This window comes from Hymenobacter terrestris (assembly GCF_013377905.1).
GTDB classification, from domain to species: Bacteria; Bacteroidota; Bacteroidia; order Cytophagales; family Hymenobacteraceae; genus Hymenobacter; species Hymenobacter terrestris.
In genome coordinates this window covers 1-51,871 of the sequence record NZ_JABKAV010000022.1, presented here as the reverse complement: position 1 = coordinate 51,871, position 51,871 = coordinate 1, and the positions used below count along the sequence as shown (strand labels likewise).

Here is a 51,871-nt window from a genome sequence, read left to right as displayed (position 1 = left end):
GGTCGTCGCGCTCCGGTCGGTCTTCGCGGGGCGGGCGCTGGTAGGGCTGGGCCGGGGCCTGGCCGGCGTCGAGGGCCGCCAGGTTGGCCTGGGCGCGGGCAATGCGGGCCTGCTGGTCGGCATCGGGCTTGTCACCGCGCCGGTCGGAGCGGGGGGCGCCGCCGCCGTCGCGGCCGCCCCCCGAGCGGCCTCCGCCGCCGGAACGACCGCCGCCGCCGCTGCCGCCGGAGCGGGCGCCGCGTTCGGGGCGGCCCCCGATTTTGCCGCGTAGGCCGCTGAAGCGTTTGGGGTCGAACTCGGGCGCTTCGCCCAGGCCCAGACCCTCGGTGATGTTTTGCTTCTCGACTTCGCGCTCGATGAGCTGCTCGATTTTGAGCACCCGGTCTTGGTCTTGGTCGGCAATGAAGGTGATGGCCGTGCCCTTGGTGGCGGCCCGGGCCGTGCGCCCGATGCGGTGGACGTAATCCTCGGCAGCGCGCGGGATGTCGTAGTTCACCACGTGGCTCAGCGAGTCGATATCGATGCCCCGGCTGAGCACGTCGGTGGCCACCAGAATCGGGAACTGCTTGTTTTTGAACTCGCGCATAATCTGCTCCCGCTCCTCCTGGGTGCGGTCGGAGCTGATGCCCTGGGCCACGTAGCCCAGCTTGTTAATGGCCCGCACGATGCCGCTGACGGCCGCTTTCTGGCTCGTAAACAGCACCATGCTCTGCACCTCTTGGGTTTTGATAATGTGTTCGAGCAGGTAGATTTTCTGGCGGTCGAAGGCCATGTAGAACTGCTGGTCGATGCCGGCGGCGGGCTTGCTCACGGCCAGCCGGATTTCCTCGGGCTCATTAAGCAGCTGCTTCGAGAAGTCGCGGATTTTGGTGGGCATGGTGGCCGAGAACAGCAGCGTCTGGCGCACCTTGGGCAGCTGGCGCACGATGTTGAGGATGTCATCGGAGAAGCCCATGTCCATCATCTTGTCGGCCTCGTCGAGCACCAGGTATTTCAGGTCCTCGAACTTCACGTAGCCCATCTGCATGTGGGCAATCAGGCGGCCGGGCGTGGCCACGATAATGTCGGCCCCCGAGGTGAGGGCGCGCTTTTGCTGCTCCCAGCCCTCGCTTTTGCCGCCGCCGTAAATGGCAATCGAGCTGGCTTCCACGAAGTAGCCGAAGCCCGTTACCTGCTCATCAATCTGGGTGGCCAGCTCGCGGGTGGGTACCAGCACCAGCGTGGAGGTGGTGCCGTGCTTGGCGTGCGAAATCTTGTCGAGCAGGGGTAGCAGGTAGGCGGCGGTTTTGCCGGTGCCGGTCTGGGCGCAGGCAATCAGGTCTTTGCCGTCGAGGATTTTGGGGATGGCCTGCTCCTGAATCGGGGTGGCCTGCTGGTAGTTCATGGCGTCGATGCCGGCCAGCAAATCGTCGTGGAGGTTGAATTCGTGAAACGTCAAGGTTCAGCTTAACTAAGGGTGAAAAAAAGGCTGACCCGTCATTTTCGGCCAGCAAACCGCATTTGTACTCTGTTAACAAAGATAGGGGATTGAGGGCGGAACCAGTTTGGCCTGTCTGTGGGCAGGGGTAGCATATTATCAGGACCCAAATAAGCGTTACTTGCTCGCTGTAAGCAGCCTTTACCAATCAGCATAGCTTTACCCTTTATCTCCCAACCCAATGAAGCAGTACTTACTTCCCCTGCTACTCACAGTTAGCGGCCTAGCTCAGGCCCAGCAGCCATTTTCCTACACCATTAAAGGCCAGCTCGGCAAGGTGAGCGCACCCGCCAAAGTGTACCTCGTGCGCGGCCTTACAGTGCTGGATTCGACCGCAGTGAAGAATGGAGCGTTCGAGTTGAAAGGCACGACCGGGGAGCTTAGCACGGCCGACCTGATTCTGCGCAAAAGTGGCCGCCTGGGTAGCCTGTATGGGCCGTTGGGTGACCGGACCCGCGTGTTTCTGGAGCCCGGCACTATCGCCGTTACCAGCCCCGATTCGCTGGCCCACGCCACCATGAAGGGCGGACCGAACACAACCGACTACCTGCGCCTGGGGGAAGCGCTAAAGCCTGCTATTGCCAGCATGCAGGCCTTCGGCGCCGAATCGATGAAGGTTCCGGAGTCGCAGCGGCAGAGCCCCGCTTTCAAGGAGCGGATGCAGGCTGCCTTTGCAGGACTTAACAAGCAGTTCGGTGATGCCACGTATGCGTTCATCAAAATGAACCCGAATTCCTGGGTCAGCCTCGATGCCCTGCAGGGAATGCAGATGATGGATTTGCCCCAGTATGCCACCGTGGCCCCACTCTACGAAGCGCTGAGTCCGGAGCTCAGAAACAGCGCCGCGGGCCGCAAATATGGTGAGCTGGTAAAGGGGCTGAAAGCGGTGGCCGTGGGCGCGCTGGCCCCCGACTTCAGCCAGCAAACCCCCGACGGCAAAACGGTGTCGTTGCGCGACTACCGGGGCAAGTATGTGCTGGTCGATTTCTGGGCCTCCTGGTGCGGCCCCTGCCGCCAGGAAAACCCGGCCGTCATCAAAGCCTACAACGAGTACAAAGGCCGCAACTTCGAGGTGCTGGGCGTATCGCTCGACGAGGCGAAGAACCGCGCCAAGTGGGTGAAGGCCATTGCCGACGACCAGCTGCCCTGGGCGCAGGTGTCGGACTTGAAGGGCTGGGAAAACGCGGCCGCCCGGCAGTACCAGGTAACCGGTATTCCGCAGAATTTCCTGATTGACCCCAACGGGAAAATTCTGGCAATTAACCTCAAGGGTGAAGAATTGCGGGCAGCGCTGGCGCAGTATGTCCGGCCGTAGGGGTATACTATCGGACCAGGGCGGATTGGCCCAACTTCGCCCGGCTTTTTGCGTTCTTTAGGCCCGCGCTCCGTGCCACCCCGGCCGGAGCCGTTGCCCTAGTTGATTCCGTATGAAGCACCTTTTCGCGCTACTGGCGGTTGCGGCCCCGGCGCTGCTGCCAGTAGCGGCTCAGGCCCAAACCGCCCCCGATTCGGCCGCCACGGCCGTAACCCAGCCCGGCAATCCGTTTACCGTATATGGCTTTGTGGATGCCTATTATGGCTACGATATCAAGCACGCGGCCGGCAATGAGCGGCCTGGTTTCATCTTCTCGCACAACCGCCAAAACGAGTTTACGGTAAACCAGGGCCTCATTGGCCTGCGCTACGACAACGACCAGGTGCGGGGCGAAGTGGGCCTGCACGCCGGCACCTACCCCTCGGCCAACTACGCGCCCGAAGACCCCATTATCCGCAACATCTACCAAGCCTACGCCGGCTTCCGGCCCTTCCGCAAGGCCTGGATTGATGCCGGTATCTTCAGCTCCCATATGGGCATCGAGTCGGCACTGAGCAAGGATAACTGGACGCTGACCCGCTCGCTGGCCGCCGAAGGCTCGCCCTACTACGAGGCCGGCGTCAAGTTCAGCTACGAGGCCGCACCCACGCTTACGCTCACGGCCCTGGTGCTCAACGGCTGGCAGAACATCCGCGAAACCAACCAGGCTAAGGCCTTGGGTACCCAAATTCAGTGGCAGGCCACCGACAAGCTGCTCATCAACTCCAGCACCTTTTACGGCAACGAGCAGCCCGAGGGCCTGGTGCGCCGCCGCCGCTACTTCCACGATTTTTATGCCCGCTACGCCGCCTCCGACCGCCTGAGCCTGGCGCTGGTATTCGACGTGGGCAAGCAGGAGCGGCCCGAAGCCGGCGCCAAAGCCGATACCTGGTACACCGGCACGGCCCTGGCCCGTGTGCAACTCTCGGAGAAGTGGCGCCTCGGCGGCCGGGCCGAGTATTTTTCGGCCGACCACGGCGTAGCCATCCTCAACGCTACGCCCCAGCTCACCGACCCCGATTTCAAGGTGCTGGCTGGCTCGCTCAACCTCGACTACCTGCCCACCAAGCACGTGGCCGTGCGCCTCGAAGGCCGCCAGTTCAGTTCGGGCCGCGACTTTCTGACTGACCGCAACGGCCGCCCCTCCAAACACTACGGCAACCTCACCAGCAGCATCTCGCTCTCGTTTTAAGAGGGCGTACTAATTGCAGCGCGAAACAGGTTTTCGCGCCACAACTATTTACATCGCCAAAATCTCCAGCTGCCAGCTCAGTTCTTCTGCGCGCACCGGGAAAGGCTGGCCGTGACGAATGGTCTGGTACACGGCCTCGAACAAGCCGATGTAGTTGCCGGCTGGGGCTGCCAGCCGCTCGGTACTGAACTGGCCCGGCTCGGTGGCCAGTGTGAGTACCCCTTCGGCCCCGGCGGGCTCGTGGCCGTAGCTGGCGGCGGTGGGGGAGAGGCCCGCTATCAATTGGCTTTCCTGCACATCGGCGCGGTTTTTCTGGAAGCTGCCCAGCGTGCCGTGCAGCACATAGGCCGGGCCGGGGGCGGCCGTTAGCAGCGAGCCGGCCACGAATACGTGCAGGCCCGCGGGGTAGTGTAGGTGGGCGTGGAAGTAATCGTCGACCCGCGACCCGGGGCGGTGGCTGGCGCGACTGAAATGATGGCGCAGCGGCCGGCCGAACAGGCTCAGGGCTTGGTCGAGCACGTGGGGGCCGAGGTCGAAGCTGAGGCCGCTGCCAGCCGCGGCGGGGTCCTCTTTGAACTGCTTGGGGTTGAGGGCCAGCTTGTACCTGTCGAAGCGGAAATGTACCTCTGTGAGACGGCCCAGCCGGCCGCTTTCCACTACCTGGCGCACCAGTTGGAAGTCGGAATCCCAGCGGCGGTTCTGGTAAGCCAACAGGTGTCGCTGTTGCTGCCCGGCCAGGGCCAGCAGCTCCTCCAACTCGGCCACGGTGGTAGCTACGGGCTTTTCGATGAGCACGTGCTTGCCGGCCCGCAACGCCTGTCGGGCCAGCGCAAAATGCATGTCGTTGGGCGTATTCACCACCACTAGTTCCAACGCATCGTCGGCCAGCAAACCAGCCACCGTATTGTAGCTGCTGATGTCGGGGTATGTGTTGGCGGCCATTTGGCGGCTGCGTTCCACCACGGCCCGCAATGCGAAATGCGGGCTAGCATGCAGAAAGGGCGCGTGGAAGACACGGCCCGACATACCATAGGCCAGTAGGCCGGTTTGGATGGGGTTGGACATGGCGTTGGCTGAAGCTCGTTGTTCGCAAAAGAACGTCATTCAGCGCGAAGCGAAGAACCTCGCGTGTTGTCGTGGAGACTCTTTGCAACATCAGCACGTGAGATTCTTCGCTTCGCGTTGAATGACGTTCTTTACCGGCAACCAGCAACTAAGCTATGCTCGACCGATTCTCTGCTCAGGCCAAACTGTACGCCCACTACCGCATCAGCTACCCGCCGGAACTGTACGCGTGGCTGCTGCCGCGGGTACCGGGCCGCGCCCGCGCCTGGGACTGCGCCACCGGCAACGGGCAGGTAGCGGCCGCGCTGGCCGGGCATTTTGGGCGGGTGGCGGCCACCGATATCAGCGCGGCCCAGCTGGCCGAGGCCCCGGCGCTGCCCAACGTGGACTATCAAATCAGTCCGGCCGAAAGCACACCTTTTTCGGATGCGAGCTTTGATTTGATAACCGTGGCCCAGGCCGTGCATTGGCTGGAACCCGAGGCCTTTATCGAGGAAGCCCGGCGGGTGCTGCGGCCCGGCGGCGTGCTGGCCGAATGGGGCTACGATCTGCCCACTATCAGCACTGAGCTTGACCCGCTGCTGCGCAAGTTTAATGATGATACGATGGGGCCATACTGGGACGCCCACCGCCACCACATCCATGAGCGGTACGCCCGCTTGCTGTTTCCGTTTGCGCAGGTTGAAACCTTGGAGCTGGCTTATGAGCGGCAGTTGTCGGCCGAGTGGTTCTTGAACTACCTACGCACCTGGAGCAGCGTGGTGAAATACCAGCAGCAGCACGGCCACAACCCGGTAGATGCGCTGGCTCCGGAGCTGACGCGCCTGTGGGGCCCAGTCGAGCAGACGATTACGTTTCCGATATTCGGGCGTTTGGGAGTAAGGGAATAAAAGGGGGTATCGGCCGTTAGCACCCTGGATTCCCTTTACAATACCACATGAATTTTGCTGTTTACCGCCGGGCGGTAGGCCTGTTTTACCAGCGGCTGTTGCCGCTCACCAGCCTGGGCTCGGGGCTGATTCTGGGCTCGGCCGTGCTGTTTGGCAACTGGCCACTGCCGCTGAACGCAAGCGTCGTGCTGATGAAGCTGAGCACTTTTCCGCTGATCTGGTACGTAGGGCAGCGCACGTGGCCCGATCAGCACTGGTTCTACCGCAACCTGCACCTGGCCCAATGGCAGTTGTGGGCACCGCTGGTGGTGTTCGACACGGTAGGCTTCGCCATGCTGGTCGGGCTCATACACCAACTAGCCGCCTGATGCCTGCCTGTGCTACTTCTGTGCCCGCACCCGGTGCGCCGCACGTACTCGAAGCCGACGGTATCCAACTCAAGCTTGGCAACCGGGTGCTGCTATCGGATGTGTACCTGCGGGTGCAAACCGGGCAGGTAGTGGGCCTGCTGGGTCGCAACGGCTGCGGCAAATCCACGCTGCTCCAAACCGTATTCGGGGCCCGGCCGGTGGCCGATGCCTCGGTACGCGTGAACGGGCGGCGGGTGGTGCCGGCCTACCGCCAACTGGGCCTGCTCAACTACCTGCCCCAGGTGCCGCTGCTGCCGTCCCAGCTCACGGTGGCCGCTGCTGCCAGGCTGCTCGAAGTCGATGCCGCTGCGGCGCTACGCAACTTCCCGGAACTGTTGGCTCAAAAAAACCAGCGGGCCGGCGAGCTGTCGGGCGGCACCGCGCGGCTTGTGGAAGTGCTGTTGCTGCTGCACGCCAACACCCAATTCACGCTGCTCGATGAGCCCTTCACCGGCGTAATGCCCGTGCACCTCGAAACCCTGGCCGAGGTGATGAGCCACCTGAAGACGCGCAAAGGACTGCTGCTCACCGACCACCGCTACGAGGAAGTGCTGGCCCTCTGCGACGTGGTGTACCTGCTGCACGACGGTCGCCTGGAACTGCTGGCCAACCCCCGCGAGGGCCTACGCAACCGGGGGTATATTAGCGGTTAGAGAGGGATGGAAGAAAGGGGAAAAGCACGTCATTCTAAGCGTGGTCGAAGAATATCTACTGCTTCGTTGCCGCCGCTATGATTACCATTGCAGTAGAGATTCTTCGGTTTCGCCTCCGGCTACACTCAGAATGACGTTCGCTCCCAAATCCCTAATCCCTGAAAAGTGACGGATCTTCCGCTACATGGCCTGCGCGTGCTGGAGCTGGCCTCGGTGCTGGCCGGACCCCAGGTGGGCCAATTTCTGGCTGAGTTGGGGGCCGAAGTGCTCAAGATTGAAGCCCCGACCGGCGACATAACCCGCACCTGGCGCACGGCCGCCGAAGCGCCCGATGCCCCGGTTACGGCTTATTTCAGCGCCGCTAACTGGGGCAAAACCAGCCGGGTGCTCGACTTGGCCTGCGCCACTGGTCAGGCCGAGCTGCACGCGCTGGTTGCCGGGGCCGACATCGTGCTGACATCCTACAAGCCCGGCGACGCTGAGAAGCTAGGAGCCGATTATGCCACGCTTTCGGCCCTGAACCCGCGGCTGCTTTACGGCTCTATTACCGGCTACGGGCCCGATAGCGCCCGCGCCGGCTACGATGCCGTGCTGCAGGCCGAAACCGGGTTTATGCACCTGAATGCTGCCGGCCCGGGCCAGCCACCCCAGAAAATGCCGGTGGCCCTCATCGACCTGCTCACGGCCCATCAGCTTAAGGAAGCCCTGCTGCTGGCCCTGTACCAGCGCGAGCGAACCGGCCGCGGGGCGTTGCTCGAAGTGTCGCTGCACGACAGCGCCCTAGCTTCGCTGGCCAATCAGGCCGCCACCTGGCTGGTAACGGGCCAAGAGCCGCAGCCGCTGGGCTCGGGCCATCCCAGCATCGTGCCCTATGGCACTGTGTATACGGCCGCCGATGGCACTCAACTGCTGCTGGCCGTGGGCTCCGACGGGCAGTTCCGCCAGCTTTGCGCCGTGCTGGCCCGGCCGGCCTGGGCCACCGATGCGCGCTTCAGCACCAACCCCGCCCGTGTAGTTCACCGCCACGAGCTGGAGGAGCTGTTGCGCCAGCGCATTGCGGAGGTAAGTGGCGCGGAGTTGCTGAAAGAGCTGGAAAAGCGAACTGTACCGGCCGGGGCCGTGCGCGCGGTAGGCGAGGCGCTGAGTCAACCCACGGCCCGCGCCATGCTGCTGCCGATCACGGCTGCTTTTCCGCACCCGGGCCTGCGCACGGTGGCTTTCCGCAGCAGCACCTGGCCCGTAGCGGCTGCGCTGGCGGGGCCACCGGTGCTAGGCGGCAAGTAAATGCCATTGGCGCACGTTCTGGCATGATCATAGAGCCGGAGAAAAAGCCTGCATCACGCCAATAGCCTGATTCGGACGGGTAGCTTACCGAACATTGCTTCGTGGGTTGATTGGTAGTTCGGCTGCACCACGAATCATGGATTTTGCGTAAGTAGGACATTCCCACTTGATTTTCATCCGCGCTTTCAGTCGCGCCTCAACTTTTATCTGCTGCATGGACGACGAAATTTCCCGCCCCACCAAGCTCACCCGCTCCCCGGGTCCACCGCCTACCAGCGCCCGCCTGCCCATTCGCACAACGGCCGATGCCAGCCTGACCAGTGCGCCCAACACCGACGGGGCCGAGGCCCCGGTCCCCGGCGACCCGGCTGCCGCCCCCGCCGACCGCCTCAATCAGATTTTTGAGGGGCTGCGGCAAAAATCCTCGGCTAAGCAGGCAATCTACCGCCAGACACAATCAACCTTCGAACTGCTACGGCAGGCGTCGCAGCAGTTGGTCGAAGAGCTCAGCAGCAAGGTAGCGGCCGTCGATGCGTCGGTGATGATTGAGTACCGGCCTGTTAATGAGATGGAGTTTCACATCCGCTTCAGCGGCGATTTGCTGGTGTTTGTGCTGCACTCCAACATCGTTACTTTTCCCGACGATTACGGCCCCATGCCCACCAAATACGTGGAGGAGGACTTCCGGCGACGGTTTTTTGGCCATATTATGGCCTATAACTTTATGGCCGACAGCATTAAATACCAGCGTCTCAACGACCCCGGCTATCTGGTGGGTCGCCTGCTCATCAACATCGACCAGCACTATTACCTCGAGGGTGTGCAGCAGCTCGAACTACCCAACAACGACATGTCGGATAACGCTGTGACGGAAGACGCGCTACGCCTGTTTGTGGAAAGCGCCATGATTGCAGCCGTCAACAACGACCTGATTGCCCCACCCATGACGGACATCCAGAAAATCACCGTCAAGCAGAAGCTCGAAAACCAGCAGGTCAGCCGTGGCAGCAAGGTCGGGTTCAGCTTCGGTAGCCAGCAGAAAATCCAGAATATCGACGGCCTGCCGTATTAAAACGGCTCCTGCATTTCCTGAGAAACGGAAAGGACCTGCCCGGTGGCCACTCACTTAATTGAGCGGCTTCCGGGCAGGTCCTTTGTTGCTGTCAGGGTGTGGCAGATGGGCTGCTACCGTTGGGAGTAGCCGGCTTTCTCGCGCACTTTATTGAGCACTCCCGAGCCATAAGCCTGGGCTTTGCGGGCGCCTTCAGCCAGCTTTTTATCCACTTCGGGCAGGTTCTGGCTGTAGAAGGTAAACTGCTCGCGCTCCTGAGCGAAGCGGGTGCGGATGAGCTCGAACAGCGCCTGCTTGGCATGGCCGTAGCCGTAGCCGCCATTGAGGTAGTTCTGGCGCATTTCGGCCACCTGGGATTCATCGGCCAGCAGCGAGAACAGCTTAAAAGTGGTGTCGGTATCGGGGTTTTTGGGCGCTTCGAGCGGGGTGCTGTCCGAAACGATGGTTTTGATGGTTTTGAGCAGCGTTTTATCGTCCACGAAAATGTCGATGGTGTTGCCGTAGCTCTTGCTCATCTTCTGGCCATCGACGCCGGGCACCAGCATCACCTGCTCATCTACGCGCGGCCGGGGCAGCACGAAGGTTTCGCCGTAACGGCTATTGAAGGCCTGGGCAATGTCGCGGGCAATTTCGAGGTGCTGCACCTGATCTTTACCCACGGGCACGATGTCGGCGTCGTAGAGCAGGATGTCGGCGGCCATGAGCACGGGGTAAGTGAAAAGGCCCGCATTCACGTCGCTCAGCCGGTCGCTCTTGTCCTTGAAGCTATGCGCGTTGGCCAGCATCGGGTAGGGCGTGAAGCAGCTCAGGTACCAGGTCAGCTCCGTTACCTGCGGCACATCCGACTGCCGGTAGAACAGGTTTTTATTGGTGTCGAAACCACAGGCCAGCCAAGCGGCGGCCACGGCATAGGTGTTTTCGCGCAGCAGCTCTGGGTTACGCACCGTCGTGAGCGAGTGCAGATCGGCAATGAAATACAGCGAGTCGTTGGCCGGGTTCTGCGACAACTCGATGGCGGGCAAAATGGCGCCGAGCAGGTTGCCTAAATGAGGACGGCCGGTGCTCTGGATGCCGGTGAGGATGCGGGACATAGTTGGGGGTTACTGCGCGGAGTTGTATGCCTGAATGATAGCCCGGATGTTTTCAACGGTGTATTTTTCCTTATTCAAACGAGCTATTAAATCAGGCCGGTCTTTTAGGCAGGAAGCAATAATGGGTTTCGCCTTCTTCTGGATGATTGGAATGCACTGCAACGGTTCCCCACGGCGGCGAATAAGCGCCGCCTCAGCATATACGACACCCTGCATAGGCATTTTCATATTTGAAGTTGGAAAGGAATAACGCAGCAACTCCACTCGGCCAGTATCTACCACCTCGGCAAAATCATGCTTGATTCGCACTTTTGGCATCATTGGCACGCCGTTATCAAGCACGAAATCCGCTACGGGCACGAAATGCTTTTCTCCCACTTGGAAATATTCAACTGCTTCGGGCGGGAAAGTCAACTTCTTTTTACCATCTTTTACAATCAACTCGGCCCCCGAACCCGAGGTGTATCTGAGCTGACCTTGGTTTGTAGTGCCGTTCTGTAATTTGTAGGTGCCCGCCGTGAAATCGCGCTGTGCGAAGCAGAATTCAGGAAGTAAAAAGATGAAGAACAGCAAGTAAAAGATGCGCATACTAGGAACGTTAAAAAGGTGAAAGAAATAAGTGAAGTATGTCGTGTTTACACGCTAACATCGGCCTCCGCCTGCTCCTGTAGCACCTCCGTTTCCTCGCGACCTAGATATCGGTCGATGAGGTAGTGGGCAAGGTAGAGCAGGGGCGTGAGCAGTACGGCCGCCGCAAATTTATACCAGTAATTGGTGTTGGCCACTTCCAGCACTTGGTTCAGCGTCCAGTTGCCGAACACGTAGAAGGCCACGAACAGCACGACCACCGAATCGACGAGCTGCGAAACGAGCGTGGAGCCGGTGGCCCGCAGCCAGACGTAGCGCCCGCCCGCCACGCGCCGGAACCATTGGAAGATGCTGGCATCGAGCACCTGCCCGATAACAAAGGCCACGAGCGAGCCGATAATGATGCCCAGGCCCTGCCGGAAAATGCTTTGGTAGGCGAAGTCGATGTTGAACGGCCGCCCCTGCGAATCGGTGCGGTTTACATCGAGCCAGAACTGGGCCGGCGGCAGCTCGGTAGTTGCCAAAATCACGAGGAAGGCGTACAGTATCAGCCCCACCGTGAGGAAGCTCACGCGCAGCACGCCTTCGCGCCCGAAGTACTCGTTGATGATGTCGGTGGTGATGAATACCACGGGCCAGATGATGACGCCCGCCGTGAGGTTGCCGGGCAGCCCTATCAGCTTGTCCACCGAAAAAATCTTCACCCCGATAATTTCGGCCAGCAGCGCATTCACGATAAAAATACCGCTGAGCACGAGGTAGAGCTGTTGTTTTTTGTGCGCGAAAGTCTTAGCGGGCATGGGGGTGCAGGAGGGAACGAAGAAGATGGAAAGCAAAGCAGCCCGTCATGCTGAGCGCAGCCGAAGCATCTCTACCGCTTCGTTGTAATGGTAACCCAGCAAAGCTGTACAGATGCTTTAGCTGCGCTCAGCATGACGGGCTTTTTCTGATTGCGACGGCTTTCTCCCCTTACTCGGCCACCGAAAACGTGCTGCCTTCCACGGCCAGGCTGGTCCAGGGGAACTGGGTGCGGGCCTCGGCCAGCAGCGGCTCCAAGTCGCGGTAGCGGCTGCTGAAGTGGCCGATAAGCAGGCGCTGCACTTCGGCGCGGCGAGCCAGCAAACCTGCCTGGCGGGCGGTGCTGTGGTGGGTAGTGGCGGCCCGCTCGCGCATATCGTCCAGAAATGTGGCTTCGTGATAAAGCAGATCTACACCGTGCACCAACTCCGACAGTGTTTCGGTGTAGAGCGTATCGGAGCAGAAGGCGTAGCTGCGGGCGCGTTTGGGCTCGGTGGTAACGGCCGCGTTCAGGGCCAGCACCTGGCCGGATTCGTCGCGCACATCTTCGCCCAGCGTGAGGGCCGTGAGTTGGGCGGGCGTAAGGCCGGCGGGCAGCTGCCCGGCCAGCAGCCGGCGGCGCTTGGGCTTTTCGCGGAATAGGTAGCCACAGCACGGAATGCGGTGGCGCATGGGCAGCGAATGCACCGTCAGGTTCTTATCCTCGAAAATAAGCCGGTGCTCGGTGGTATCGACGGCCGTGAATTCGAGCGTAAAGTTGAGGTGAGTGTGCGAGTGCCGGAACTGGGTGGTCAGGATTTCGTCGAGGCCGGCCGGACCGAAAAGATGCAGCGGCTCGGTCCGGCCGGTCAGGTTCATAGTGCCCAGCAGCCCGAACAGCCCAAAAAAATGGTCGCCGTGCAGGTGGCTGATGAAGATGTTCTGTAGCCGCTGGGGCCGCAGCTTGTACTCCAGCAGCCGCCGCTGGGTGCCCTCGCCGCAGTCGATGAGGTAGGGCATGCCGTTCACGTTCAGCACCTGAGCCGTGTGGTGGCGGTCGAGAAACGGGGTGGCCGAGGCGCTGCCGAGGATTTTCAGCTCAAACTCCATAGGGTGAATACGGCTACAAGCCATAAGCTGCAAGCTGCAAGCTTTGGTTCTGAGAACGAGTCGGCAGAACGAAGGCTTGCAGCTTGCAGCTTATAGCTTATAGCCAAAAAATTACTCCTTGCTGGTGAGGTCGCGCTCGATGGCGTGCAGGAAGATGCGGTCGATACCTTCCTCTACGGTGGGCAGAATATGCAGCACCGATTCGAGCTTGCTGATGGTGATGAGCTTCATCACGTGGTCCTGCAGGCCGGTCATCACCAGCAGGCCACCGGTCGAGTTGCACAGGCGGTTGGCAATCAGAATGGAGCTCAGGCCCGACGAATCGGTGTATTTTACGTTGCTCAGATCCAGAATCAGGTTGTTGATGCCCTCCGCATTCAGCTTTACGAATTCCGATTTCAGATCGGGCGCAACTGTAGTGTCGAGCTTTTTCTCATCAATGGTGATGATAGTGTAGGTTTCTTTTTTATCGATGGAGTACTTCATACCGCAGGTCGGTTCGGTTATTGGGGAGTAATTGCGAAGGTAGCAAAAAAAGCCGTTGGGCGTAAATCCGGAATGGATGCCGAAAAAGCTGACTACCGGGGTTAGCGCCGGGCTTTCCCCGCCACCCCGAAAGTCAACGTGCTCCACGTACTCTGCCAGTCGGCCCCGGTAGCAGCCGGCGCGCTTTCCATGCGCACAGTGCTGACGAGGTACTGGCCAGGGCCGGACAAATGTAACAACACCCGACCATTTTGGTTGCTGCGAAGTTTTTGCAGCAGCGCCCGGGGCTGGGCACCGCGCCGCCACAACAGCACTAGTTGGCCCGCCACCGGCTGACCGGCCCGCAGCACGCGCACCGTAAGCGGGGCGTCGGGGCCCAGCGTGTAGGGGTTTTGCTCGGGCACTAGCTCCAGCGGCAGGCCTACGGGCCGGGCCCAGGCACGGGCGGTATCGGTGGGAGAGAGGGTGCCGGCCTGCACCAGCGTTTTGGCGCAGCGCCGGTAAGCTTCGCGGCCGGGCTGGCTGGTTTGGCCCCGCTGTTCGCGTAGGGCCAGCACGTTGTCGAGGCCTTCTTCATGCAGGTAAGCCGAAAATTTTTCAGCCTCCAGCGTAATAAGGGCATTGTTGGTGGCCAGGGCCACAAGGTGGGTGCCGGGCTGGCGTAACGTTACGGTGCTTTGGATGGTATCGGCGGCCGTGGCGGCGGCCAGCAAATCGGTGGAAGCCACGCCGGGCGAGTAGTGACGGAACAAAATCAGCCGGGCGCTGCGGCCGGTCCAGGCCTCACCCAGAAAATCTTCGCCCGAAAACCGCCGCAGGTGTACGCTCGTGCCCGGTGCCACTACAAAACGTACCGGCTCCACCCAGAATTCGTGGGCCAGACCTGCCGTGGCGGCCGTCAGCAGCAGCAGAACCGGAAGGGCGCGTTTCATGGGGTAAGGTAAGTAGGAGCGGGAATGTCTGCATCGGTAGCAAGGCTTCTGGGCCTACAAATGCTTGCGCCGCGCCTCAATAAAAGCAACAAGTTGCCGCTGCTTGTTAATTAAAATGACCCCTATTACTGCTTTTACAATCGTGAGTAATAAATAGTCCGAAATATCAGAATTCCTTTCGCCAATATTTCGCTCCTGTGCATACATGAATAACAAGCGACATAAGTTTGGGATTTCGGTAGATAATATTAAACCACCTATAACGACAATAGCAATACTTAATACCGTAGAGCGGTGTATTGCCAAGGGTAGTACGTTCGGGATTCCTTCAGTAAGACGCAACTTATCTACCAACCATTCGGCTCGATAGATAAAGAAATATAATAGAACGATATATATTCCTATACCTACCACTACTGACATTAAAGCCATTAGCCTCAGTGAAGGATCGTCAGTTAAACCAAATGAACTAAGCAAAGGCATAACCCCTGCTGAGCTTATTACTAAATCCTTGAAGAAGAACAGTCCAATAATCCTCAGGATGATAATGAATAGGTCACGAGTAGTCATGGGAGGTAACGCTGAAATAAAAGATTCGCAAAAAAAGGATAATTATTTGGTGAGATTATACTGCCACGCTATAAATGAAATATACTGAATGAGTGTCATATACTTTTCAGGCCAATCCGCAGGCTAAGGGCCACGGCAGATTAGCCTGAAAAGCACCAAAATTAGATACTCTAATTCCCTACTCGTTATGTGAACCCACCGCGCTCCAGGGCCAGTTGGTAGGCGTGGTCGTAGTACACGCGCAGATTTTTCCAGTCGAACATTTCGGCCGAGCTTTCCACGTTATTGCGCTGCATGATTCGCTCGCGGCGGTTGAGCTGCACAAATTCCCAGAGCATATCGGTGAGCTCCTCAGCGGCCTCGTCGAAGCTTTTTTCCTGGCGATGCACTACAAAAATGCCCTGCTCGATGTGGGCCGGCACGTTCTGCAGCACGTAGTCACCGAAGCCCGATAGGTCGGAGGTAATGGCCGGCACGCCGCGGGCCACGCACTCCAGGGGCGTGTAGCCCCAGGGCTCGTAGTAGCTCGGGAAAACGCCTAGGTGGCAGCCGCGCACAAACTGGCCGTACTCCATGCCGAACAGCGGCGAGGTAGGCGACACAAAATCGGGGTGGTACACGATTTTTACCCGGTCGTGCTGGTTGTTTACCAGGTCGGCGCGGCGCAAGAAGTCGAGGATGTCGTCGTTCTGGTCGTCGACGAGGTTGTGGGTGATGACGGGGGGCAGGGCGCTGGTTTTCCAGCTTTGCAGGGTGCGGCGGTAGCGCAGGCGCCAGTAGTCGTCCACCATAGTGCTCAGGTCGGGCAGGCGGTTGTCGTCGGAGGCGGCGGCGGCGTAGAACAGCCGCTCGCCCACCTGCCGCTCAATGGCCTCGCAGGTTTCGCGCACTTCCTCCAGCACGGCCCGGCTCTGCAGCACCTGCGGATTGATGCTGGTAAAGGGCCGCTTGGTGATGAAGAACATCACTACGTTGCCCTCCAGCCCACTTTGCTGCAGGCGGTAGTTGAGCCGGGCCAGCGCCTCCAGCGTCAGGTCGAAGCCCTTGTTGTGGTATTCGTAGCGCCCGCTCGTAAACAGGTACAGCGTCTTGTCGAGGTCGAAGGAATAGCTCTGGAAGAAGTGGGCCATCACAAACTCGTGAATCTTGGCCTTGTACTGCTGATGCAGGTTCTGGAACTCGTGGAGGGCCACAAACCGCTCGATGTTGAGGCCGTTGGGCAGCACGGCGTCCGGAATCCGGTCGAGCAGGTAAATGCACTCGCGCACCGTCAGCTCGCTCACCGTCGTGAACACGTGCGCCCCGTGGGCAGCGGCGCGCTCCATCGTCACGGCCGCCTCGATGTTGAAGCGCCGGGCCTCCGCCAGCCAGTCCACCTGCATAAGGTGGTCGTAGAAGTTGGGGTCGTTCATGGCCAGGTAGCGACCCAGCAGCGTGGCGTGGGTGGTGAATACCAGATGCACCGGCACCTGCTCGCGGCGCAACGCTGGAATGGCCACCCCCGTCATCCACTCGTGAAAATGGGCAATCAGCCGCTGGGGTGGTGCGGTTTCGGCGGCCAGCAGCTGCAGAAACACCTTCGCCAGCTCCCCGAAAGCCGCTACCTGATGCAGCAGGTCGTCGGCGGCGGGCATGGGCAGGCCGTGGTGCTCCCAGAGGTCGGCCTTAATAGCATCAAGCCGCGGGTACGCCTGAAACGGGTCGATGAGCACCACGCGGGGGCGGCCCGTTACAAGCCAGGTGCCCAGCTGCACGCTGTAGCCCAGCGCCCGCATGGCCGCCACGGCCCGGCCAAACGGGTCGTCGGAAGAAGTCAGCTGCTCGTCGTCGGGCTCAAACTCGCCCTGGGCCTGCTGCGGAAAGTAGGGACCCAGCAGGCAGTATTGCCCGCCCCATACCTGCCGGGTGGCGGGCACTTTGCTGCGGATAACGGTGTAAATACCGCCCACCTGGTTGCAGACCTCCCAGGCCACCTCCACCAGTAGAGTATCGGCAACAGTGGCAGCAACAGAGGCAGGGGCGGGGACAAACGAGGAAGTGGGCATTGGCGGCAGAGGGTGGGTTTGGAGCTACAAGCTACAAGTCGGGAGCTAAAAACTCCTGCCAGAACAGCGCAGAGGCGCAATATTTTGCGTCTCGTCGATGCTGACGTTGACCATTTCGCATTACTGTTCAATGCAGAGACGCAAAATATTGCGCCTCTACATCATTCCGGCTAACTCGAATAGCGCCAAACTATTCTGGCTCCTGCGACAGTACCAGAACTGAGTACGGGGCCAGGCCGAAGGTGCCGTGGAAGGGCTGGTCGTCGTAGATGCCGGCTTCGGCCTCACAGTCCACGCTTTCGAAATTGCCGAACTCGTGGTCGTAGCCTTCCCAATCGGAGTTGAAGCGCACGTGCCAGCGGCCCGAGCGGGGCAAACCAATGCGGTAGCTGTCGTGGCTCTGGTCGGCGAAGTTGCATAGGATTACCGTGGTGTCGCCCGGCCCGCCCTGGTCGCGGCGGATGAAGGCCAGCACCTTCTGCTCGTCGTTGAGGTGGTGCACTTCGACATGCTGGCCCACCAAGCCGCGGGTGTGGCCCGCGAAGTTGCGGCGCAGGGCAATGAGGTCCTTATATAAATGCACCAGTCCGGCGTGCTCCTCAGCGCGGGCCCAGTCGAGAGGTTGGTCGTCGGAAAAGGAACCGTCGGTCAGCATGGTCTGGCCCTGAAAAATCATGGGGATGCCGGGCACCGTGAGCATCAGGGCCGCCCCCAGGGTCGAGCGTTTTTTAGGATACCAGGAGGCCGCCGCGCCGGGCATTATTTCCTCGGGCACCCGGGCCTTGCCGTTGGCCACTTCGTCGTGACTTTCGGTATACACCACTCGTTGGAACGACTCGCCGTTGTAGCGGTGCAGCACGGCCTCGGCCACGGCGGCCATGTTCCGGTTAGCGTCGTCGGGTGCAGTCAGCGCGTCGCGGATGGGGTAAACGAAGCGCGCATCCCACTGGCTCGAAAAGCCCTGGCCACCCTCTTCGGGGGCGCGGGTGATGTAGTCGTCGCCCAACAAATCCTCGGCAATCATGATTTTCCAAGGCATGCGGGCGCGCACCTCCTCGTTTATCCAGCGCATCAGGCTCCAGCCGTCGGGCAGGTCGTGGGTGGGGTCGGTGGTGCCGGTTACGTTGCGGATGTGGGCAATGGCGTCGCAACGCAACCCGTCTAGGTGGTAGTCTTCGAGCCACATGAGCACGTTGTCGCAGATGTAGCGGCGCACGGCTTCGCGGCCGTAATCGGGGCGATTGTGGCCCCAGGGCGTTTCGGCGCGCCAGTCGTTGTAGAAGTAGATGCCGCCGCCGTCGTTTTCCTGCCAGCCATCAAACTGCCATAAGTCCAGGTCGCCGGGTCCGAAGTGGTTGTACACCACGTCCAGAATCACGGCAATACCGCGGCGGTGGGCCTGCTTGATGAACTCCTGAAAGCCCGTCGGCCCGCCGTAGTCGCCATCAATAGCGAAGGGGTGAGCAGGATTGTAGCCCCAGCTCAGCTTGCCCGGAAAGGCCGCCGCGGGCATAATTTCCACGGCGTTGATACCCAGGTCGCGCAGGTGGTCAAGCTTTTCGATGGCGTCGTAGAAGGTGCCGGGCCGTGCGGGGTCGGGGGCGTAGAACGTGCCGATGTGCAGCTCGTAAATCACCAGCTCGTTCCAGGCCGGCATCTGAAACGCATCATCTTCCCAGTCGAAATTGGGGTCGACCACCACTGAGTTGCCGGCCGAATGGGTTACCTGACGGGCGTAGGGGTCGTTTTTGGTTTGCTCGCCGTGGGGCGTTAGCAGGTGGAACTTGTACTCGGTGCCGGGGCCAAGGTCAGCAAAGTCGGCGGCCCAGTAGCCTTCATCTTCGGAGGTGAGTGGGTGGGTATTAGCGTTCCAGTCGTTGAACGGGCCCACCAGGGATACGGCGGTAGCAGCCGGCGCCCACACCCGAAACGTGGTGCCGCCGGCGCGGGGCCGGGCACCCATACCACCTTTCACAATGGGAGCAGAAAGGGCAGTAGAGGTGGGGATGGCCGGAGTGGAAACAGGGGTGGTGGTAGCGGGTACTGGCATAAAAAACATCGGAAAAGCCGCCACCGGAAAGCGGGGCGGCAGGAGCTTCTTTACTGTGCTGGTTGGGGGAAAGTTGCTGGCCGGCCCGGCTGGGCGCGTAGCTTTGCCGGAAACCCGTGTGCCCCGGCACTGGTTATAAGGGCCCTCTATATCTTCAATTCTAACTCCTGACGCTGTGCCCCGACCCAAACCCGTGGTGTTTGGCCTCTATGGCTGGACTCCCGAATACGGCTACTCCTACATTCACCCCGCCAACCGCCGCTCCTTCGAGTGGCTGGAGCCGCTGGGCAAAGTGTTCGAGAAAATCGACGAAACCGACGCCTGGATCATCATCCGCTACGATGAGCAGCAGTTCTACGTCAGCGCCGAGCTGTTCAAAGAACTTTACCGCAAACCGCCGTTCAGCTTCGGCGACCAGGTGAAAACCAGCGCCCCACCCGCCCACCAGGGCCTCATTTCCGACGTTTATTTTGACGAGCGCGCCGACGCGTTTCAGTTTCAGGTAGTCGAGAAAAAGCGCAAAATCCAACGCGTGTTTGAGGCAGCGGAACTGATGGGGGAGTAGCGGTGAGTTCAAGACCTGTCATGTTGAGCGAAGGCAGAGCCGAAGTCGAAGCATCTCTACCGCAATGCTAATTCTGTCGTTGAGTTTGCAGCACAACGAAGCGGTAGAGATGCTTCGACTACGCTCTGCTGCGCTCAGCATGACGTTCTTTTTACTGGCAACTTACACGCCTACTGCAATGCCGATTACTACGGCTACCGCGCCCAGGGCCAGCAGCAGCAAGTAGAGGGGGAAGGCGAACTTCCACCACTCATCGAACCGCACCCCGCAGGCCGCTACGATGGCTACCAGCGCGCCGTTGGTGGGTGTTATCAGCTCGCAGAGGCCGGCGCCGTACTGGTAGGCCAGCACCGTAACCTGGCGCGAGAGGCCGATCAGGTCGGAGAGGGGCACGAGCAGCGGCATCGTTAACACGGCCTGGCCGCTGACGGAGGGTACCGGCAAGTGCAGGGCGGTGTGGACGCCCATCATGCCCAAGGCCGCCACCCAGGCGGGCAGCCCGGCCAGCGGCGCCGAGAGGCCGTTGACGATGGTATCGACTATCTGGCCCTGCTCCAGCACTACGAAAATGGCGCGGGCAAACCCAATCAGCAACGCCGAAAAGGCAATGTCGCGGAAGCCGGCAATGAAGCCCTCGGCGGTGCCGGTGAGGCCTAAGCCGCCCACGAGGCCGGCCACTACGCCCATCGTGAAGAAAAGGGCAGCCATCTGCTCGAAATCCCACCCCAGCTTGAGTACCCCGTAGGCGAAAAACGCGAAGCCACTCAGCAATAGCGCCAGCACCAGGCCGTGGTTGCGGCCTATTACCAGCGTACCATTTGGGTCGGCCTGCTCGCTGGTTTCGGGCGTTATGCGGTGGCGCTGGGCGAAGCGCACCGTGCCACCAATCCAGATAGTGAGAGCCAGTAGCAGGAACACCAGCCGGAAGCCGCCGCCCGACAGCAGCGGCAGTTGCGCCAGCTTCTGGGCAATACCCACCTGAAACGGGTTGAGCGGACTAAACGCCGCGCCCACGGCCGCCGAGCCGATGCTCACGGCGGCGGCCGTTACCACCGGGTAGCCGATGCGGCGCATCAGAATCAGCAGCACCGGCACCAGCGGCACGATTTCCTCCTGCATGTTCTCCAGCGCGCCCATGGTGGCAAACAGCACCGAAATAATAGGAATCACTACTGCCTCGCGCCCCCGGAATTTCTCCAGCAGCCAGTCCACGCCCCGGCGCAACGCGCCCGTCAGGTCGACCACGGTGAAGGCCCCGCCGGCCAGGAACACCAGGAAAATCACGGCCGCCGCATCTACCAGTCCTTTCGGAACCGCTACCAGCGCCTGTAGCGGGCTGACCGGCGTGGCCGGCACGCGGTGATAGGAGCCGGGTACCACCACGTCGCGGCCGGTGGCGGCATCGGGGATGCGCTCGAACACGCCGGCCGGTAGCACGTAGCTCAGCGCGCAGGCCAGCAGAATAAAGCCCACCAACAATACCAGCGGGTGCGGAAAGCGAATCGTTTTCATGCCGCGAAGGTAGGGGGTGTTGGAACGAACCGTTGTGACGTGACAAGGTCCTTCGCTCCGCTCAGGATGACAGACAGGTTCACTTCCTCAGTTCTCCCCATCACCTCATCACCCCGTACCTTTGCCCCGCCATGAAATACGCCGAGTTTAAAGCGCTGAACATGTTTCGCCAGCAGGAATACCTGACTGGGCACGGCCGGCTGCTGGCCGAGCGGCGCGAAGACAGCTTCCGGCTGCAACTGTTTGCGGTGGCCGATTTCTACGCCGAGCAGTGGTGCGAGTACGATAACGAGCACTTGCTCTTCATCCACCTCTTTCGCCACCCGGCCGGCCTGCGCGACTACCTGCCCGCCATCCGGCTACCCCGCGACTGGTAGCAGCCGGGGATGGGGTTTGCTTTCCGCGCATTTTAACCGAACTTCACGGCTTCCCACTCCATGCAATTCGGTATGAAAAAATTACTACTGGGGCTGCTGCTGCTCAGCTCCCACGCCCTGCTGGCTCAGGACGCCGCCACCTATCAAACGCCCCCCAAGGCCTTGGCCGACCTCGTGACCGTAGCGCCCACGCCGGGCGTGAGCGTGGACTCGAAAGGCCAGTACATGGTGATTCTGGAGCGGGCTGCCAACCCCACCATTGCCGAACTCTCGCAGCCCGAGCTGCGGCTGGCGGGCGTGCGGCTTAATCCCGCCACTACCGGCCCCAGCCGGGCCCAGTACCTGACCGGCCTTAAGCTGAAAAAGCTGCCTAATGGCACCGAAACGGCCGTAACTGGTCTGCCCGCCGAGGCGCAACTCAGCTATGTGCAATGGTCGCCCGATGAAACCAAAATCGCCTTCACTAATACCACCGACAGCGGCATTGAGCTGTACGTGGCCGACGTAGCGACGGGCGCGGCCCGGCGCGTGGGCAGCGTGGCCCTGAATGCCGTGCTGGGCACGCCCTATAACTGGCTGCCCGATGGCCAGGGATTCATCGTGCGCGCCATTCCGGCTGGCCGCGGGGCCGCCCCGGCCCCCGGCCGGGTACCCACCGGCCCCACGGTGCAGCAGAACCTCGGCCGCTCGGGCCAGGCGCCCACCTACCAGGATTTGCTCAAGAACCCGTCTGATGAAGCCCAGTTCAACTACTACGCTACGGCCCAGGTGATGCGGCTGGGTCTCGACGGTCAGACCAAAGCCATCGGACAGCCGGGTATCATTACCGGAGCGCAGGCTTCGCCCGATGGGCGCTTTGTGCTGACGGAAACAGTGCACGCGCCATTTTCCTACCTCGTGCCGGTGTACCGATTCCCGCTGCGTACCGACGTGTTCGGCATCGATGGCACTCTGGTGAAAACGCTCTCCGACACGCCCGCTCAGGAAAACGTGCCCTACAGCCCCGACGGTGCCCCCACCGGCCCCCGCGACTACAACTGGCGCACCGATGTGCCGGCCACCGTGTACTACACCGAGGCGCAGGATAAGGGCGACCCCAAGCAGAAAGCTGACATCCGCGACAAGGTTTTTGCCCTCGATGCGCCATTTACCGGCTCGCCCAAGGAAATCTACGCGGCCCAGTACCGTTTCGGCGGCTTCGAGTGGGGCAATGAGAACGTAGCCCTGGCCTCCGAACGGTGGTGGCAGTCGCGCAAGAGCCTGACCAAAGTAGTGAACCCGCGCACCGGCCAGACCCGCGTGCTGTTCGACCGCTCGTACGAGGACCGCTACTCCGACCCCGGCCAGCCCGACACCCGCCGCAACCAGTACGGCCGCGACGTGCTCAACCTGCTGCCCAACGGTGAACTGCTGATGCTGAATGGTACGGGGGCCTCCAGCACCGGCGACCGGCCCTTTGTGAGCGTGCTCAACCTGAACACCGGCCAGAGCAAGGAGCTGTGGCGCTCCCAGGCCCCACGTTTCGAACGGCCCGTGGCCGTGCTCGACGCCAAAAAGCGCGTGCTGCTCACCACCCAGGAGCAGCCCGATGAAAACCCGAACTACTACATCCGCAACTTGGCCAAGCGCAGCGCGCCCCAGCGCGTGACCAACTTTCCGCACCCGTACCCGCAGCTCAAAGGCATCCAGAAAGAGCAAATCCGCTACAAACGCGCCGATGGCGTGGAGCTGACGGCTATGCTGTATCTGCCGGCGGGCTACAAGAAATCCGACGGCCCGCTGCCCACCTTCTTGTGGGCCTACCCGGCCGAGTTCAAGAGTGCCGCCGCCGCCGGCCAGGTCAACGGCTCACCCTACCAGTTCAACCGCATCAGCTACTGGGGCGCGGCCGCTTTTGCCACGATGGGCTACGCCGTGCTCGATAATGCCAGCATCCCGATTGTGGGCGAGGGCAGCAAGGAGCCCAACGACAGCTACGTGCAGCAGCTCGTGTCGAGTGCCCAAGCTGCCATTGAGGAGGGCGTACGCCGCGGCGTGGTTGATGCCAACCGCGTAGGCGTGGGCGGCCACTCCTACGGCGCCTTCATGACGGCCAACCTGCTCTCGTACAGCAAGTTGTTCCGGGCTGGCATTGCCCGCAGCGGCGCCTACAACCGCACGCTTACGCCTTTCGGCTTCCAGAACGAGCAGCGCACCTACTGGCAGGCCCCGGAGGTGTACAGCACCATGTCGCCCTTCCAGAATGCCGACAAGATGAAGACCCCGTTGCTGCTCATTCACGGCGAGGCCGACAACAACACTGGCACCTTCCCCATGCAGTCGGAGCGGTACTACACGGCCCTCAAAAGCTTCGGCGCCAGCACCCGCTTGGTGCTGCTGCCCTACGAAAGCCACGGCTACACGGCCAAGGAGTCGCTGCTGCACATGCTCTGGGAGATGAACAGCTGGCTCGACAAGTTCGTGAAAAACGCCCCCGCCGCCGGCACCGAAAAGTCGGTCGGCCAGGTAGGTGCCGAATCGAAATAGCGCCGCGCAACCCGTACCAAAACGGCCTCGTCCACAGTGTGGGCGAGGCCGTTTTGCGTTGAAGTAGCTTGAGGCTGAAATCCGCCGTTATTTCTGTCCTCCGAACTGCTGGCCGAAATAGTCGCCGGGGTTCCAGCGGGGGCGCTCGGGGTTCCGGGCCACCAGATAGCCGACCAGGAAGTTGAGTTGGAGGTAGATGCGGCCGGCCTCGAAATCGAAGGTGCCGCTCATGTCGTCCTGGGGCTTGTGGTAGGTGAGGGCGCGCCACTGCTTTACCTGCTCGCTGAGGTTGTTGCGGCCGTCGGGTGTGCGGTTGCCATACTTGAGGTGCAGCGCCGGAATGCCCTGGGCCACGAAGCTGTACTGGTCGGAGCGGATGAAGCGGTTCTGCTCTGGCTCGGGGTCATCTTCGATAGTCAGCTGGAGGTAGGCCGCCGCCTGAGCCACCGGCCCGGCCAGCGTGGAGTGCTGGGCCCCCAGCGGCACCACCGACAGCAGCGGTGCAATCAGGGTGGGCATATCGGTATTCACGTTGGCCACGAGGCTGGCGGCGGGCACGGTGGGCCGGGCCGCGAAGTAGGCCGAGCCCAGCAGGCCCAGCTCCTCGCCGGTTTGCAGCACGAACAGGATGCTGCGAGCGGGCTTCTGCTTGAGGCGCGAGTAAACGCCGGCAATTTCGAGCACCGAAGCTACGCCCGTCGCGTTGTCGTGGGCGCCGTTGTAAATAGAGTCGCCGCGTACCGGCGCACCCACGCCCAAGTGGTCGAGGTGGGCCGAGTGCACCACGTACTCATCGCGCAGCTGGGGGGCGGAGCCCGTGATTTTGCCCACTACATTATAGGAGTCGAAATCCTGGTAAGCTGATTCCCAGCGGGCCGAAAGCGTACCGGGCAGCGCCAGCGGCGCGGGCTGACTGGCACGCAAGCGCGGCATGATTTGGGCCGTATCGGAGGCGGCGGCGCGCAGCAGGCTTTGCAGGCCGGCCGCCGAAAGTGTGCCGGTGAGGGCCACCCCGGCGGGTCCGCTCACGAAGCCCCGGGCGGCGGCTACTTTTCCATCGGCCCCCAGTACGCTGGTGCTCGAAGCCAGCCGTGCCGGACCGCCCGGCGCGGCCCGCAACGTGGCGAACAGCACGCCCACCGCCCCGTGGGCCGCGGCCGTACGCACGATTTGGGTCTGGTCCTGGCTGGCGGCGGCCACGGTGCTTGGGAAGGCGGGCGGAGCCCCGCGCAATACGACCACTACTTTGCCGCGGGCGTCAAGGCCCTGGTAATCGTCGTAGTTCTGCTGGGGAGCCGAGATACCATAGCCCGCAAATACGAGGCCGGTGGCCGGCAGTTGGGCGGTAGGCTGCTCGGGGTGGGGCAGCAGGCTGATGGCATCGAGCGGCAACCCGGCCGCACCGGTGCCCGACTGGTAGCTAGCGCTGGCCCCCGGCCGCACGGTGGCCCGGCGCAGGCGTACGCGCTGCGTAAAGCCGCCGTTTTCGCCGGCCGGCTCCACGCCTCGTTCTTTCAGTTGGGCCACCACATAATCGACGGCCAGCTGGTAGCCGGGCGTGCCGGGCTTGCGACCCAGCAGCCGGTCGTCGGCCAGGTAGGCTACATGGGCCCGCATGGCCTCGGGCCGCACCTGAGCCAGGGCCCGGCGCACCGGCTTGGGCAGGTTGAGCGCGGCGGGGGAAGTTGTTTGGGCGGCGGCCCCAAAAGCGGGCAGCAGCAGAACGGGCAGCAGGGTTGGGAACTTCATCGGGCTAACATACGCCGAAAAGTTCTTGCTGAACCCGCAAAGGCCAGTTTATACCTACCCCCGCACCATATGAATATGCGGAATGTCGTCTTCCAGATATCCTTCGCCCACCTGCCGGAAGCCGAAGCTCTCGTAGAACTCTTGCAGGTACAGCTGGGCCCCAATCTGGATGGGCTGGCGGCCGAACTGGCGCTCTACGCCGGCCAGCGCCTCGCTCATCAACTCGCGGCCCAGGCCGGTACGGCGGTGGCGGGGGCTGCTCACCACCCGCCCGATGCTGGCCTCGGGGAAGGCTATGCCGGGCCCGAACAGCCGGGCGTAGGCGGCCAGCTCGCGGCCACCTGGGGCGTGGCCCAGCAGGTGCCAGGCAGTCTGGTCGAGCCCGTCGATGTCCTGAAACGGGCAGGTTTGTTCCACCACGAATACTTCGGAGCGTAGCTGCAGCAGCGCGTACAGCTCAGTGGTGGTCAGGTCGGCGAAGGGCTTGAGGGTCCAGGTAAGGGGCATGGGGCAAAGGTAGGACGACGGCCCGGCAAGCCAAGCGCCGCAAACCGCGCTGTTCGGGTGGCCTCAAATAATAATTCCATAGTTTTTATCAGATATTGTCACTGGTTTGGTGAGGTAGGTGCCTGGCAGGAGGCGGGTAAGCTTAGCAAAATTGAGTATATGAGGCTTTGGGGCCGTTTGGTACTGGGATGCATGCTGGGACTGTTAGCCCTGGGAGGAGCCCGCGCTCAGCCTCCGCGGCCCCCACGCTCATCCGTCGATAGCCTGCAGGCGCTGCTGGCACAGGCCCGCACCGATAGCAGCCGCGTAGATCTGCTCTACATGCTCAGCGACCAGCTCTGGGCCTCCGATACCGAGGCCGCCGCCGTGTATGCCCGCCGCTCGTTGGCCTTGGCCCGGCGCACGGGCAACCGTCGGGGCGAGGGCGCGGCCCTCAACCGGCTTGGTGCGGCCCTGCGCGAAAGCAACCTGAGCCAGGCGCTCCAGCTGTTTCAGGAATCGTTGCGCATCGGCGAAGAAATCAATGACTTAGGCTTGCAGGCCCAGAATCTGCGCAGCATTGGCATTATCTACGTGTATCTGCGCGAAAAGCAGCTGGGGCTGTCCTACTACTTCCGGGCGCTGCGCCTCGACCGGCTCAGCTCCGACCAGCGGCGCGAGGTGGTGGAGCTCAGCAACATTGGGCTGGCCTATGACCTATATGGCCAGGTAGATTCGGCCGCCCACTACCAAAACCAGGCCTACGCCCTGGCTCAGCAGCAGGGCTCGCCTACCAACTATATTTTTTACGGCCTGGGCAATGTGGCCCGGCAGCGCGGCCAGGTGGCGCAGGCGCGTGCCTACTACCGCCGCAGCCTGGCCGAGTCGCGGCGGCGGGGGCATTTGCGCAGCCTCAATTTCTCGTATCTGGGGTTGGCGGCCCTGCACCAACAGCTCGGCCAGCCCGATTCCGCCATTTACTACGCCCGGCTGGGCACGCAGGCAGCCCGGCAAAACGGCTTTCTGCGGGGCGTACTCAACGGCAGTATTATCCTGACGCACGAGTTTGCGCAGCGGAAGCAGGCCGATAGTGCCTTCCGGTACCAAACGCTGCTGGGGGCCATGAAGGACACTTTGTTTGGGCAGGAGAAGGTGATGCGCCTGCAAAACGTGAATTACCAGGAGCGGCTGCGGGCCCAGCAGGCCACCGCGGCCCAGCGGGTGCTCAAAACCCGCTATCAAACCTACGTGCTGCTGGCCGGGGTGGGTGGGCTGCTGCTGGTGCTGGTCCTGCTCGTGCGCCACGACCGGCAGCAGCAGCGCACCAACGCCGCCCTGCAAGCCTCGCTGGCCGAGCTCCGGGAAGCTCAGCTGATGCTGGTGCAGCGCGAAAAAATGGCGTTTTTGGGCGAAATGACGGCCGGCGTGGCCCACGAGTTGCAGAATCCGCTCGGCTTTGTGAAGCAGTTTGCGGCCGTGAGTGCCAACCTGATCGACGAAATCAGCGGGGCCCAGCGGCTGGCCCGCGACGAGTACCTGGAACGTGACCTTTTTGAGGGCTTGAAGGAGAACCTCCGCGAAATCAGCCAGCATGGGCAGCGGGCCACGGTCATCATCCGGGGTATGCTCGACCACGCCCGCACCGGCCAGACTCCGCGCGAACCGGCCGACCTCAGCGAGCTGGCCCGTCAGAACCTGGCGCTGGCCTACGAGGGCGTCCGCCACCAGTTCCCCAACTTCGAGGCCACCCTTGTTACTGAGGCCCTCAACCCGCACCTGCCGCCACTGCCCGTAGTAGCCACCGACCTGGGGCGGGTGTTGCTCAACCTCTGCACCAACGCCCTGTACGCCGTGCGCCAGCGCCAGTTAACGGCTACGGTCAACTATGCACCCACCGTGGAAATCGGGAGCCGGGCGCTGCCTGGTGGCGGCGCCGAGCTGTGGGTGCGCGACAATGGCGTGGGCATGGCGCACGAGGTGCAGGCCCGCATCTTCGAGCCCTTTTTCACCACCAAACCTACCGGCGAGGGCACCGGTCTGGGCCTCTCCCTCTCGCACGACATCATTGTGAGTGGCCACGGTGGCACACTGCGGGTCGAGTCGGCGGTGGGGGAGGGTAGCCGGTTTGTGGTGGAGTTGCCGGCCGGAGCTGCCAGCTGAAGGCAGTTGGGCTGAAGAACGGCAGTTATTGTACGGCCCACTCAACTGCTAAATCCCGCACGCCCTCGTAGCTGTCGAACGGTATTTCCTCCCGGATGTCAGCGGGCAGTAAGCCGCGCTTCAGTAGCAGTTCCACCACGTCGGCCCGGTGCAGTCCACAGTTCATGCGCTGGTAAAGCGCCTGTAAAGGCTCCCGGCATTTGCTGGTGCGGTTCTTCCGGTAGATGGCGCACAGGCTGCTAGCCAGGCATTCAATAATATGCGCGTCGGTGGTCTGCTCCACAAGCTGGCGCAGGAGTTGGTCGTCGCCGGCTTGGTAATTGTTGATGAGCAGGCGGGTAAAGCGCCACGCAACTGACGGGTTGGCCAGTTTGGTCAAGGCGAATTCACGGATGGCGGGAGCCTCAAGAAAGCTAAGTGCCTGCACCGCATCATCCAGCACTGGGGAATAACGGGATGTCGGTGCAGACTCGGCCATCTGCAACAACTGCTCATGCCCCAGTGGATACTTCACCGATCCGAAAATGTCCAGGTATTTGGCCTTCCGCTTGGGGTTATTTTCCTGCTCGAAATCGGCCGCCAGTTGGCGGACTTGATGGGCAGTTAATTTCTTGATGGTATAAGATGAAAGGTAACAGGACTCAGGTGCTTCGATGAACTGCTGGATAAATTTCAGCGCCGAAATCTTGGGCTTTGAATTTAGTTTGCGTATTGATTGCCAGTCTACTTGTACTGCTTTAAGGTATCGGGCTATATGTTCATTAGTCATGGCGGCTTCTTCCAATGCGGCCCTGATATTTATGTCTGGACTAATTTTCTGCGCCAACTCAATCAAGTAATCACTTTCCCATTCCTCTGAATCAGCGGCCAACTCATAACCCCGCACCCCTGCCACGTGCAACAAGGCATCAAGCCCATCTAAGCGCACGAATTCCCATTCGCCATCGTAAGCATAGTCAGCAGACTTGCCCAGTTTGTACCGTTGATAAAAAGCAGCGCGTGCCACCGCATTGCCTTCTGCAGCCAACTGTCCGGCTATATCAAAAAGCTGCGTTAAGTCCCAGGACGCTTCACGTGTAGAAACCAGGGCAGTCAGGATTTGGCTTATCGTTTTCTCACGCCTACTGCGAGGCTCAAGCAGTTGAACCAACTCCAGTACATAAGCCCCCCGGCTTTGCTCGCACTGCGGGTCGTAAGCATAGTTGGTGCAAGCTGCTTTCAGAATATCGGCGGAGAAATTAACCTCCGGGTGCGCCCGCATCAGCAGATGCGCCCGGCCGGTGCCGCGGCGGATGGCGTCGCGAAATAGACGCTTGATGCGGGTAGTCTCAGTCATTGGGGCAAGAGAAGTTGCACTGGCGAAAGTAAGTCAATCATTTTGGCATGGCTTAGCCGGCAACTGACAACGAGCAACTCAACGACGCTTCATCCGTCTCATCCGACACTTCGGTAACGGCGAGTTTCAATGGCCCTGGCGGCGGCGCACATTTGGGCATCACTTCCCTGCCCCGCCATGAAACGCCTCTTGCTGCTTCCGTTGCTGCTGCTGACTTTCGCCAGCTTCGCCCAAACCACCCTGCGCGGTACCGTGCGCGACGCCGGTGGCCAGGCGCTACCGGGGGTAAACGTATTCGTGCGGGGCACCTTCGATGGGGCCAGTACCGACTCGCTGGGCCGGTTTCGGTTTGAAACCACGGCCCCGGCGGGCGCCTACGTGGTGCAGGCCAGCTTGCTGGGCTTCATTATGGCCGAAAAACCGCTGACATTGCCTGCCCCGCCTGCGCCGTTGAGCTTCGTGCTGAAAGGCGAGCCGCACGCGCTGGGTTCGGTAGTGATTACGGCCGGGGCCTTCGAGGCCAGCGACGAGCACCGCAGTGCCGCCCTCACCACCCGCGACATTCAGACGACGGCCGGGGCACTGGCCGATGTGGCGGCGGCTTTCAATACGCTGCCCGGCACCACGCGGGTGGGGGAGGACGGCCTGCTGTTTGTGCGCGGCGGGGCGGCTTCGGAAACCAAAGTGTACCTCGATGGCATGCTGGTGCAGAACCCGTTCAACCCCACCGTGGCGGCGGTGCCGGCCCGGGGTCGGTTTTCGCCGTCGCTTTTTAAGGGCACGGTGTTCAGTACCGGCGGCTACTCGGCGCTGTATGGGCAGGCGCTATCGGGGGTGCTGCTGCTGAACTCGACTGACCTCGCGCCCGAAACCCAGACCGGGCTGTCGGCTACCTCGGTGTTTTTGGGCGCCTCGCGCACGAAACGCTGGGCGCGGACTTCGCTGGCCGTCAGCGCCGACTACACCAACCTGGCATCCTACACCAAGCTGCTGCCCCAGAACGTGCGCTGGGACCAAGCCCCGCGCGGGGTAGCCTCGTCTGTGAGCCTGCAGCACCGCACCGGCCAGGCGGGCATGCTGAAAGTGTACGGCACCTGGACGGGCCAGCAGCTGCAAATCGGGCAGCCCAGCCCCGAGCCGGCCGGGATGCAAACTGTGGGGCTGCGTGGGGCCAACGCCTACCTCAACACCACTTTCCGCGGCCCGTTGCGCCGGGGCTGGAGCCTGCAAAGCGGCGTGGCCCTGAGCCGCGACGACCAGCGCCTGCGCCCCGACTCGGTGCGGCTGCGGACGCTGGAGCAGGCGCTGCTGGGCCGGGTGGTGCTCATCAACGATTCGGTGCATACCCGCTTCAACCTGAAAATAGGGGCCGAAGGGCTGGTGCAGCAGGTAAGCCAGACGGTGCAGCCCAACGCCGCCAGTCCGCTCAGGTTCCGGCCGGAATTTGGCGAGCAGCGCCTGGCGGGCTTCGTGGAAAGTGACTTTCAGCTGAGCGACCGGCTGGCGGGCCGGGTGGGTGGGCGCAGCGAGTATTCGGCGCTGCTGGGCGGCTGGAATGCCGCGCCCCGGCTGGCCCTGGCCTACCAGACCACTGCGAATAGCTCGCTCTCGGCTGCTTACGGCCACTTCTACCAAACGCCCGACAACAGCCTGCTGCTGGCGGCCGCGCCCCGGCTGCGCTTCGAGCGGGCCCGGCACGCGGTGCTTACCTACCAGTACACCCACAACGGCCGGTTGCTGCAGCTCGAAGGCTACCACAAAACCTACAGCCAGCTCACCCGCTTCGATGGCCAGCAACCCCGCAACCCCCAAGCCTTCGACAACGGCGGCTCCGGTTACGCCCGCGGCCTCGACCTGCTCTGGCGCGACCGGACGTCGGTGAAAAACCTCGAATACTACGTTAGCTACGGTTTTCTGGACACCAAGCGGCAGTTTCGGCAGGACCCGGTGCTGGCCGTGCCCACCTTCGCGGCCCGCCACAACGTGTCGGTGGTGACGAAGTACTGGGTGCCCGGGCTGCATACGCTGGTTGGGGCCACGTACAGCTATGGCAGCCCCCGCCGCTACCACGACCTCAACCAGCCCGAAGCCGGCTACAACCAGGGCCGCCTGCCCGCCTTCCAGGAGTTGAGCCTGAACGCCAGCTACCTCACCAAGCTATTCGGGCAGTTTACCGTCGTGCACCTAGCCCTCAACAACGTGCTGGCCCAGCCCAACGTGTTCGGCTACCGCTACGCCCAGCGCCCCGATGCCGCTACCGGCCAGCGCAACCGCGTGGCCATTACGCCCACCGCCCCGCGCATGGTGTTTCTGGGCGTGTTTGTCAGCATCAACAAGAAAAACCCCGCCAGCGTGAACGAGCGGCCGGAATAGCGCGGGCTATTCGCACGGTGTAGGGGCGGGGCTTGTCCCCGCCCGCCATTGAACAGGGCCGCTGAACAAGTGCGTCAGGGCCTGATTGGCTCGTTTTACCGGCGAGCGGGGGCAAGCCCCGCCTCTACACCCCTCCAATTTATTTCAACAGGCCCTCTGCCCCGACGCTTCATCCGGCTTATCTGACGCTTCGGTAACGGAAAGTTTCGGGGGCGGCGGCCGGGAGCCACCTTTGAATCATCAAACCGCCAGTGCCTTTCTCCTCAACCCCTTAACCAGTTTTCAGCCATGAAAAAGCCCCTGCTCACCCTCGCCCTCCTTGCCGCTTCCCTGGCCTCTTTCGCTCAGAAGCCCGCCACTGCTGCCACTGCGCCGGCTGCTACTGCTGCCACCGATGCCTACACCACCATGATGACGGCCGCCGTTGCGGAGCTGATGAGTACCGGCGACCCGGCCGTGCTACGGGCCAGCGCCGCCAAAATGGAACGCGCCGCCACCGTGAAGCCGCAGGATTGGCTGCCCCGCTACTACCAGGCTTACGCCCTGCTCATCCATACATTCCAGAGCAAGGAAGACGGCGACGCGAAAGACAAAACCCTCGACCAGGCCGAAGCGGCCCTGGCCCAGGCCCGCAAGCTGGCCGGAGCCGACGAGTCGGAGCTACTCGTGTTGCAGGCCTACATCCATCAGGCCCGGCTGAGCATTTCGCCCATGTTGCGCTCCATGAAATATTCGGGTATGGTGAACGAGGCAGTAGAAAAGGCCATTCAGCTCAACCCAACCAACCCCCGTGCCTACCTAGTCAAGGCAAATAATATCTACTACACGCCTGCCATGTTTGGGGGCGGGGCTGAAGTGGCCAAACCGATTTTCCTGCAGGCCAAAACGCACTACGCCACTTTCAAGCCCGCTTCCCGGCTGTCGCCGAGCTGGGGCGAGCGGCAGGTAGCCGGCCGGCTGAAAAACTACGAAACGGCCGCGGTCAAGTAAACCGGCGGCGGGCAGGGGTGGGGCGGTGCCTACCCGGTCGCGGCCCCACCGCTGCCCGCCGCACTGGTTTCGTTCGCTTTTAATACCTTCCAGTCCAAACGCCGCCCAGGCCCCGCCCGTGAAAGCCGACTCCATTTCCGCCTATGCTGCTTCGGCGGCCCCGCTACCAACTACGGCTGCCGAACGCAACGACCTCTCGCGGTATTATCCGCACCGGAATTTGTGGAAGGGCCTGGGGCTGATGACGCTGATTGCGTTTGGGCTGGCGCTGATGTTCAACGGGGGGAGGCACCCTGTCTGGAGCGAGCAGTTCCTGGTAACCTTTGCTTACAACTTCTTTTATACCACCGGGCTGTGGCTGGCCAATGGCTACCCTTCGGAGTGGCTCAACCGCCGCGTCGACTGGACGAAGCATCCTATCCGGCGGTTTCTGCTGACGATTGGCCTTTCGATGGTACTGTCGCTGCTGGTTATCGTAGTCGTTGCGGGCGGATTTCGGGTGTTTTATCACCTCAAGCCGCTTAGCTCGCTGAGCTGGAAGGCGTTCATCACGCCGCTGCTGATAACGGTGGTCGTGTCGCTGTTTATGCACAGCCGGGCGTTTCTGATGGGCTGGCGCGAAACGGCCATCCGGGCCGAGCGGCTGCAAACCGAAAACGCCCGCGCCCAGGCCGACTCATTGCGCCGCCAGCTCGATCCGCACTTCCTGTTCAACTCGCTCAACGCCCTCACCTCGCTCGTGGAGGACGAGCACGACCCGGCCCGCGCCTCCCGCTTCATCCGCCAGCTCAGCCAGGTGTACCGCTACGTGCTCGACCACCAGGACCAGGAATTGGTGCCGCTAACCGACGAGTTAGCTTTTGCCGAGAGCTACTTGTTTTTGCAGCGTACGCGGCTGGGCGAAGGCGTGCAGGTAGAAATGCGCCTGCCCCCGGCCGCCGAGCTACAGGAGCTGCTGGTGCCCCCACTCGCCCTGCAGCTGCTGCTAGAAAATGCCCTGAAGCACAACGCCACGTCGCGCCTCAACCCGCTACGCCTCGTCATCGAGTTCGATGCGAAAACCCGCCAGCTTGTGGTGCGCAACTCGCGCCTGCCCCGCCTGGTGGCCGAGGGCGAATCGACGGGCCTGGGCCTCCCCAACCTGCAGGCCCGCTACGCCTTCCTCACGCCCGAACCTGTGCTCATCACCGAATCGGAAACGGAGTTTGCCGTAACGCTGCCGGTGCTGGAACTGCGGTGAGGCTTGAACGGCTGTAGCGCGAAGCTTCCGCTTCGCGTATCGTTGCTGACTGTTGCGCCACTTATAACTGTTAACTATTCAACGACACACGAAGCGGAAGCTTCGCGCTACAGCCGTTCAGCCCGCCCGCGCAATTTTACCCTTTCAATCTTACTACTCCCTTGAATCCTCTCCGCGCCCTCATTATCGAAGACGAGCCGCTGGCCGCCACGCGCCTGGCCGGGCTGCTGCAAAAACAGCCAATGCCGGTAGAAGTGGTGGGCACGGCCGAGTCGGTGGCTGAAGCCGAGGCGCTGTTACGGGACCCCGGCACCGCGCCCGACGTGCTGCTGCTCGATATCCATTTGGCCGATGGCCTGAGCTTCGAGCTGTTCGAGCGGCTGGAAGTCCGCTGCCCGGTCATCTTCACCACCGCCTACGACAAATATGCGCTACGGGCTTTCAAGGTGAACAGCATCGACTACCTGCTCAAGCCCATAGCCCCGGAAGAGCTGACGGCGGCCCTGCAGAAGCTGGTGCAGCAGCGCGAAACCGCCGCCCCGGCCCCGTTCGATGCGGCGCTGCTGGCCCAGGTGCTGGCCCAGGCCCGGCAGCCGGCCCGCGAGTACAAGTCGCGCTTCGTGGTGCGGGTGGGCGAGCACCTCAAGGCCGTGCCGGTCGAGGACATTGCCTACTTCGCCAGCCTCGAAAAAGCCACCCTGCTCCACACCCACGAAGGCCGCCGTCTGGTAGTCGATTACACGCTGGAACAACTGGAGGTCTTGCTCGACCCGCGCGAGTTCTTTCGCCTCAACCGCGCCTACCTGGCCCGCGCCACCTCCATCCGCGACATCATCCACTACACCAACTCGCGCCTGCAAACCATCCTCCAGCCCGCCCCACCCGACAACGACACGGTGCTGGTCAGCCGCGAAAAGGTCAGCACCTTCAAGGAGTGGCTGGATCGGTAAAAGGGGTGGATGGCCGGCGTCAGGCTCCCTGGCTCTGTTATGCGGTTGGCCCGAAGCTCCGCTGCCAACTACCACGCCGCCTATGCCGTACCTTTAGGCTGTGAAAGCGCGTTCCTTATTTGCTGTGTTCCTGCTGCTGGCCGGGGCGCTGGGCGCCCGGCCTGCCCAAGCCGATAGCCCCCCCGATTCTACTTTTGTGCGCGAACGGCATCGGCGGCCAGTATTCCAGATCGACCAGCGATTTTCCATCATCAACGGGAAGGTTGCCGGCATCAACGGGCTGCGCGGCGGCATTGAGTGGCGCGGGCGCTGGCGGGCGGGCCTGGGTTTCTACCGCCTTTCGGGCGGGCTGCGCACGCGTCAGGCGCTGCCCGAGGGCCTGCCCCCCGGCACCCGCGACGAAATACGTTTCCGTTACGTGGCCGCCTACGGCGAGTATGTGTTCATTGGCAACCGGCGCTGGGAACTGAGCGCGCCGCTGCAAATTGGAGCGGGCTTCTACTACACGCGCTTCTTTCTGCCCGATGGCAACACTGAGCGCAGCTCGCGGCGGGTAATTTACTTGGTCGAGCCTTCGGTGGCCGCCCACTACCGCATTTTTCGCTGGGTAGGAATTGGGGCGGGCACCGGCTACCGACAGATTTTCGCCTCCGGCCAGCAGCCCAAAGACCAGATCAGCGGCTATATCTTCTTCGCCCGCGCCAAGCTGTTTCTGGGAGATTTATACAAAGTAGTTCGCGGCCACGAGCGGCTTCTCGATCGGGATTGGGAAGTAAGGGAAAACAGCAGAAGCGAAAGATGAGGCATGCGTCATGCGTAGCGCAGCCGAAGCATCCCTACTGCTTCTCTGCAACGTTCAATGAAGCGATAGAAAGAATTCAACTGCGCTCCGCTGCGCATGACATAATCTTACGTCTCAGATTCCGGCTAACGTAGCTCTCCGGTCGAGTTTGCCGGAAGTGGTAGTCTGAAATTCGGGGATGAAAACCAGCTGCCGGGGCACCTCGTAGCGGTCCAGACGCTGGTCGAGTCGCTCGTGTAGCTGCTGCTCCTCTGCTTCGGACAGCGGCTCGCCCTCCACAAAGGCCGTCACCTGCTGGCCCAGGCGCGCATCGGGTCGGCCGGCCACGAAAGCGCGGCGGTTCAGTCCCAGCTCCATTAGCGCCAGCTCCAGCACCCGCTCCACCTTTTCGGCTGCCACCTTCACGCCGCCGCTGTTGATGACGAAATCGGCCCGGCCCAGCCACTCGAAGCTGCGGCTGTCGGGGGCCAGGTTGATGAGGTCGTTGGTAACAATTAGCTCGTCGTTGGTAACGTCGGCGCGCACCGTGAGGCAGCCGCGCTCATCCTGGCCCACGGCAATGCCGGGCAGCACCTGGTAAGCAGCGCCGGCCTGCGGACCGTTGAGGCGACGCAGGGCAATGTGGGAGGCCGTTTCGGTCATGCCGTAAGTCAGGTACACGGGCACCGTTAGGGCCTCTATTTCAAGGGCCTGGCTGCCTTCTACCGGCGCGCCACCCACCAAAATAGCCCGCAGCTGGTTGAGGCGCGGCGCCTGCCCGGCTGCCAGCAGCGCCTGCATCTGCAAGGGCACAAAAGAGGCAAAATCGAATGTGGCGTTGGGGGCTACCAGTGCCAGCGGGTTGGCCTGGGGCTCCACAATGGTCAGGTGCATGCGTCGTTCCAGCCCGCGCACCAGCATCATCAGCCCGCCCACAAATTCGCAGTTCAGGCATACCAGCAGCCGCTCGCCGGGGCCCAGGTCGAAGTAGTTGCCGGTGCGGCGGGCCGAGGCTTCGAGCTGCTGCCGCCGGAAATGCACCGGCTGCGGTGGCCCCGTCGAGCCCGAGGTGGTTAGGGTGAATTCCTGAGCGCCATTCAGCCACTCGCGCACGAAATTGAGCACCCGGGCCTCGTAGCCGTTCAGCTCGGCCGGAGCCAGAGCAGGGTACTGCTGGATATCGGCGTACCGAAACTCCCGGCCGTTGAGCAGCAGCGAATCGGGAAGCAAGTTGGAAACGGAAGTCATAGAGATAAGATGAGTGGCCGCAACGGTATTTTCCGCAGCGGGCGCAGTGTTTACGCAGGCGCTAACGTACCTATTGAACGGAAATCTAATGGCCGGCAGCTTTCAGCTGACAGCCTAAAAATGGAGAAGCCACTGCTGGTAGGCCTCGGCCGAAGGGGTTGTGAGTTGGGCCAGCACCGGCATTAGCACTACGTACGCAACCAGCGCCGGGAGGCTGCCTACCAGTCCGTAGGCCAGCAGCAGCGGCAGGCCCGCCAGTAGCAAAAGGCTGTCCTGTAATAAAATACGGCCCTGGTAAATGCGCAGATTTTCTTCGGCCCGCCGCCGCAGGTTGGGCACCATGCGCCGCCGCAGCCACAGCAGCCCCAGGCCCGTCAGGAGCGCCCCGCCGGCCAGCAGCGCCAGTCCCGGGCCCGAGGCCAGCGGCGCCGTAGCCGTCGCGCCGGCCGCCAAGCGTTGGCCAATTGCCAGCACCAGCCCGCCCATCAGCAGGCTTTGGGCCGCGTAGTGTAGCCAGTGCCGCCGCCGGATGCGACTTATAGCGCGGTGGAAATCGGGGTTATTCATCGGGCGAGCGGCTGAGGGGAAACGGACTTTCAGCAACCAACCAAAGCCGCCGGAAATAGTCTGCCTGCAATTTGTAAAAACTTCGGATTTAGCAGAATGGCCAGCTGTTTTTGTATCTTAAGCTGTTCACCAATTCCTGCTGCCATGTCTTCCTTCGCTCCCAAAGTCCTGCTCCCGGCCCGAACCTTCGTGTTCCGCCGCTACCTCAGCCTGCGTCAGCGCCTCCAGGGCCTGCACCTAACGGCCGAAGCCATCCGCGACGCCCGCCAGCGCCGCCAGCAGGCGCGCCACGACGCGCGAATGCACCGCCTCTACCGCTGGTGCGAAGCCTGCCGCGGCCTGAGTGCTATGTTCTAAGAAACCGTTCGAACAGCTGCGTTGCGCGGCCATCCGAATAACGCCAACTGTCGAACCGGTTGCCCCATCAAACCAATTTCGTGCCTCCGGACCGGTAAAGCTGCCGCAAACCAACAGCGCCACCGGGTGAGGGTAGCGCTGTTGGTTTGCGGTTTTCGGCGTAGAAATCCGGGCCGTTACGGGACCTTATCCGCTTCCGGTAAAAGCCGGAAATACGTGGCCACGAACCGGTCATTTAGTACTTCACCCTGTACCTGTGCCTGCCTGATTTTCTGACAGAAACCGTCGTTGGCGTGGGCGTCGCCGTGCGAGTCGATATGGGTGCCATCTACAAAATAGGCCTTGCCGTTCAGGCGTACTGCCAGGTCGCAGCTTTTGCCCGACAGGCCCAGTTGGCACTGCCCGCAGGCAGCTTCCACTACCTGCATCGGCCGGCGCTGGTTGGGGCTGGCAATGGCACCAGCCAGTTTAGCGGCCGATTGGGCTTGCACGACCGGAACCGGCATAACCACGCCGAGGAGCAACAGATGCAGCAAGTTTTTCATGGGGAGTAGCATTTGAAAACAGAAAGACCGTCATGCTGAGCTTGCCGAAGCATCTCTACCGCTTCCTTGAAAGACTGTGCGAAGCGGTAGAGATGCTTCGGCAAGCTCAGCATGATGGTCATTTTCAGCCGTTCAGCTACCCGCACCAGTTACGGAAACTTAGGGTACTTGTCGAAATCGGGCTGGCGCTTCTCCACGAAGGCATTACGTCCTTCCTTGGCTTCCTCGCTCAGGTAGTAAAGCAGCGTAGCGTTGCCGGCCAGTTCCTGAATACCCGCCTGCCCATCCAACTCGGCGTTGAAGCTCGATTTAAGCATACGCAGCGAAAGGGGGCTTTTCTGCAGGATTTTGTTGCACCATTCCACGGTCGTTTCCTCCAGCTTATCGAGCGGTACTACTTTGTTCACCAAGCCCATATCAAGGGCCTCCTGGGCGTCGTACTGGTCGCAGAGGAACCAGATTTCGCGGGCTTTCTTCTGGCCCACCACGCGTGCCAGGTACGAGGCGCCAAAACCACCATCAAACGAGCCAACCTTGGGGCCGGTCTGGCCGAAGCGGGCGTTGTCGGCGGCAATGGTCAGGTCGCAGACGACGTGCAGCACATGGCCACCGCCGATGGCCCAGCCGGCCACCATGGCAATTACGGGCTTGGGCAGCGAGCGAATCAGCTTCTGCAAATCGAGCACGTTGAGGCGGGGTACGGCATCTTCGCCGATGTAGCCACCGTGGCCGCGCACGCTCTGGTCGCCGCCCGAGCAGAAGGCCTTGCCGCCCTCGCCGCTGAATACCACCACGCCGATATCGGTCCGGTCGCGGCAGATGTGCATGGCCTGGATCATCTCATCCACCGTGAGCGGGGTGAAGGCGTTGTGCACCTCGGGCCGGTTGATGCTGATTTTGGCGATGCCGCCGTGCTGGGTGAACAGAATTTCCTTGAACTCCTTGATGGTAGTCCACTCGATTTTCTCAGACATAGTAAAAGTGACGTAAATGGTAGTTGTAAATGGGTTTGATCAGGCCGGCAGCGCGAAAGAGGTGCGAACGAAGGTACGGTACTGCTCAAAAAACTCGGCGTTGGTTTTCGAGTCGGTAAAGACCTCAAGCAGGGCCGCGCCGTCCTGAGCCGAGAGGAAAACCGGCAACGCGGCCTCAAGTTCAGCGAAGCTAGAAACCGGGAAGTAGCGCAGCCCGAAGTCGCGCGCCGTGTTGGCGGCCGCCAGGGGCTGGTGCGTTTCGAAAAGCTCCTCTAGCTCCGGCTGCTGGCGCGGCCCATCGATGAGCCGGAAAATACCGCCCGCGTGGTTGTTGAGCAGGATAACGCGCAGGTTGGGCAGCGGGTAATTGTGCCAGAACGCGTTGCGGTCGTAGAAAAATGCCACGTCGCCGGTGATGAGCACCACCGGCCGGTTTGGCTGGGCCAGCGCCGCGCCCACGGCCGTGCTCGTGCACCCGTCGATGCCGCTGGTGCCGCGGTTGGCAAACACCTCGGCCCCGTGGCCGGCCGGCAAACCCAGGATGTTGGCGTAGCGCACGGCCATGCTGTTGGCCAGGTGCAGCGCCGCGCCATCGGGCAGCTGCTGCAGGGCCCGGAAGATGGTCGTAAACTCGTTGAACGGCTGGTCGGGTCGCTGCATGAATTCGGCCAGAAAGCCGGTAGCCCAGTTTTCGGCCGCCAGCCAGGGCCGCAGGTAAGCCGCTTTGGCCGTATCAGCCTCCACCGGAGCCAACCAGTTCAGGCGGGGCCGTGGGGCTACGCGGGTCGCGTCGGCAGCCAGCACGTTCCGCTCCGGCCCGGTTGGGGCTGAAGAGGCATCAGTCTCCTTCGGGCTAGCAATGCCCTCATTATCAGCGCTGAGCGCGGCAAAAAAATCGGCCGGCTCCATCCGAATAACCTGCTTGAGCGACTGAAAGGTGTCGGCTACTGCCCCGGCTTGCTGAATGTGCCAGTGTTGGGCGGGGCGGTGTTGGCGCAGGTAGAGCTTGAGGGCTTTGGAAATGAGCGACTGGCCAAAGGTGATGAGTAGCTCGGGCCGCAGCGCCTCCTTCAGGCCAGTCTCCGGCACGGCTAGAAATACGTCTTGCCGGCCCATAAAGCGCGGGTGCTGGTTGTGGCCGGTAGCGGCGGGCTGATGCAGGTTGGCAATCAGGTCGCCGACTACCGGCACCTGCCAAGCCGTAGCAAACTCGCGCAACGCCAGCCGCAACGGAACCTCGTCCGGGTGCTGGCCGGCTACCACCAACACGCGGCTGGTAGCGCGCAGGGTGTCGCGCAGCTCCCGGAGGCTGGCGGCGGGCAGTTGCGGGCGGCTGGGCAGCTCGCGCATGACCTTCACCGGCCCAAACACCAACTCTTCGTCCAGCTTGGGGTAGAAAGGCTCCCGCAGCGGCACGTTTAGCTGCACCGGGCCAGCCGGAAACTGCTGGGCTAGATTAATGGCTTCGCTCACGAGGCGCGCGGCGTGCCACTGGGCGTCGGGGTGGCTGGTGTCGGCAGGGAAGGTGAACGAGCCCTTGGCGTGCCGGCCATACAGATCGGTCTGGCGGATGGTCTGGCCGTCGAGCTGGTCGATCCACTCCGGCGGCCGGTCGGCCGTAAACACTACCAGCGGAATCTGCTGGAAAAATGCCTCGGCCACGGCCGGCGCATAGTTGAGGCCCGCCGTACCCGAGGTACACACCAGTGCCACTGCCCGCCGCTGGGCCTGGGCCAACCCAAGGCCGATAAAGGCGGCGGCCCGTTCGTCGGGCACAGTGCGCACCGTAATGGCCGGGTGGCGGGCGAAGGCAATGGTCAGTGGCGCGCACCGGCTGCCCGGCGACAACACCACATCGGTAACGCCCAGCTGCGCGCAGATTTCGGGGATATTATGAACTGCTTGCAGGCTACTGGACATAGATAAATTGGTGAGCTGAAAAAGGGGAGTGGTTGTCATGCTGAGCTTGCCGAAGCATCTCTACCGCAACAAGTAAATCCATACGTTAGGGTTAGCATTGCGGTAGAGATGCTTCGGCAAGCTCAGCATGACAGTTCTACAGGAGCATAATAGTGCAGCTATAACTCACTCCAGAACTGCCCCAATCGTGCGAAGTTTCAGTTCGGTTTCCTGCCACTCTTTAGTGGGGTCGGAGTCGGGGGTGAGACCGGTGCCGGCATAGAGCACGGCCTGCTCGGGGCGCAGCTGCAGGCAGCGCAGGTTTACGTAGAGGCGCGCCGCGCCGGGTTCGGGCAGGTTCACGGGGCCGAGGAACCCAGCGTAGTAGGCCCGGTCGTAGCCCTCGTGCTGCTTTATGAAATCGAGGGCCGCCTGCCGGGGCATACCGCTGACGGCCGAAGTGGGGTGCAGCAGCCGCAGCATATCGGTGCCCAGCGTAGCGAAAGGCACATTGCGCAAATCCACCGCGAAATCGGTGCGCAGGTGCAGCACGTCGCCGGCAGCTACGGTGCGCGGGCCCGTTTCCTGGTACTCGCGCAGCCGCACCTGCTTGAAGCAGTTCACAATGTAGCGCGCCACTAGTGCCTGCTCTTCAATTTCCTTCTGCCGCCAGATGGCCTCGCTCGGGGCGTGGCCCGGCAGCAGCGGCTGGGTGCCGGCCAGCGCCATGGTCCGGAAAACCTGGTCTTCGCCTACCTCGGCCAGCACTTCGGGCGTGGCCCCCAGCCAGGTGCCGGCGCCCGGCGCACTCACCAGCGACACAAAGGCCGTAGGATAGCGCAGTTGTAACTCTTCAAACGCCGCCAGCGCATCGAACTTGGCGGGCAGCACCCGGTGCACGGCCCGGCTCGATACCACTTTCTGCACCGTGCCGGCCCGGATGGCCTCCACTCCGGCCCGCACCAGTACCTCGTACTCGGGCTGAGTGGCGGGCCGGGGGGCGTGGCGGGGCCGCACATGCCAGGGCAGCGGATCGGGAGCGGGCAGCGCGGCAAATTGTTGCCGCAACTGGGGTAGCCGGCTAACGGCAGCCGCGCTCAGCCGCACCTCGTCGGGCCGGGATAAGTCGAAGTACACATCGGCCGGCAAAAACAGCGGCGGGTTATGGTCGGAGTCCTGGAAGGGAAAGAAGGCAAAACCGGCCGGGGCGCTGGCCTCGAGCGCCGGCGGCAGGCCCACGTAGGCATCGTCTACCCGCAAGCTAAGACACAGCCGGGCCGCCGCCTCGCCGGGCAGCCGCCACAGCGCCACTGGCCGGCCGCTGCTCAACGCCAGCGCCACCAGCCGCCGGAGTCGCGCCGCCGGCGGCAAATCAGGGTTCCAGGCAACGGTTTGGAGCATGTCGGGGGCTGGGATGGTTAAGGTTTGGGAGAAAGGAACGTCATGCTGAGCGCAGTCGAAGCATCTCTACCGCTTCGTTACAGTAGTAATCCAACGAAGCGGTAGAGATGCTTCGACTGCGCTCAGCATGACGTTCCTTTTCTCACTTCTCACTACTAAATACTTACTTCTCCACATCAATAACTGCCATAGTGATGCGGCTGATGCAGACCAGCGCGCCGGTTTGCTCATGAGTAATGCGGATTTCCCAGACCTGTGTGCGGCGGCCGACGTGCAGGGCCGTGGCGCGGCCGATAACGTGGCCGTCGCGCACGCCCTTGATGTGGTTGGCGTTGATTTCGAGGCCCACGCAGGCCTGTTTGGTAGGGTCGGGCAGGCGGGTGTGGGCAGCAATGCTGCCCAGCGTTTCGGCCAGCGCCACCGATGCCCCGCCGTGCAGCAGGCCCATCGGCTGGTGGGTGCGGCTATCAACGGGCATGCGGCCTTCGAGGTAATCGGCCGTGATGGCCGTCAGCTCGATGCCTAGCGCGTCGGCCAGGGTGGGGCGGGTGCTTGCCCATTGCTTGAGTTGGTCGAGAGTCATGAGCGGAGCGGAGGAAAGATGCTGAATGAACGGAACTGGGCAGTTGCCGGCTGGCAACTAAAAATGCCCGAAAACTTGCAGCTTGCGGCCTGAAGCTCGTAGCTTTAGAAGTGCTACGAGCGTAAACCGCAAAACTAGGGGGAAAGTGAGCGTCAAAAAAATATACCTGATTCGTCACGGCCAAACCGACTTCAACGTGCGCGGCATCGTGCAGGGCAGCGGCGTCGATTCGTCGCTCAACGAGGCTGGGCGGCGGCAGGCAGCGCGCTTTTTCGCCGCCTACAGCCACGTGCCCTTCGATAAGGTATACACCTCCCTGCTGCGCCGTACCCACGAGTCGGTAGCCGGTTTTCTGGACTTAGGCCTGCCCCACGAGGCCCACGGTGGCCTGAACGAAATTGGCTGGGGTACCCGCGAGGGAACCCGCATCACGCCCGAAGAAGATGAGGAGTACCACCGCGTGCTGCAGGACTGGCATGCCGGCCGCACCAGCTCGGCCCTCGAAGGCGGCGAAAGCCCCGAGCAGGTAGCTGCCCGCCAGCGCCCGTTTATCAAGCTGCTCACCGGCCGGCCCCGCGAGCAGACGGTGCTCGTGTGCATGCATGGCCGAGCTATGCGCGTGCTGCTGTGCCAGCTGCTGAACTACCCGCTCAGCCAGATGGAAAACTTCGAGCACCATAACCTGGGCCTCTACGAGCTGGAGTACACCGGCTCGCTGTTCACGGTGCGCAATTTTCTGGACACAAGGCATTTGCAGGATGTCAAATGAGAACGGCCAGGACCATCCTAATCGGGCTGCTAGTAAGCATCGTTGGTGCTTTCGCAGCTCATACTGCCACTGCTAATCCAACCCGCGCTTGGAACGGTGCAGAACCAGACACTATTCGTGGACTCGGCTGTTGTCCAGCGTATTGCTATCGGCTAGTTGAGCCTGCCCACGTTCCACTCGTCGTTCATCACCGGGAGTTAGCAGGCCGGGTATTTGTGGAGTTCGTGGTTGATTCGCTGCTCAACAAAAAGGAGTTTACGATTGCCTGTGCGCGGCTAACTTGGCGGAAAACAGGTAAAAGTTATGCTCCTGATTGTCAGCAATTGACAGAGGGCCAACGACAGGCGCTGTTAGAACTGGTAGTTCCATTAATGGCGCCCTTGCATTTCACTCCCGCCCGCTCCGACCGCAGGGGCTGTGGGCAGGAGCGTTGGACGATGCCAGTAACCTTTCGCTAGCATCGGAACAGCCATTTCGGATACCTGCCTCCTGCAATTGAGCAGTAAAACCGCGGCAGGCGAAAATTCGCCCCTGCGGCGGTGGGCCGCGGCAGACGGCTTTCATTTGCTCCCCCGAATTTTCGGGCTAATTTTGGCCTATTCTATTCAACGACGACGACGCAGATGGCCGAACTCATAAAAATGCCCAAGATGAGCGACACAATGACCGAGGGGGTCATTGCGGCGTGGCTCAAAAAAGTAGGCGACAAGGTAAAATCCGGCGACGTGCTGGCCGAGGTGGAAACCGACAAGGCCACCATGGAGCTCGAAAACTACGAGGACGGCACCCTGCTCTACGTCGGCCCCAAGGAAGGGGAGGCCGTGGTAGTAAATGGGCTGCTGGCTATTGTAGGCAAAGAAGGCGAGGATATTGCTTCCCTGCTGAAAGATGCCCAGGCTGAAACCGCCCAACTGGCCACCGGCGAAACGGATGAGGCTCCGGCCGCCGAAGCCCCGGCTCCGGCCCCAGCCCCAGCCCCAGAGGCTCCCAAAGCTGCTGCGCCGGCTCCGGCTTCTCCTGAGCCCGCCAAAGAGGAGGCCCCCAAGCCCGCGGCAGCACCAGTTGGCAATGGCAAAAAGGCAACCGTGATTCGGATGCCCAAGATGAGCGACACCATGACCGAAGGCACCATTGCCGGCTGGCTGAAAAAAGTAGGCGACAAGGTGAAATCGGGCGATATTCTGGCCGAAGTGGAAACCGATAAGGCCACCATGGAGCTGGACAACTACGAAGACGGCACGCTGCTGTATATCGGTCCCAAGGAAGGGGAAGCAGTGCCCGTAGATGGCGTGCTGGCCATTATTGGCGAAGAAGGGGCCGACGTGCAGGCCCTGCTCGGCGGCCAGACCGGCGACGACGCTCCAGCAGCTGATGCTGGGCCAGCTGCTGAAGCCGCTGCTCCTGCGTCGGCTTCTACTTCGGCCCCCGCCCCGGCCGCCGAAGCTGCTGCCCCCGCCGCAACCGGTGGCCGCATTTTCGCCTCGCCGCTGGCCAAAAGCATTGCCAAGGACAAAGGTATCGACCTGAACACCATTAAAGGTTCGGGCGAGAACGGCCGCATTGTGTCGCGCGACTTAGAGGACGTGGCCGCTTCGGCTGCCGCGGCCCCCACGAAGGCCCCTGCCGCTGATGCTGCGCCGCAGTCGGAGTACATTAAGGCCGCATTGCCCGAACAGGCGGCCCCCAAAGCCACCCCGGCTGCCGCTGCTCCTAGCGCGCCGGCCGCTCAGCCCGCCGACGGCACCTACACCGACACGCCGGTGTCGCAGATGCGCAAAGTCATTGCCCGTCGCCTCTCCGAAAGCCTGTTCACGGCTCCGCATTTCTATCTGACGATGGAAATTCTGATGGACCGGGCCATGGAAGTACGCACCCAGCTCAACGAACTCTCGCCCGTTAAGCTCAGCTTCAACGACCTCGTGATTAAGGCGGCGGCCGTCGCGCTGCGCCAGCACCCGGCCGTGAATTCCTCGTGGCTGGGTGACCGAATCCGCCAGAACCACGTGATAAACATCGGGGTGGCCGTGGCCGTGGATGAGGGCCTGCTGGTGCCCGTAGTGCGCAACGCCGACGGCAAAGGCATGTCGCAGATTGCGACCGAGGTGAAGGAGCTGGCCGGTAAGGCCAAGAGCAAGAAGCTGCAGCCCGCCGAGTGGGAGGGCAGCACCTTCACCATTTCCAACCTGGGCATGTTCGGCATCGACGAGTTCACGGCTATTATCAACCCGCCGGATGCCTGCATCCTGGCCGTGGGCGGCATCAAGCAGACGGCCGTGGTGAAGAACGGCGAACTGGCTGTGGGCAACATCATGAAGGTAACGCTGAGCTGCGACCACCGCGTGGTGGATGGCGCCACCGGTGCGGCCTTCCTGCAAACGCTCAAAAGCCTGCTCGAAGACCCGCTACGGATGCTGATTTAATCTTTCGTTGTTAGCTATTGGTTGTCAGTTGTCAGTCCGGTTACGGAACGGCAGCTGACTTCCGTTTTTACTGACAACCACCAACTTTCAACCGACAACTAGCATGAAAATCCGCTCTACTACCGTTCTGGGCGTCCGCCACAATGGCCAGGTGGCCCTTGGGGCCGATGGCCAGGCCACCATGGACAAGCACGTAGCCAAAAGCAACGTGCGCAAAGTGCGCAAGCTGCACGATGGCAAAGTGGTAACCGGCTTTGCCGGCTCCACGGCCGATGCGTTTATGCTGCTCGATAAGTTCGAGGAGAAGCTGGGTGGCTATAATGGCCAGCTGCGCCGGGCCGCCATCGAGCTGGCCAAGGAGTGGCGCAAAGATCAGTACCTGCGCAAGCTCGAGGCCATGATGGTGGTGTGTGATAAGGACGAGCTGCTCATCATTGCCGGCACCGGCGACGTGCTGGAACCCGACAACGACGTGGCCGCCATCGGCTCGGGCTCGATGTACGCCCAGGCCGCCGCGCTGGCCCTGAAAAAGCACGCCCCTCACCTCACGGCCCGCCAGATGGTGGAGGAAGCCCTGCACATTGCCGCCGACATCTGCATCTACACCAACCACAACCTCATGATCGAGGAGCCGGTATAGTTTCGGCTCTGATTCCAGTGAATTACTTGTCATCAAGCCAATGAGAATTTCTGTAAGCTGCTCGAAGGTTCTGTTGACGCTGCTTTTGTTGCTGCTGGTGTTGCCGGCTTGGGCACTGAAGCCGGATCGGGTCTATCATCAAACGCCCGACTCATTAGGCCTAGCGTACACCACGCGCACGGTGACGACGGCCGATGGCTATCAGCTGAAATCCTGGGAAATTGCGCCGGCTGCCCAGGCAGCTAAGCCGGTAGCCGTAGTATTGGCCTATCAGGATTTCGGCAACATGTCTTATTTCCTGCACCAGGCCCGGGCGCTAAGCCGGGCTGGCTACGCGGTGGTGCTGTTCGATTACCGCGGCTTCGGCCAGAGTGCCGACTTCCCCATCAACCCCAGCCAGCTTTATTACGAGGAGTTTGCAGCTGACTTGCGGGCCGTGGTACAGGCTACGCGGCAACGCCTTCCCAAATCCAAAGTGGGCGTACTTTCCCTATCGATGGGCACCATTGTAGCGGCCACTGTGGCGGCCGAGCGGCGGTTGGATTTTCTGATAACCGAAGGCCTGATGGCCAACCCGGCAGAGTTGGCAAGCAAAGTAAAGCAACTCAAAAACAAGGACGTACTACTGCCCGCCGATGCGGCCAGCTACCCGCAACGGTGGACGAAAGTAAAATGCCCGATGCTACTGTTTGGTGGCACGCAGGACGCATTTACTCCCTTGGCCGACAGTGAACAATTGGCTGGCAAGCGCCCCCGGCGGACGTTGGTATCTTTTGAGGGCGGCCACTTGGGCGGCTTTCCCACATTATCCAGTCAACCCGACTCCTACGACAATTTCGGGGATTTGTACGTACAACACATTTCGGCTTTTCTCACGAAGGCCGGTATCCAATAGCTTTCGCAAAAACTACTTCCATAAAGCTATCAGCTAACAGCTAATAGCTAAAAGCTTAAAAAATGACTGTAACCAATTTCCTCAAGCACCACTACCGCCACTTCAACGCTGCCGCGCTTATCGATGCGGCCGAGGGCTACAACAAGCACCTCGCTGATGGAGGCAAGATGATGATTACGCTGGCAGGGGCCATGAGCACCGCCGAAATGGGCATTCAGCTGGCCCAGCTCATCCGGGAAGATAAAGTGCAGATTATCAGCTGTACCGGCGCTAACTTGGAGGAAGATATCTTCAACCTCGTGGCCCACGATTTCTATGAGCGGGTGCCCAACTACCGCGACCTGACGCCCGCCGACGAGCAGGCCCTGCTGGAGCGCCACATGAACCGCGTAACGGATACCTGCATTCCCGAAGAGGAGGCCATGCGCCGCCTGGAGCACTCGGTGCTCAAGTTCTGGGAGAAGGCCGACAAGGCCGGCGAGCAGTACTTCCCCCACGAGTTCTTCTACCAGATTTTGAAGTCGGGCGAGCTGGAGCAGTATTACCAGATTGACCCCAAGGACAGCTGGATGCTGGCCGCCGCCGAGAAAAACCTGCCCATCATCTGCCCCGGCTGGGAAGACTCGACGCTGGGCAACATCTTCGCCGGCCACGTCATTTCCGGCGACATCAAGAACGTGCATACCGTGCGCACCGGCATCGAGTACATGATTTACCTGGCCGGCTGGTACACCGAGCAGGCCACCGACGAAAGCCCGGTCGGCTTCTTCCAGATTGGCGGCGGCATTGCCGGCGACTTCCCCATCTGCGTGGTGCCCATGCTGCACCAGGACCTGGGCCGCACCTCCGTGCCGCTGTGGGGTTACTTCTGCCAGATTTCGGATTCCACGACCAGCTACGGCAGCTACTCGGGCGCCGTGCCCAACGAGAAAATCACCTGGGGCAAGCTGGGCCAGGACACGCCCAAGTACATCATCGAGTCGGACGCCACCATTGTCGCGCCACTGATATTTGCCATCGTGCTGGGGCAGTAAATGGCTGCTAGCTCAAGTTTGCAAAAAGCACCCTAGAACTGTTCTGGGGTGCTTTTTTGTGCCCATTAAGGAAGGCGGCGGGCTTTATCGGGCTTGCTTTTTCAGTTCCTGCTTCTGCTTTTCCAGCTGGGCCTGCTGTTTCACCGACTGCTTGATGCTGGACCAGTTCAGGGTAAACATCAACACCATCCCGGCGATGATGAGCATCAGGTAGCCGAACATGAAAGTCATGAAGCCGCGCCAGAGGCGGCCCAACCAGCCAAGGGTGGTGTGGCTCAGCAAGCTACCGTAGGCCCACGAGGCGTACCCTATCACCAGCACCAGTGCGCAGAAGGTGAACGTCTGAATCTGGGGCGTCCCGCTGTAGGCGTAGGTCACGGGCAGCAGCAGCAGAGTGATAGAGTTGTTGATGGCCGTGATAAAGGCCGCGATAATGAGGCACTCAGCGTAGTTGTAGCCGCCGCGCCGCAGAAATAAGCGGGCCGACAGCGCCCAGGCCGGCACCGTTGCCAGGTAGCACCAAGCCAAGTACTTCATGACAAAAGTACTGAATGACACCTGCATCTGATTCATCGCCTCAGGCATGGTGGGGTCTCGCGGCGGCATCATGTCGATGTGCAGCACCGAGAAGAGCAGCGCATAGAGGCCGGTCATTATGAATAGCAGCGACAGGGGCCGGAAATGGTCGACGCGCTTGCCCGCCAGGTATTCCCGAATGGTGGGGCCAGGTCGGAACACCATTGTTTTGAGCGTGTACAGAATGCCCTTATCCACGTGCCAGATGGAGTGCAGCACGTCGTGGGGCATGTCCTTCATCGTGAGGCGGTGCGTGTGGTGGGCATCCTGCCCGCATCGCCCGCAAAAGCGGTCGGGCACGCCGTGGCCGCAGTTCAAGCAGTGTGCCGGGCCGTGTGCCGGGGGGGCTGGGGTAGGTTGTGGCGCTAAAATCTGCGTCGGAGTGGGGCCCGAAAGTGCTAATTCACCCCCTTGATTATCAGCAATAGTAGAAGTTAACGGCATAAGATAGAATTACAGAATTAAGCTGTAAATCTACTAGAATTCGGCACTCTTACAAACAGGCCCGCCGCTGATGGTCAGCGGCGGGCCTGTTTGCATTCAATTGCTATGAAGGGCTACGCCATTTCCGCCACCTCAACCTCCTTCGGCATCCCCACGGCCTCAAATGCCTGACCTAAATCCAGCATCAAATCCTGGGGGTCTTCCACGCCGATGCTCAGGCGAATCATTTGGGGGGTGATGCCCATTTCCTTCTGGTCTTCGAGGGTGATGTCGGAGTGGGTCATGGTGCCGGGGTGCTCGGCCAGGCTTTCGGTGCCGCCCAAGCTCACGGCCAGCTTGATGAGGCGCAGGGCGTTGAGGAATCGGAAGGCTTCGGCCTCGCCGCCCTTTATGTCGAACGAAATCATGGAGCCCGGCGAGAGGCAGTGACGCTGGTAGATGTCCTGCTGCACGGGGTTGCCTTCGAGGTGGGTGAGGTAATGGGTGCGCTCGACCAGCGGGTGCTCGCGCAGCCAGTCGGCAATAACCTGGGCCGATTGGGCGGCGCGCTCCATGCGCAGCTTCAGCGTTTCGAGGCTGCGCATCAGCATCCAGCCGGTGTTGGGGTCGCACATAGTGCCCATGAACGTACGCATGCCCTTGATTTCCTTCATCAGGGCGTGGCTGCTGAGCGCGGCCCCGGCAATCAGGTCGGAGTGGCCGCCTAGGAACTTGGTGGCCGAGTACAGCACCACGTCGGCGCCGTGCTTGAGCGGGTGCTGGAACACGGGGCCCAGGAACGTGTTGTCGACCACGAAGCGCACCGGCTTGTCGGGTGTGGCGTACTGGCGGGCCAGGGCGGCGCAGGCGTCGAGGTCGATGAGGTGGTTGGTGGGGTTGGCGGGCGTTTCCACGTAAATCATGGCCAGGCGCCCGGGCGCAATGGCGGCGGCCTGGGCCTGCATTTCTTCGGGGCTGGCGGTGGGGCGGAAGCCCACGGCCTCGATGCCAAACTTGCGCAGCACGTTTTTCAGGAAGAAATCGGAGCCGCCGTACACGGGCTCGGAGTGCAGCACTACGTCGCCGGGCTGCAGCAGGGCCAGCAGCGTGGTGCTGATGGCGGCCATGCCTGAGGCGAACGAAGCAGCTTCTTCGGCCTCATCCCAGAGCGTAAGGCGGTTTTCGAGAATTTCGAGGCTGGGGTTGTTGAGGCGGGAGTAGATGAGGCCCATTTCCTCATCGGGCCCCTGCTGGCGCAATCCGTAGGCTAGCTCGAAGAAGGCCTTGCCCTCCTCGGCATTCTTAAACACGAAGGTCGAGGTCTGGAAAATGGGGGGCTTGATGGCGCCCTCGCTCCAGGCGGGCGTGTAGCCGTAGCTCATCATCAGGCTCTCCGGGTTCAGGCGCTGGCCGTTGATGCAGGCGTGGTCGGCGGGGGTTGTCCTGGGC

General features: G+C 61.8%; 46 protein-coding genes. 22 read left to right on the top strand and 24 right to left on the bottom strand.

All coding sequences use genetic code 11. From position 1 onward, the window contains the following. On the bottom strand, window positions 1-1,384 hold a 1,384-nt coding region (locus HW556_RS09695), incomplete at its 3' end, for a DEAD/DEAH box helicase (RefSeq protein ID WP_246289597.1). 274 nt (window positions 1,385-1,658) lie between these two features. Here HW556_RS09695 and HW556_RS09690 point away from each other — a divergent pair. Both HW556_RS09690 and HW556_RS09685 read left to right on the top strand, forming a co-directional pair. After that, on the top strand, window positions 1,659-2,792 hold the full coding sequence (locus tag HW556_RS09690) for a TlpA disulfide reductase family protein (protein WP_176899822.1): 1,134 nt from the start codon (window positions 1,659-1,661) through the stop codon (window positions 2,790-2,792). A 112-nt stretch (window positions 2,793-2,904) separates the two neighbouring features. Beyond that, window positions 2,905-4,023: a porin gene (locus HW556_RS09685; protein ID WP_176899821.1), complete on the top strand. Its 1,119-nt coding sequence runs from the start codon at window positions 2,905-2,907 to the stop codon at window positions 4,021-4,023. Between the two features lie 48 nt (window positions 4,024-4,071). Here HW556_RS09685 and HW556_RS09680 read toward each other — a convergent pair whose 3' ends face one another. Then, the gene (locus tag HW556_RS09680) at window positions 4,072-5,088 is read right to left on the bottom strand and encodes a Gfo/Idh/MocA family protein (protein WP_176899820.1); all 1,017 of its coding nucleotides are present in this window, start codon (window positions 5,086-5,088) and stop codon (window positions 4,072-4,074) included. Between the two features lie 155 nt (window positions 5,089-5,243). Here HW556_RS09680 and HW556_RS09675 point away from each other — a divergent pair, with 155 nt between their 5' ends. From HW556_RS09675 to HW556_RS09655, 5 genes are all read left to right on the top strand, one after another. Beyond that, window positions 5,244-5,978, top strand: coding sequence for a class I SAM-dependent methyltransferase (locus tag HW556_RS09675; protein WP_176899819.1), 735 nt, complete (start codon window positions 5,244-5,246; stop codon window positions 5,976-5,978). Window positions 5,979-6,025: 47 nt separating this feature from the next. Further along, window positions 6,026-6,346 (top strand): hypothetical protein, encoded by a 321-nt coding sequence (locus HW556_RS09670; RefSeq protein ID WP_176899818.1) that lies wholly within the window; start codon window positions 6,026-6,028, stop codon window positions 6,344-6,346. Then, a complete protein-coding gene (locus tag HW556_RS09665) occupies window positions 6,346-7,041 on the top strand; it encodes an ATP-binding cassette domain-containing protein (RefSeq protein WP_176899817.1) in 696 nt (231 codons plus the stop codon). Before HW556_RS09670 ends, HW556_RS09665 begins: the two co-directional genes overlap by 1 nt. A 165-nt stretch (window positions 7,042-7,206) precedes the next feature. Further along, window positions 7,207-8,325 carry a CaiB/BaiF CoA transferase family protein gene (locus HW556_RS09660; RefSeq protein ID WP_317170505.1) on the top strand — a complete coding sequence of 373 codons (1,119 nt, stop codon included), beginning with the start codon at window positions 7,207-7,209 and terminating at the stop codon, window positions 8,323-8,325. Between the two features lie 214 nt (window positions 8,326-8,539). Beyond that, window positions 8,540-9,397: a hypothetical protein gene (locus tag HW556_RS09655; protein WP_176899816.1), complete on the top strand. Its 858-nt coding sequence runs from the start codon at window positions 8,540-8,542 to the stop codon at window positions 9,395-9,397. A gap of 113 nt (window positions 9,398-9,510) precedes the next feature. Here HW556_RS09655 and trpS read toward each other — a convergent pair whose 3' ends face one another. The 9 genes from trpS to HW556_RS09610 all read right to left on the bottom strand — a co-directional run bounded on the left by trpS (window position 9,511) and on the right by HW556_RS09610 (window position 19,046). Then, entirely contained in the window at window positions 9,511-10,488 is a 978-nt protein-coding gene (trpS, locus tag HW556_RS09650; protein ID WP_176899815.1) for a tryptophan--tRNA ligase, read from the bottom strand. Between the two features lie 9 nt (window positions 10,489-10,497). Then, a complete protein-coding gene (locus HW556_RS09645) occupies window positions 10,498-11,076 on the bottom strand; it encodes a hypothetical protein (RefSeq protein ID WP_176899814.1) in 579 nt (192 codons plus the stop codon). Between the two features lie 47 nt (window positions 11,077-11,123). Beyond that, on the bottom strand, window positions 11,124-11,876 hold the full coding sequence (locus HW556_RS09640) for a queuosine precursor transporter (RefSeq protein WP_176899813.1): 753 nt from the start codon (window positions 11,874-11,876) through the stop codon (window positions 11,124-11,126). A 169-nt stretch (window positions 11,877-12,045) separates the two neighbouring features. After that, window positions 12,046-12,963, bottom strand: a complete 918-nt coding sequence (locus tag HW556_RS09635; protein WP_176899812.1) for a ribonuclease Z — start codon at window positions 12,961-12,963, stop codon at window positions 12,046-12,048. 111 nt (window positions 12,964-13,074) lie between these two features. Then, the gene (locus HW556_RS09630; protein WP_019947928.1) at window positions 13,075-13,449 is read right to left on the bottom strand and encodes an STAS domain-containing protein; all 375 of its coding nucleotides are present in this window, start codon (window positions 13,447-13,449) and stop codon (window positions 13,075-13,077) included. A 101-nt stretch (window positions 13,450-13,550) separates the two neighbouring features. Then, a complete protein-coding gene (locus tag HW556_RS09625) occupies window positions 13,551-14,381 on the bottom strand; it encodes a DUF4198 domain-containing protein (RefSeq protein WP_176899811.1) in 831 nt (276 codons plus the stop codon). A gap of 54 nt (window positions 14,382-14,435) precedes the next feature. Beyond that, window positions 14,436-14,951 (bottom strand): hypothetical protein, encoded by a 516-nt coding sequence (locus tag HW556_RS09620; RefSeq protein WP_176899810.1) that lies wholly within the window; start codon window positions 14,949-14,951, stop codon window positions 14,436-14,438. 185 nt (window positions 14,952-15,136) lie between these two features. Further along, window positions 15,137-16,996, bottom strand: coding sequence for a glycosyltransferase (locus HW556_RS09615; RefSeq protein WP_176899809.1), 1,860 nt, complete (start codon window positions 16,994-16,996; stop codon window positions 15,137-15,139). A gap of 190 nt (window positions 16,997-17,186) precedes the next feature. Then, a complete protein-coding gene (locus HW556_RS09610) occupies window positions 17,187-19,046 on the bottom strand; it encodes an alpha-amylase family glycosyl hydrolase (protein ID WP_246289593.1) in 1,860 nt (619 codons plus the stop codon). A 175-nt stretch (window positions 19,047-19,221) separates the two neighbouring features. Between HW556_RS09610 and HW556_RS09605 the strand changes: the two genes are divergently transcribed. Then, window positions 19,222-19,611 (top strand): DUF6960 family protein, encoded by a 390-nt coding sequence (locus HW556_RS09605; protein WP_176899808.1) that lies wholly within the window; start codon window positions 19,222-19,224, stop codon window positions 19,609-19,611. A 162-nt stretch (window positions 19,612-19,773) separates the two neighbouring features. Here HW556_RS09605 and HW556_RS09600 read toward each other — a convergent pair whose 3' ends face one another. Then, entirely contained in the window at window positions 19,774-21,123 is a 1,350-nt protein-coding gene (locus HW556_RS09600) for a YfcC family protein (RefSeq protein WP_176899807.1), read from the bottom strand. Between the two features lie 131 nt (window positions 21,124-21,254). Between HW556_RS09600 and HW556_RS09595 the strand changes: the two genes are divergently transcribed. Next, window positions 21,255-21,500, top strand: a complete 246-nt coding sequence (locus HW556_RS09595; protein WP_176899806.1) for a hypothetical protein — start codon at window positions 21,255-21,257, stop codon at window positions 21,498-21,500. Window positions 21,501-21,572: 72 nt separating this feature from the next. Then, entirely contained in the window at window positions 21,573-24,026 is a 2,454-nt protein-coding gene (locus tag HW556_RS09590; protein ID WP_176899805.1) for a S9 family peptidase, read from the top strand. An 87-nt stretch (window positions 24,027-24,113) separates the two neighbouring features. On the opposite strand, the gene HW556_RS09585 is transcribed toward HW556_RS09590, so the two are convergent. Next, window positions 24,114-25,775 (bottom strand): M28 family peptidase, encoded by a 1,662-nt coding sequence (locus tag HW556_RS09585; protein WP_176899804.1) that lies wholly within the window; start codon window positions 25,773-25,775, stop codon window positions 24,114-24,116. Window positions 25,776-25,829: 54 nt separating this feature from the next. Beyond that, window positions 25,830-26,282 carry a GNAT family N-acetyltransferase gene (locus HW556_RS09580; protein WP_176899803.1) on the bottom strand — a complete coding sequence of 151 codons (453 nt, stop codon included), beginning with the start codon at window positions 26,280-26,282 and terminating at the stop codon, window positions 25,830-25,832. Between the two features lie 192 nt (window positions 26,283-26,474). On the opposite strand from HW556_RS09580, the gene HW556_RS09575 reads away from it, so the two are divergent. Further along, window positions 26,475-28,421, top strand: coding sequence for a tetratricopeptide repeat-containing sensor histidine kinase (locus HW556_RS09575; RefSeq protein WP_176899802.1), 1,947 nt, complete (start codon window positions 26,475-26,477; stop codon window positions 28,419-28,421). Window positions 28,422-28,446: 25 nt separating this feature from the next. Here the strand turns inward: HW556_RS09575 and HW556_RS09570 are convergent, their stop codons facing one another. Beyond that, window positions 28,447-29,757 (bottom strand): hypothetical protein, encoded by a 1,311-nt coding sequence (locus tag HW556_RS09570; protein WP_176899801.1) that lies wholly within the window; start codon window positions 29,755-29,757, stop codon window positions 28,447-28,449. Window positions 29,758-29,934: 177 nt separating this feature from the next. Here HW556_RS09570 and HW556_RS09565 point away from each other — a divergent pair, with 177 nt between their 5' ends. The 5 genes from HW556_RS09565 (at window position 29,935) to HW556_RS09545 (ending at window position 36,112) form a co-directional block, all read left to right on the top strand. After that, window positions 29,935-32,130, top strand: coding sequence for a TonB-dependent receptor (locus HW556_RS09565; protein WP_176899800.1), 2,196 nt, complete (start codon window positions 29,935-29,937; stop codon window positions 32,128-32,130). Between the two features lie 288 nt (window positions 32,131-32,418). Beyond that, window positions 32,419-33,120, top strand: coding sequence for a hypothetical protein (locus tag HW556_RS09560; protein ID WP_176899799.1), 702 nt, complete (start codon window positions 32,419-32,421; stop codon window positions 33,118-33,120). A gap of 118 nt (window positions 33,121-33,238) precedes the next feature. Next, entirely contained in the window at window positions 33,239-34,360 is a 1,122-nt protein-coding gene (locus tag HW556_RS18920; protein WP_176899798.1) for a sensor histidine kinase, read from the top strand. Between the two features lie 161 nt (window positions 34,361-34,521). Then, window positions 34,522-35,310 (top strand): LytR/AlgR family response regulator transcription factor, encoded by a 789-nt coding sequence (locus HW556_RS09550; RefSeq protein WP_246289592.1) that lies wholly within the window; start codon window positions 34,522-34,524, stop codon window positions 35,308-35,310. Window positions 35,311-35,410: 100 nt separating this feature from the next. Continuing rightward, window positions 35,411-36,112, top strand: a complete 702-nt coding sequence (locus tag HW556_RS09545) for a hypothetical protein (protein ID WP_176899797.1) — start codon at window positions 35,411-35,413, stop codon at window positions 36,110-36,112. A gap of 114 nt (window positions 36,113-36,226) precedes the next feature. Here HW556_RS09545 and HW556_RS09540 read toward each other — a convergent pair whose 3' ends face one another. Then, window positions 36,227-37,339: an AMP-binding protein gene (locus HW556_RS09540; protein ID WP_176899796.1), complete on the bottom strand. Its 1,113-nt coding sequence runs from the start codon at window positions 37,337-37,339 to the stop codon at window positions 36,227-36,229. Between the two features lie 114 nt (window positions 37,340-37,453). Next, window positions 37,454-37,906 carry a hypothetical protein gene (locus HW556_RS09535; protein WP_176899795.1) on the bottom strand — a complete coding sequence of 151 codons (453 nt, stop codon included), beginning with the start codon at window positions 37,904-37,906 and terminating at the stop codon, window positions 37,454-37,456. Window positions 37,907-38,050: 144 nt separating this feature from the next. Here HW556_RS09535 and HW556_RS09530 point away from each other — a divergent pair, with 144 nt between their 5' ends. After that, complete coding sequence (locus HW556_RS09530) at window positions 38,051-38,263, top strand: hypothetical protein (protein WP_176899794.1); 213 nt, start codon at window positions 38,051-38,053, stop codon at window positions 38,261-38,263. A 176-nt stretch (window positions 38,264-38,439) separates the two neighbouring features. Here HW556_RS09530 and HW556_RS09525 read toward each other — a convergent pair whose 3' ends face one another. The 5 genes from HW556_RS09525 to HW556_RS09505 all read right to left on the bottom strand — a co-directional run bounded on the left by HW556_RS09525 (window position 38,440) and on the right by HW556_RS09505 (window position 43,665). Continuing rightward, window positions 38,440-38,808: a DUF6370 family protein gene (locus tag HW556_RS09525; RefSeq protein ID WP_176899793.1), complete on the bottom strand. Its 369-nt coding sequence runs from the start codon at window positions 38,806-38,808 to the stop codon at window positions 38,440-38,442. A gap of 149 nt (window positions 38,809-38,957) precedes the next feature. Further along, entirely contained in the window at window positions 38,958-39,782 is an 825-nt protein-coding gene (menB, locus tag HW556_RS09520; RefSeq protein WP_176899792.1) for a 1,4-dihydroxy-2-naphthoyl-CoA synthase, read from the bottom strand. Between the two features lie 39 nt (window positions 39,783-39,821). Further along, window positions 39,822-41,702 carry a 2-succinyl-5-enolpyruvyl-6-hydroxy-3-cyclohexene-1-carboxylic-acid synthase gene (gene menD, locus HW556_RS09515; protein ID WP_176899791.1) on the bottom strand — a complete coding sequence of 627 codons (1,881 nt, stop codon included), beginning with the start codon at window positions 41,700-41,702 and terminating at the stop codon, window positions 39,822-39,824. Between the two features lie 165 nt (window positions 41,703-41,867). Continuing rightward, the gene (locus HW556_RS09510) at window positions 41,868-43,082 is read right to left on the bottom strand and encodes a chorismate-binding protein (RefSeq protein ID WP_176899790.1); all 1,215 of its coding nucleotides are present in this window, start codon (window positions 43,080-43,082) and stop codon (window positions 41,868-41,870) included. A 163-nt stretch (window positions 43,083-43,245) separates the two neighbouring features. Further along, complete coding sequence (locus tag HW556_RS09505) at window positions 43,246-43,665, bottom strand: hotdog fold thioesterase (protein ID WP_176899789.1); 420 nt, start codon at window positions 43,663-43,665, stop codon at window positions 43,246-43,248. Window positions 43,666-43,810: 145 nt separating this feature from the next. On the opposite strand from HW556_RS09505, the gene HW556_RS09500 reads away from it, so the two are divergent. The 5 genes from HW556_RS09500 to HW556_RS09480 all read left to right on the top strand — a co-directional run bounded on the left by HW556_RS09500 (window position 43,811) and on the right by HW556_RS09480 (window position 49,423). Continuing rightward, window positions 43,811-44,434, top strand: a complete 624-nt coding sequence (locus HW556_RS09500) for a histidine phosphatase family protein (protein ID WP_176899788.1) — start codon at window positions 43,811-43,813, stop codon at window positions 44,432-44,434. Between the two features lie 623 nt (window positions 44,435-45,057). Then, window positions 45,058-46,854 carry a pyruvate dehydrogenase complex dihydrolipoamide acetyltransferase gene (locus HW556_RS09495; RefSeq protein ID WP_176899787.1) on the top strand — a complete coding sequence of 599 codons (1,797 nt, stop codon included), beginning with the start codon at window positions 45,058-45,060 and terminating at the stop codon, window positions 46,852-46,854. A gap of 103 nt (window positions 46,855-46,957) precedes the next feature. After that, complete coding sequence (gene hslV, locus HW556_RS09490; RefSeq protein WP_176899786.1) at window positions 46,958-47,494, top strand: ATP-dependent protease subunit HslV; 537 nt, start codon at window positions 46,958-46,960, stop codon at window positions 47,492-47,494. A gap of 40 nt (window positions 47,495-47,534) precedes the next feature. After that, window positions 47,535-48,389, top strand: coding sequence for an alpha/beta hydrolase (locus tag HW556_RS09485; protein WP_176899785.1), 855 nt, complete (start codon window positions 47,535-47,537; stop codon window positions 48,387-48,389). Between the two features lie 62 nt (window positions 48,390-48,451). Beyond that, window positions 48,452-49,423, top strand: coding sequence for a deoxyhypusine synthase family protein (locus HW556_RS09480; RefSeq protein WP_176899784.1), 972 nt, complete (start codon window positions 48,452-48,454; stop codon window positions 49,421-49,423). A gap of 84 nt (window positions 49,424-49,507) precedes the next feature. Here the strand turns inward: HW556_RS09480 and HW556_RS09475 are convergent, their stop codons facing one another. Together HW556_RS09475 and HW556_RS09470 are read right to left on the bottom strand one after the other, a co-directional pair. Continuing rightward, window positions 49,508-50,299, bottom strand: coding sequence for a DUF3667 domain-containing protein (locus HW556_RS09475; protein ID WP_176899783.1), 792 nt, complete (start codon window positions 50,297-50,299; stop codon window positions 49,508-49,510). A gap of 257 nt (window positions 50,300-50,556) precedes the next feature. Beyond that, window positions 50,557-51,871: cystathionine gamma-synthase family protein (locus tag HW556_RS09470; protein WP_317170503.1), on the bottom strand; the 1,315-nt coding region annotated here is incomplete at its 5' end.

Coding starts and splice junctions, on each gene's coding strand:
- HW556_RS09630 (WP_019947928.1), bottom strand. CDS start 13,449: ATGAAGTACTCCATCGATAAAAAAGAAACCTACACTATCATCACCATT.
- HW556_RS09570 (WP_176899801.1), bottom strand. CDS start 29,757: ATGACTGAGACTACCCGCATCAAGCGTCTATTTCGCGACGCCATCCGC.
- HW556_RS09580 (WP_176899803.1), bottom strand. CDS start 26,282: ATGCCCCTTACCTGGACCCTCAAGCCCTTCGCCGACCTGACCACCACT.
- HW556_RS09565 (WP_176899800.1), top strand. CDS start 29,935: ATGAAACGCCTCTTGCTGCTTCCGTTGCTGCTGCTGACTTTCGCCAGC.
- HW556_RS09590 (WP_176899805.1), top strand. CDS start 21,573: ATGAAAAAATTACTACTGGGGCTGCTGCTGCTCAGCTCCCACGCCCTG.
- HW556_RS09505 (WP_176899789.1), bottom strand. CDS start 43,665: ATGACTCTCGACCAACTCAAGCAATGGGCAAGCACCCGCCCCACCCTG.
- HW556_RS09655 (WP_176899816.1), top strand. CDS start 8,540: ATGGACGACGAAATTTCCCGCCCCACCAAGCTCACCCGCTCCCCGGGT.
- HW556_RS09640 (WP_176899813.1), bottom strand. CDS start 11,876: ATGCCCGCTAAGACTTTCGCGCACAAAAAACAACAGCTCTACCTCGTG.
- HW556_RS09610 (WP_246289593.1), bottom strand. CDS start 19,046: ATGCCAGTACCCGCTACCACCACCCCTGTTTCCACTCCGGCCATCCCC.
- HW556_RS09480 (WP_176899784.1), top strand. CDS start 48,452: ATGACTGTAACCAATTTCCTCAAGCACCACTACCGCCACTTCAACGCT.
- HW556_RS09575 (WP_176899802.1), top strand. CDS start 26,475: ATGCTGGGACTGTTAGCCCTGGGAGGAGCCCGCGCTCAGCCTCCGCGG.
- HW556_RS09685 (WP_176899821.1), top strand. CDS start 2,905: ATGAAGCACCTTTTCGCGCTACTGGCGGTTGCGGCCCCGGCGCTGCTG.
- HW556_RS09615 (WP_176899809.1), bottom strand. CDS start 16,996: ATGCCCACTTCCTCGTTTGTCCCCGCCCCTGCCTCTGTTGCTGCCACT.
- HW556_RS09510 (WP_176899790.1), bottom strand. CDS start 43,082: ATGCTCCAAACCGTTGCCTGGAACCCTGATTTGCCGCCGGCGGCGCGA.
- HW556_RS09525 (WP_176899793.1), bottom strand. CDS start 38,808: ATGAAAAACTTGCTGCATCTGTTGCTCCTCGGCGTGGTTATGCCGGTT.
- HW556_RS09540 (WP_176899796.1), bottom strand. CDS start 37,339: ATGACTTCCGTTTCCAACTTGCTTCCCGATTCGCTGCTGCTCAACGGC.
- HW556_RS09600 (WP_176899807.1), bottom strand. CDS start 21,123: ATGAAAACGATTCGCTTTCCGCACCCGCTGGTATTGTTGGTGGGCTTT.
- HW556_RS09530 (WP_176899794.1), top strand. CDS start 38,051: ATGTCTTCCTTCGCTCCCAAAGTCCTGCTCCCGGCCCGAACCTTCGTG.
- HW556_RS09625 (WP_176899811.1), bottom strand. CDS start 14,381: ATGAAACGCGCCCTTCCGGTTCTGCTGCTGCTGACGGCCGCCACGGCA.
- HW556_RS09635 (WP_176899812.1), bottom strand. CDS start 12,963: ATGGAGTTTGAGCTGAAAATCCTCGGCAGCGCCTCGGCCACCCCGTTT.
- HW556_RS09645 (WP_176899814.1), bottom strand. CDS start 11,076: ATGCGCATCTTTTACTTGCTGTTCTTCATCTTTTTACTTCCTGAATTC.
- HW556_RS09535 (WP_176899795.1), bottom strand. CDS start 37,906: ATGAATAACCCCGATTTCCACCGCGCTATAAGTCGCATCCGGCGGCGG.
- hslV (WP_176899786.1), top strand. CDS start 46,958: ATGAAAATCCGCTCTACTACCGTTCTGGGCGTCCGCCACAATGGCCAG.
- HW556_RS09495 (WP_176899787.1), top strand. CDS start 45,058: ATGGCCGAACTCATAAAAATGCCCAAGATGAGCGACACAATGACCGAG.
- HW556_RS09595 (WP_176899806.1), top strand. CDS start 21,255: ATGAAATACGCCGAGTTTAAAGCGCTGAACATGTTTCGCCAGCAGGAA.
- HW556_RS09620 (WP_176899810.1), bottom strand. CDS start 14,951: ATGACTACTCGTGACCTATTCATTATCATCCTGAGGATTATTGGACTG.
- HW556_RS09675 (WP_176899819.1), top strand. CDS start 5,244: ATGCTCGACCGATTCTCTGCTCAGGCCAAACTGTACGCCCACTACCGC.
- trpS (WP_176899815.1), bottom strand. CDS start 10,488: ATGTCCCGCATCCTCACCGGCATCCAGAGCACCGGCCGTCCTCATTTA.
- HW556_RS09690 (WP_176899822.1), top strand. CDS start 1,659: ATGAAGCAGTACTTACTTCCCCTGCTACTCACAGTTAGCGGCCTAGCT.
- HW556_RS09670 (WP_176899818.1), top strand. CDS start 6,026: ATGAATTTTGCTGTTTACCGCCGGGCGGTAGGCCTGTTTTACCAGCGG.
- HW556_RS09680 (WP_176899820.1), bottom strand. CDS start 5,088: ATGTCCAACCCCATCCAAACCGGCCTACTGGCCTATGGTATGTCGGGC.
- menD (WP_176899791.1), bottom strand. CDS start 41,702: ATGTCCAGTAGCCTGCAAGCAGTTCATAATATCCCCGAAATCTGCGCG.
- HW556_RS09560 (WP_176899799.1), top strand. CDS start 32,419: ATGAAAAAGCCCCTGCTCACCCTCGCCCTCCTTGCCGCTTCCCTGGCC.
- HW556_RS09665 (WP_176899817.1), top strand. CDS start 6,346: ATGCCTGCCTGTGCTACTTCTGTGCCCGCACCCGGTGCGCCGCACGTA.
- HW556_RS09485 (WP_176899785.1), top strand. CDS start 47,535: ATGAGAATTTCTGTAAGCTGCTCGAAGGTTCTGTTGACGCTGCTTTTG.
- HW556_RS09585 (WP_176899804.1), bottom strand. CDS start 25,775: ATGAAGTTCCCAACCCTGCTGCCCGTTCTGCTGCTGCCCGCTTTTGGG.
- menB (WP_176899792.1), bottom strand. CDS start 39,782: ATGTCTGAGAAAATCGAGTGGACTACCATCAAGGAGTTCAAGGAAATT.